Annotated in this window: 53 protein-coding genes, 2 tRNA genes, 1 pseudogene and 1 riboswitch (1 of these 57 only partly in view); of the genes and pseudogenes, 23 read left to right on the forward strand and 33 right to left on the reverse strand. The window is 71.9% G+C overall.

The annotated features are described in order from the left end of the window. Positions 1-126 (reverse strand): annotated as a pseudogene (locus CXH06_RS03840) (superoxide dismutase); the annotation flags it as partial. 115 nt (positions 127-241) lie between these two features. Then, a complete protein-coding gene (gene soxR / locus CXH06_RS03845; protein ID WP_114853843.1) occupies positions 242-715 on the reverse strand; it encodes a redox-sensitive transcriptional activator SoxR in 474 nt (157 codons plus the stop codon). 87 nt (positions 716-802) lie between these two features. Between soxR and fdxA the strand changes: the two genes are divergently transcribed. Both fdxA and CXH06_RS03855 read left to right on the forward strand, forming a co-directional pair. Continuing rightward, positions 803-1,132: a ferredoxin gene (gene fdxA / locus CXH06_RS03850; protein WP_114853844.1), complete on the forward strand. Its 330-nt coding sequence runs from the start codon at positions 803-805 to the stop codon at positions 1,130-1,132. Between the two features lie 57 nt (positions 1,133-1,189). Further along, entirely contained in the window at positions 1,190-1,519 is a 330-nt protein-coding gene (locus CXH06_RS03855) for a nuclear transport factor 2 family protein (protein ID WP_114854074.1), read from the forward strand. A 13-nt stretch (positions 1,520-1,532) separates the two neighbouring features. On the opposite strand, the gene CXH06_RS03860 is transcribed toward CXH06_RS03855, so the two are convergent. Both CXH06_RS03860 and CXH06_RS03865 read right to left on the reverse strand, forming a co-directional pair. Further along, a complete protein-coding gene (locus CXH06_RS03860) occupies positions 1,533-2,639 on the reverse strand; it encodes a sensor histidine kinase (RefSeq protein WP_114853845.1) in 1,107 nt (368 codons plus the stop codon). Further along, positions 2,636-3,325 carry a response regulator transcription factor gene (locus CXH06_RS03865; protein ID WP_114853846.1) on the reverse strand — a complete coding sequence of 230 codons (690 nt, stop codon included), beginning with the start codon at positions 3,323-3,325 and terminating at the stop codon, positions 2,636-2,638. Before CXH06_RS03865 ends, CXH06_RS03860 begins: the two co-directional genes overlap by 4 nt. 137 nt (positions 3,326-3,462) lie before the next feature. Here CXH06_RS03865 and CXH06_RS03870 point away from each other — a divergent pair, with 137 nt between their 5' ends. The 5 genes from CXH06_RS03870 to CXH06_RS03890 are packed head-to-tail and all read left to right on the forward strand — an operon-like array spanning position 3,463 to position 6,784. Continuing rightward, the gene (locus tag CXH06_RS03870; RefSeq protein WP_198684002.1) at positions 3,463-4,059 is read left to right on the forward strand and encodes a SipW-dependent-type signal peptide-containing protein; all 597 of its coding nucleotides are present in this window, start codon (positions 3,463-3,465) and stop codon (positions 4,057-4,059) included. Further along, positions 4,056-4,697 carry a SipW-dependent-type signal peptide-containing protein gene (locus CXH06_RS03875; RefSeq protein WP_114853848.1) on the forward strand — a complete coding sequence of 214 codons (642 nt, stop codon included), beginning with the start codon at positions 4,056-4,058 and terminating at the stop codon, positions 4,695-4,697. Before CXH06_RS03870 ends, CXH06_RS03875 begins: the two co-directional genes overlap by 4 nt. A gap of 10 nt (positions 4,698-4,707) precedes the next feature. Next, a complete protein-coding gene (locus CXH06_RS03880; protein ID WP_114853849.1) occupies positions 4,708-5,271 on the forward strand; it encodes a signal peptidase I in 564 nt (187 codons plus the stop codon). Then, complete coding sequence (locus tag CXH06_RS03885) at positions 5,268-6,242, forward strand: hypothetical protein (protein ID WP_114853850.1); 975 nt, start codon at positions 5,268-5,270, stop codon at positions 6,240-6,242. Before CXH06_RS03880 ends, CXH06_RS03885 begins: the two co-directional genes overlap by 4 nt. After that, positions 6,239-6,784 (forward strand): hypothetical protein, encoded by a 546-nt coding sequence (locus CXH06_RS03890; protein ID WP_114853851.1) that lies wholly within the window; start codon positions 6,239-6,241, stop codon positions 6,782-6,784. Before CXH06_RS03885 ends, CXH06_RS03890 begins: the two co-directional genes overlap by 4 nt. 22 nt (positions 6,785-6,806) lie before the next feature. Here the strand turns inward: CXH06_RS03890 and CXH06_RS03895 are convergent, their stop codons facing one another. Together CXH06_RS03895 and CXH06_RS03900 are read right to left on the reverse strand one after the other, a co-directional pair. Continuing rightward, a complete protein-coding gene (locus tag CXH06_RS03895) occupies positions 6,807-7,283 on the reverse strand; it encodes a VOC family protein (RefSeq protein ID WP_114853852.1) in 477 nt (158 codons plus the stop codon). Positions 7,284-7,314: 31 nt separating this feature from the next. Continuing rightward, on the reverse strand, positions 7,315-8,184 hold the full coding sequence (locus CXH06_RS03900) for an SRPBCC domain-containing protein (protein ID WP_114853853.1): 870 nt from the start codon (positions 8,182-8,184) through the stop codon (positions 7,315-7,317). Positions 8,185-8,302: 118 nt separating this feature from the next. On the opposite strand from CXH06_RS03900, the gene CXH06_RS03905 reads away from it, so the two are divergent. Genes CXH06_RS03905 through CXH06_RS03915 form a run of 3 tightly spaced genes read left to right on the forward strand, consistent with a single transcriptional unit; the run spans position 8,303 to position 9,675 of the window. Continuing rightward, the gene (locus tag CXH06_RS03905) at positions 8,303-8,566 is read left to right on the forward strand and encodes a hypothetical protein (RefSeq protein WP_114853854.1); all 264 of its coding nucleotides are present in this window, start codon (positions 8,303-8,305) and stop codon (positions 8,564-8,566) included. A gap of 60 nt (positions 8,567-8,626) precedes the next feature. After that, positions 8,627-8,989 (forward strand): helix-turn-helix transcriptional regulator, encoded by a 363-nt coding sequence (locus CXH06_RS03910; protein WP_114853855.1) that lies wholly within the window; start codon positions 8,627-8,629, stop codon positions 8,987-8,989. After that, positions 8,986-9,675, forward strand: coding sequence for a cation transporter (locus CXH06_RS03915; protein WP_114853856.1), 690 nt, complete (start codon positions 8,986-8,988; stop codon positions 9,673-9,675). Before CXH06_RS03910 ends, CXH06_RS03915 begins: the two co-directional genes overlap by 4 nt. Here CXH06_RS03915 and CXH06_RS03920 read toward each other — a convergent pair. The 8 genes from CXH06_RS03920 to CXH06_RS03950 form a co-directional block, all read right to left on the reverse strand. Further along, the gene (locus CXH06_RS03920) at positions 9,649-11,124 is read right to left on the reverse strand and encodes an FAD-dependent oxidoreductase (protein WP_114853857.1); all 1,476 of its coding nucleotides are present in this window, start codon (positions 11,122-11,124) and stop codon (positions 9,649-9,651) included. The genes CXH06_RS03915 and CXH06_RS03920 overlap by 27 nt on opposite strands. Continuing rightward, a complete protein-coding gene (locus CXH06_RS03925; RefSeq protein ID WP_114853858.1) occupies positions 11,121-13,265 on the reverse strand; it encodes a molybdopterin oxidoreductase family protein in 2,145 nt (714 codons plus the stop codon). The genes CXH06_RS03920 and CXH06_RS03925 overlap by 4 nt, the downstream gene beginning before the upstream one ends. A gap of 109 nt (positions 13,266-13,374) precedes the next feature. Beyond that, positions 13,375-14,928, reverse strand: coding sequence for an MFS transporter (locus CXH06_RS03930; RefSeq protein WP_114853859.1), 1,554 nt, complete (start codon positions 14,926-14,928; stop codon positions 13,375-13,377). A gap of 7 nt (positions 14,929-14,935) precedes the next feature. Next, on the reverse strand, positions 14,936-16,549 hold the full coding sequence (locus tag CXH06_RS03935; protein WP_114853860.1) for an amidohydrolase: 1,614 nt from the start codon (positions 16,547-16,549) through the stop codon (positions 14,936-14,938). A gap of 31 nt (positions 16,550-16,580) precedes the next feature. After that, a complete protein-coding gene (locus CXH06_RS03940; RefSeq protein WP_157975595.1) occupies positions 16,581-18,185 on the reverse strand; it encodes an MFS transporter in 1,605 nt (534 codons plus the stop codon). Between the two features lie 261 nt (positions 18,186-18,446). Continuing rightward, positions 18,447-18,519 (reverse strand) — tRNA-Ala (locus CXH06_RS03945). A gap of 31 nt (positions 18,520-18,550) precedes the next feature. Further along, positions 18,551-18,709: a DLW-39 family protein gene (locus tag CXH06_RS18285; RefSeq protein ID WP_157975596.1), complete on the reverse strand. Its 159-nt coding sequence runs from the start codon at positions 18,707-18,709 to the stop codon at positions 18,551-18,553. Between the two features lie 22 nt (positions 18,710-18,731). Continuing rightward, positions 18,732-18,805: transfer RNA gene (locus tag CXH06_RS03950), tRNA-Ile, on the reverse strand. A gap of 243 nt (positions 18,806-19,048) precedes the next feature. Between CXH06_RS03950 and CXH06_RS03955 the strand changes: the two genes are divergently transcribed. From CXH06_RS03955 to CXH06_RS03970, 4 genes are all read left to right on the forward strand, one after another. After that, the gene (locus CXH06_RS03955; RefSeq protein WP_114853862.1) at positions 19,049-19,327 is read left to right on the forward strand and encodes a hypothetical protein; all 279 of its coding nucleotides are present in this window, start codon (positions 19,049-19,051) and stop codon (positions 19,325-19,327) included. 219 nt (positions 19,328-19,546) lie between these two features. Next, positions 19,547-20,185: a sigma-70 family RNA polymerase sigma factor gene (locus tag CXH06_RS03960; RefSeq protein WP_114853863.1), complete on the forward strand. Its 639-nt coding sequence runs from the start codon at positions 19,547-19,549 to the stop codon at positions 20,183-20,185. Next, a complete protein-coding gene (locus tag CXH06_RS03965; protein ID WP_157975597.1) occupies positions 20,182-21,060 on the forward strand; it encodes an anti-sigma factor domain-containing protein in 879 nt (292 codons plus the stop codon). The genes CXH06_RS03960 and CXH06_RS03965 overlap by 4 nt, the downstream gene beginning before the upstream one ends. Beyond that, positions 21,057-22,634 carry a molybdopterin-dependent oxidoreductase gene (locus tag CXH06_RS03970; RefSeq protein ID WP_114853865.1) on the forward strand — a complete coding sequence of 526 codons (1,578 nt, stop codon included), beginning with the start codon at positions 21,057-21,059 and terminating at the stop codon, positions 22,632-22,634. Before CXH06_RS03965 ends, CXH06_RS03970 begins: the two co-directional genes overlap by 4 nt. 111 nt (positions 22,635-22,745) lie before the next feature. On the opposite strand, the gene CXH06_RS03975 is transcribed toward CXH06_RS03970, so the two are convergent. Further along, entirely contained in the window at positions 22,746-23,543 is a 798-nt protein-coding gene (locus CXH06_RS03975) for a hypothetical protein (RefSeq protein WP_114853866.1), read from the reverse strand. 42 nt (positions 23,544-23,585) lie between these two features. Here CXH06_RS03975 and CXH06_RS03980 point away from each other — a divergent pair, with 42 nt between their 5' ends. After that, positions 23,586-24,065, forward strand: a complete 480-nt coding sequence (locus tag CXH06_RS03980; RefSeq protein ID WP_114853867.1) for an aminoacyl-tRNA deacylase — start codon at positions 23,586-23,588, stop codon at positions 24,063-24,065. 114 nt (positions 24,066-24,179) lie between these two features. Here CXH06_RS03980 and CXH06_RS03985 read toward each other — a convergent pair whose 3' ends face one another. From CXH06_RS03985 to dnaA, 12 genes are all read right to left on the reverse strand, one after another. Beyond that, on the reverse strand, positions 24,180-25,280 hold the full coding sequence (locus tag CXH06_RS03985) for an IS30 family transposase (RefSeq protein WP_232820188.1): 1,101 nt from the start codon (positions 25,278-25,280) through the stop codon (positions 24,180-24,182). A gap of 218 nt (positions 25,281-25,498) precedes the next feature. After that, positions 25,499-26,101: a DUF3566 domain-containing protein gene (locus tag CXH06_RS03990; RefSeq protein ID WP_114853868.1), complete on the reverse strand. Its 603-nt coding sequence runs from the start codon at positions 26,099-26,101 to the stop codon at positions 25,499-25,501. Positions 26,102-26,104: 3 nt separating this feature from the next. Further along, on the reverse strand, positions 26,105-28,906 hold the full coding sequence (gene gyrA, locus CXH06_RS03995; protein ID WP_114853869.1) for a DNA gyrase subunit A: 2,802 nt from the start codon (positions 28,904-28,906) through the stop codon (positions 26,105-26,107). Between the two features lie 85 nt (positions 28,907-28,991). Beyond that, complete coding sequence (gene gyrB, locus CXH06_RS04000) at positions 28,992-31,145, reverse strand: DNA topoisomerase (ATP-hydrolyzing) subunit B (RefSeq protein WP_114853870.1); 2,154 nt, start codon at positions 31,143-31,145, stop codon at positions 28,992-28,994. Positions 31,146-31,562: 417 nt separating this feature from the next. After that, on the reverse strand, positions 31,563-32,042 hold the full coding sequence (gene ribH / locus CXH06_RS04005) for a 6,7-dimethyl-8-ribityllumazine synthase (RefSeq protein ID WP_114853871.1): 480 nt from the start codon (positions 32,040-32,042) through the stop codon (positions 31,563-31,565). Further along, positions 32,039-33,271 carry a GTP cyclohydrolase II gene (gene ribA / locus CXH06_RS04010; protein ID WP_114853872.1) on the reverse strand — a complete coding sequence of 411 codons (1,233 nt, stop codon included), beginning with the start codon at positions 33,269-33,271 and terminating at the stop codon, positions 32,039-32,041. The genes ribH and ribA overlap by 4 nt, the downstream gene beginning before the upstream one ends. Continuing rightward, positions 33,268-34,965: a bifunctional diaminohydroxyphosphoribosylaminopyrimidine deaminase/5-amino-6-(5-phosphoribosylamino)uracil reductase RibD gene (gene ribD / locus CXH06_RS18515; protein WP_232820189.1), complete on the reverse strand. Its 1,698-nt coding sequence runs from the start codon at positions 34,963-34,965 to the stop codon at positions 33,268-33,270. Before ribD ends, ribA begins: the two co-directional genes overlap by 4 nt. A gap of 124 nt (positions 34,966-35,089) precedes the next feature. Then, positions 35,090-35,219: riboswitch (FMN riboswitch) on the reverse strand. A 99-nt stretch (positions 35,220-35,318) separates the two neighbouring features. Next, complete coding sequence (locus CXH06_RS04025) at positions 35,319-36,260, reverse strand: phosphotransferase (RefSeq protein ID WP_114853873.1); 942 nt, start codon at positions 36,258-36,260, stop codon at positions 35,319-35,321. 28 nt (positions 36,261-36,288) lie between these two features. Next, a complete protein-coding gene (locus CXH06_RS04030; RefSeq protein WP_114853874.1) occupies positions 36,289-37,044 on the reverse strand; it encodes a DciA family protein in 756 nt (251 codons plus the stop codon). Continuing rightward, positions 37,041-38,300: a DNA replication/repair protein RecF gene (gene recF / locus CXH06_RS04035; RefSeq protein ID WP_114853875.1), complete on the reverse strand. Its 1,260-nt coding sequence runs from the start codon at positions 38,298-38,300 to the stop codon at positions 37,041-37,043. The genes CXH06_RS04030 and recF overlap by 4 nt, the downstream gene beginning before the upstream one ends. Positions 38,301-38,319: 19 nt before the next feature. Next, positions 38,320-39,444 (reverse strand): DNA polymerase III subunit beta, encoded by a 1,125-nt coding sequence (dnaN, locus tag CXH06_RS04040; protein ID WP_114853876.1) that lies wholly within the window; start codon positions 39,442-39,444, stop codon positions 38,320-38,322. Between the two features lie 567 nt (positions 39,445-40,011). Beyond that, complete coding sequence (gene dnaA / locus CXH06_RS04045; protein WP_114853877.1) at positions 40,012-41,742, reverse strand: chromosomal replication initiator protein DnaA; 1,731 nt, start codon at positions 41,740-41,742, stop codon at positions 40,012-40,014. A gap of 383 nt (positions 41,743-42,125) precedes the next feature. Here dnaA and rpmH point away from each other — a divergent pair, with 383 nt between their 5' ends. From rpmH to CXH06_RS04080, 7 genes are all read left to right on the forward strand, one after another. Beyond that, on the forward strand, positions 42,126-42,263 hold the full coding sequence (rpmH, locus tag CXH06_RS04050) for a 50S ribosomal protein L34 (protein WP_010552021.1): 138 nt from the start codon (positions 42,126-42,128) through the stop codon (positions 42,261-42,263). Between the two features lie 42 nt (positions 42,264-42,305). Further along, the gene (rnpA, locus tag CXH06_RS04055) at positions 42,306-42,674 is read left to right on the forward strand and encodes a ribonuclease P protein component (RefSeq protein WP_114853878.1); all 369 of its coding nucleotides are present in this window, start codon (positions 42,306-42,308) and stop codon (positions 42,672-42,674) included. Continuing rightward, positions 42,671-42,967: a membrane protein insertion efficiency factor YidD gene (yidD, locus tag CXH06_RS04060; RefSeq protein WP_114853879.1), complete on the forward strand. Its 297-nt coding sequence runs from the start codon at positions 42,671-42,673 to the stop codon at positions 42,965-42,967. Before rnpA ends, yidD begins: the two co-directional genes overlap by 4 nt. An 85-nt stretch (positions 42,968-43,052) precedes the next feature. Next, positions 43,053-44,162, forward strand: a complete 1,110-nt coding sequence (gene yidC, locus CXH06_RS04065; RefSeq protein WP_114853880.1) for a membrane protein insertase YidC — start codon at positions 43,053-43,055, stop codon at positions 44,160-44,162. Between the two features lie 72 nt (positions 44,163-44,234). Continuing rightward, a complete protein-coding gene (locus CXH06_RS04070) occupies positions 44,235-44,897 on the forward strand; it encodes a R3H domain-containing nucleic acid-binding protein (protein WP_114853881.1) in 663 nt (220 codons plus the stop codon). An 8-nt stretch (positions 44,898-44,905) separates the two neighbouring features. Further along, complete coding sequence (rsmG, locus tag CXH06_RS04075; RefSeq protein ID WP_114853882.1) at positions 44,906-45,571, forward strand: 16S rRNA (guanine(527)-N(7))-methyltransferase RsmG; 666 nt, start codon at positions 44,906-44,908, stop codon at positions 45,569-45,571. Positions 45,572-45,605: 34 nt separating this feature from the next. Further along, positions 45,606-46,487, forward strand: a complete 882-nt coding sequence (locus tag CXH06_RS04080) for a ParA family protein (protein ID WP_114854077.1) — start codon at positions 45,606-45,608, stop codon at positions 46,485-46,487. Here CXH06_RS04080 and CXH06_RS18520 read toward each other — a convergent pair. Beyond that, positions 46,457-47,074, reverse strand: a complete 618-nt coding sequence (locus CXH06_RS18520; protein WP_232820190.1) for a hypothetical protein — start codon at positions 47,072-47,074, stop codon at positions 46,457-46,459. The genes CXH06_RS04080 and CXH06_RS18520 overlap by 31 nt on opposite strands. A 262-nt stretch (positions 47,075-47,336) precedes the next feature. Here CXH06_RS18520 and CXH06_RS18525 point away from each other — a divergent pair, with 262 nt between their 5' ends. Further along, complete coding sequence (locus tag CXH06_RS18525) at positions 47,337-48,524, forward strand: ParB/RepB/Spo0J family partition protein (protein WP_232820191.1); 1,188 nt, start codon at positions 47,337-47,339, stop codon at positions 48,522-48,524. 2,495 nt (positions 48,525-51,019) lie between these two features. Here CXH06_RS18525 and CXH06_RS04090 read toward each other — a convergent pair. The 5 genes from CXH06_RS04090 to murJ form a co-directional block, all read right to left on the reverse strand. Beyond that, on the reverse strand, positions 51,020-51,424 hold the full coding sequence (locus tag CXH06_RS04090) for a hypothetical protein (RefSeq protein ID WP_157975598.1): 405 nt from the start codon (positions 51,422-51,424) through the stop codon (positions 51,020-51,022). A gap of 23 nt (positions 51,425-51,447) precedes the next feature. Then, positions 51,448-52,521: a thioredoxin-disulfide reductase gene (trxB, locus tag CXH06_RS04095; protein WP_114853885.1), complete on the reverse strand. Its 1,074-nt coding sequence runs from the start codon at positions 52,519-52,521 to the stop codon at positions 51,448-51,450. A 100-nt stretch (positions 52,522-52,621) separates the two neighbouring features. Further along, complete coding sequence (locus tag CXH06_RS04100) at positions 52,622-53,191, reverse strand: hypothetical protein (RefSeq protein WP_114853886.1); 570 nt, start codon at positions 53,189-53,191, stop codon at positions 52,622-52,624. Continuing rightward, positions 53,188-55,500: a hypothetical protein gene (locus CXH06_RS04105; RefSeq protein ID WP_114853887.1), complete on the reverse strand. Its 2,313-nt coding sequence runs from the start codon at positions 55,498-55,500 to the stop codon at positions 53,188-53,190. The genes CXH06_RS04100 and CXH06_RS04105 overlap by 4 nt, the downstream gene beginning before the upstream one ends. A gap of 55 nt (positions 55,501-55,555) precedes the next feature. Further along, a protein-coding gene (murJ, locus tag CXH06_RS04110) for a murein biosynthesis integral membrane protein MurJ (RefSeq protein WP_114853888.1) crosses the window boundary here: on the reverse strand, positions 55,556-55,920 show its end. Its footprint extends 1,375 nt past the window's final position; 365 of the gene's 1,740 nt are visible here — the last part of the coding sequence; its start codon lies off the right edge, out of view; its stop codon occupies positions 55,556-55,558.

Here is a 55,920-nt window from a genome sequence, read left to right on the forward strand (position 1 = left end):
CGCATTCGCACCCTTCACATACGTCGCATGATGCTTCGAGTGATGCAGCTCCATGATCCGGCCCGAGATCGAGGGATCCAGCGCCCCGTAGTCGTAATCGAGATCCGGAAGCGTGTAGTCCGCCATGATCAGTCCTTTCGTGAGATCGATGGCTCAACCCTAAGACTTCGAGCGCGCTTGAGGTCAACCGGGTCCGTCATCGGTGGACACCTCGGTCCGGAGCGTCCGTCGGCTCCGCACCTCAGAGCTCGTCCGCCCCCGGGAGATCCTGCAGGCGCCGCGGCCCGGCGCCGGTCTCGGCGAGGGCGTCGTCCGGGTTCAGCAAGGCACAGGCCTTCAGGGAGAGGCAGCCGCAGCCGATGCAGCCGGTCAGCTCGTTCTCGAGCCGCTCGATCGCGCGCCGCCGCTCCTCCAGCCGCCGCTTCCACCGGCGGGAGGCGCGCTGCCAGTCGTCGTGGGAGGGTGTGCTCTCCATCGGGACGTCCCCGAAGGCCTCCTTGACGTCCCGCAGCGGCATGCCGAGGCGCTTGGCGACGGAGATCAGGGAGACCCGGCGCAGCATGTGGCGGGGGTAGCGGCGCTGATTGCCGACCGTGCGCACCGAGCCCACCAGGCCCAGCTGCTCGTAATAGCGCAGGGCGGAGGGGGCCACGCCGGTGCGCCGGCTCATCTCCCCGATCGTCAGCAGCTCCTCGGGCTCGTGCACGGCGTTCACAGTTCGACTCCCGGCGTCGTCATCGCTTGACCTCAAGTGCACTTGAGATCCTACGCTCCTGGCAGAACCCGATCGGAAGGACGCCCCGTGACCTATGTGATCGCACTGCCGTGCGTGGACGTGAAGGACCGCGCCTGCGTCGACGAATGCCCCGTGGACTGCATCTACGAGGGCGACCGGATGCTGTACATCCAGCCGGACGAGTGCGTGGACTGCGGCGCCTGCGAGCCGGTGTGCCCGGTCGAGGCGATCTTCTACGAGGACGACACCCCGGACCAGTGGGCGGACTACTACAAGGCCAACGTCGAGTTCTTCGACGACCTCGGGGCGCCGGGCGGCGCCGCGAAGATGGGCGTGATCGAGAAGGACCACCCGCTCGTCGCCGCCCTGCCCCCGCAGCCCAACCCGCTGGAGTGAGCCGCCGCCGCGGTGCACCCTTGACCGATGCCGGGTCGGGGGCGTTCGCTGGTCGCCATGAGCACACCCTCCGTCCCTGAGCCCGTCGCCTCCTTCATTGAGGCCGTCAACCGTCATGACCAGGCAGGATTCCTCGGCGCCTTCACGGCCGACGGGGTCGTCGACGACTGGGGCCGGGAGTTCACGGACCCTGCCGCGATCACCACCTGGAGCGACCGGGAGTTCCTCGGCGCCCAGGGCGTCCTCACGCCGGAGGAGGTCACGGTGGACGGCGACCGCATCACCGTCGTCGGCGACTGGCGCAGCACCCACGCCAACGGCCGCAGCTCCTTCGCCTTCGACGTGGTCGGCGACCGGATCGCCCGGATGACCATCCGCGAGGGCTGAGCCGCCTTCGCCCTCAGGGCTCCGGCGTGAACGGCAGCCTGAGGTGGAGCCGCCCGCCGCCGTCGGGCCCGGCCTCCAGGACCAGCGTCCCGCCGCGCGCCTCCGCCCGGGCGCGGTGGCGGGCCAGCCCGGAGAGCACGGGCGCCCCGGGGCCCGGTCCGCTCCCGTCGTCGTCGACGACGAGGTCGAGGATCCAGGGCGGGTCCGGGGCCGGCTCGACCTCGGCGCGCACGACGACGCGCGCGGCCCCGCCGTGCTTGAGCGCGTTGGTGACGGCCTCCTCGACCGTGTAGACCACCACCAGCCGGTCCAGCAGCGGCAGCAGTGCGCGATGGGCGTCCACGTGCGCCTGCATTCGGGGGCCGAGCTCCACGGTGGCGGCCACGCTCGTGGGCAGGCGGTCCAGCAGCGCACGGATCGCCTGGTAGGTGCCCAGATCGGCCCCCGAGGGGAAGAGGCTGTGGCTGAGCGATCGCACGTGCTCCTCCCGCAGCTCGTCGAGGTCCTCCGCCCACCCGCGCAGCTCCCCCGCCCGCGCGCTCCCTTCCTCGGCCTCCGACGCGGCCTGCTCGAGACCGCTGGCGATGACGACCAGGCGGTGCTGCACGGTGCCGTGGAGCCGGTCCGCGACCATCCGGCGCACCCGCAGCTCCTCGTCCTCGAGCTCGGCGACCGCCCGGCGCGCCGTGCGCTCCTCGGCCTCGCGCCGCTCCCGCTCGCGGTCCTCCCGCTCCAGCAGCGCGGCGACCAGGAACCCGGCTCCGAGCGCGACGGAGTACCCGAGCATCCCCGTGGCCCAGACGGCCACCCCGCCCGGAGCGCCCGGCTCGACGGTGGTGGCCGGCAGCAGCAGCGCCGCGCGCACGAGCGCCTGGATCGCCGCCAGCGCCGGGGCGAGCACGAGGCGCCACCTCCAGGAGCGCACCCGCATCGCCAGCAGCATCACGGCCGCGACCAGCACGAGCCCGACCACGAGCGTCACCCCGCCCACCCACCACATCAGGGCGGCGGCAGACCAGGCGGTGCTCCACTCGGTGGCCTGCTCTGCCACGAGGAGAGCGAAGGCGGCCACGTTGAGCGTCGCGACCAGGGCCGCGATCGGTGCCCGATGCCCCCTCATCGCTGCCAGGTGCGGCCGGTCTGCTCGAGGAAGGTCAGCACCGCGCGCACCCGGCGGTTCGCCCCCTCGCCGTCCACATCCAGCCGGCGGTAGATCGACAGCAGGTGGCTCTCGACGGAACGCACCGAGAGGTGCAGCCGGTCGGCGACCGCCTCGTTCGAGAGCCCCTCGGCGACCAGGCGCAGCACCTGGAACTGCGCGCTGGTCAGCCCCGCGACGGGAGTGCCGGCGCGCGGCCGGGACCGCTGGACGAGCGAGGGGTCGATGACCACATCGCCGTCGGCGGTCGCCGCGATCGCGCCCAGCAGCACGTCCCGGGTGAAGGTGGAGCGCTTGGAGAGATAGCTCCACGGCTCGCTGACCTGGTCCTGGACGGAGAGGAACAGTCCCATCACGTCGAGGCTGGACAGCAGCAGGACGGCCAGGCGCGGATCCGCCCGCTGCAGCTCGAGCCCCAGGGCGATGCCGTTGCCGTCCCCGAGGTTCACGTCGAGCAGGGCCACGTCCGTGCTGCGCGGGGCGATCGCCAGGCGCGCGGCGGCGGCGCCGTCGAGCTCGTGGACCACGCGCATGGTCGGGGCCTCGTCGATCGTGCGCACCAGCATCGAGCGCATCAGCGCCTCGTCCTCGACGACGCTCACACGCAGGGGGCGCGGCCTCGCCCGGCCGTCGACCCTGCTGTGCATCGCGCGTCCTCTCCGAGCCACCACGGCTGTTCATGCGTGCTTCCACGCAGGGTCCCGTCCCGAGGCGGTCTCCCGGTCGTTCCATTGTGGTGCCAGCTCCACCGGCTGGCAAAGACACCGCAGCGATGGAGGATCCCATGACCACCGACACCACCAAGAAGAGCCCGAGGCGACGCCGGCTCCTCGCCCTCACCGCCGGAGGCCTCGTCCTCGGCATCAGCGGGATGGTCACCCTCGCCTCGTGGACGGACACCGAGGTCGCCGAGGGAAGCTTCGCGGCCGGCACGTTCGCCCTCGAGTCGAGCACCGACGGAGAGACCTTCTCCGACACCACGCCCCCGGCCGAGGCCCTGAGCCTGTCCTTCGACCCCCTGGCCCAGAACCTCTCGCCCACGGACTCCGCCTCCGCGGTCTACGCGATCCGCCTCGACCAGTCCTCGAGCAACGCGGCGACCGTGGACGGCGCCGTGACCGCGAGCGGCAGCGCGGCCGACAACCTCGACTACACGATCGAGCAGGTCAGCGACATCGACGCCACCGAGACCATCGGCACCCTGGTCAGCGGGGAGTCGGTCGCCGCCGGCACCTCCCACGCGGATCTCTTCACGCTCGACGAGCTCAGCGACGTCGTCTACCTCAAGGTGACCGTCTCCGCCGACGCCGATCTGGGCCAGGGCGAGACGGCGGACGTGACCTGGACGCTGACCGGCACCTCGGGCGCCGGCCTGTCGTGACCGGGCGCCGCGGCGCCCGGGCGCTGGGCCTCCTCGCGGGAGGCCTGGCACTCGGCGTGGCCGGCTCGCTGACCGTCGCCTCGTGGCAGGATTCCGAGGCGGCGGCCACCACCTTCGTGGCCGGCACCTTCGAGACCCAGTCCCAGGGTGCCGGCGGCGACTGGGCGCATCACGCCCCGGGCTCCGCGGCGAGCCTGTCCGCGGACCTCAGCGACCTCGCCCCGGGCGGCACCTGGGACGCCCCGACCGCCGGCGCATCCCACTACGGGGCGCTGAACGTGCGCACCGCACGGGGCAGCACGCGCGGCGGCGAGGTGCTCCTGGAAGGGGTCACCGCCGAAGGCGCCCTCGCGGACGCCGTCGAGTACCGGGTGGTGGCCCGCAGTGCCTCCTCGGCACCGTGCACCGCCGCGGACTTCGGTCCCGACGCCCGCTACCTCGCCGGCGGGCCGGACTCCTACGTCGACCTCGGCGCACCGCTCGACGCGACCAGCGCGGAGGTGGGCGCCGACGGCGCGGACCCCCTCGGGCTGTGCCTGGACCTGCGCGCGGCCGCCCCGACCACCGGGGCGACCGGCGCGGAGGTGCAGGGCACCAGCGCCCGGATCGACCTGACCCTCACCGTCACCCAGCTCTGAGGAGACCCCGATGACCGTCACCGCCCCCGCCCTCCCCGCCGCGCCGGCAGCCCGTCGGCGCCCCCGGCACCGCACCGCCCTGCGTCTGCTGGGCGATCTGCTGCTCGCCGCCGCGGCCGCCCTGGGCCTGCTGTGCATGGTCCTCGCCCTGCTCACGGGGGTCTTCGGGTTCCGCGTGATGCTCTTCAGCTCCGGGTCGATGGAGCCCTCGATCCCCGTGGGCTCCGCCGCACTGGTCGCCCCGACCGCGGCGGCCGACGTGGAGGTCGGGGACGTCGTCACCGTGGACCGCGCAGCGGGAGAGCTGCCCGTCACCCACCGCGTGGTGGCCGTGGAGGGCGCCGACGACCCGGCGCAGCGGCTCCTGACCCTGCGCGGGGACGCCAATGCGCAGAACGATCCCACCCGCTATCTCGTGGACGAGGTGGGACGGGTGGTCGTCTCCGCCCCCGGCGTCGCGCCGCTGGTCGCCTCGGCCGGGACTTCCCGGGTCCTCGCCCCGCTGGGGGTCGTGGCGGCCGGCTGCGTGGTCTGGGCCCTGTGGCCCCGCGGCGGCACCGGGAGCCGGGAATGAGCACCGTGCGGCGGATGATCGCACTGCTGGGCCTCGCCCTCGCGCTGCTCCTCGGGGTGCCCGCACTCTCCCACGCGGAGGGGCCGCAGCAGGTGGTCCGCGGCCAGCACCTCGAGCTGTTCGCGGAGGGGCTCGAGGGCGCCCATGCCCTCACCCCCGGCGCCACCGCGCGCTGGGCGGTGCGGGTGGCGGCGCCGGAGGTCGAGGAGGGCACCATCCACCGGGAGCTGATCGTGGACGGGGACCTGGCCGCCTGGGTGCAGGTCTCGGTCGCGTCCTGCACCCAGCGCCCCGCGGCGAGCTGCGCCGGGAACCGGCCGCTGGTCGCGGAGCACACCCCGGAGGCCGGCGCGGCCATCGACCTCGGGCAGCAGGACGCGCGCGCCGAGGACTGGCTGCTGGTGCGGATCACCCTCGATGAGGACGCGCCTCCGGCCGCCCAGGGTCTCTCGGGATCGCTGCGCCTGGTGGCGCACGGCGCCGGGGAGCAGATCTCCGTCGCCCCCGAGGAGGAGGGGCCGGGCACCGAGGACGGCGGGCCGGGCACCGGCGGTCCCACGTCTCCCGCGGACCCGGACGGCGACTCCTCGGATCCCGCGGGCTCGGACGGCGACTCGGCGAGACCCGCGGACCCGGGCACCGGCTCGGACACGGGCACGGCGGGCACGGGCTCGTCGGCCGACGGCGACACGGGCTCCGGGACCTCCGGGGCAGGGGGCTCGAGCGGATCGTCGTCGGCCCCCGCGGGCGACGCCACCTCCGTCGCGACCGTGCGACCCGTCACGAGCTCCGCCACCGGCGGGAGCTCCGCCGAGGGCGGTCTCCTGGGCCGCCTCGCCGCGACCGGCACCGACCCGCGTCTCCTCCTGCTCGCCGCCCTCGCGGCGCTGCTGCTGGGAGCCGCGCTCCGCGCCCGCCGCGAGCCGGCACGGGCCGGCACCACCGCACACCGAGGAAGGAGCCGATCATGAGGACCACCGAGACCGCACCGCGGGGGCTGCGCGGCCGAGCGGCCCTAGCCGCTTCGCTGCTGCTGGCCCTCGTGCTGGGCGCCTCGGCCGTGCCGACGCAGCCGACCGACGCCGCCTGGATCTCCGAGGAGGCCGGCACGCTGACGGCGACGGCGGGGTCCGTGGCCGCCCCGGACACCACCTGCACCGGGCGGAGCGCCGCTCCCAACCTGCTGACCCTCACCCCGCCGGACGAGGGCCTCGAGGTCACCGCCTACCGGGTGACCGTCCTGGTCCAGGACGGGGACGGCACGGTCCCCGGCGGCTGGCAGAGCGGCACCACCAGCGAGGGATACCCGCTGCTGCCGGCGAACACGCCCACCGTCGTGCCCGCCTCGACCACCGCCGTCGCCTGGGGGATCTCCGGGGATTGGAACAACGAATGGAAGGGCATCGTGACGGTCGAGGCGCTGGGCCCGGGCGGGTGGAGCTCGCAGAGCGTGCAGCACGACTGGACCATCGGCTTCGATTGGCTCGGCATCGGCTACGGCACCTGCACCTGACGCAGTGCCGGGAGGTGCACGCTCAGCCCCGGGCGGCGGCCTCCAGCCGCTCCACGTCGAGCTTCTGCTGGGTGAGCATCTCCGCCGTGACGGCGGCGGCCTGCGGGCCGGCCAGCAGGTCGTAGAGCTGCTGCGGGATCACCTGCCAGGAGACGCCGAAGCGGTCCCGGCACCAGCCGCATTGGGATTCCTGCCCGCCGTCCGCGATCAGCGCATCCCAGAGGCGGTCCAGCTCCTCCTGGCTGCCGACGGTCACCTCGATCGAGGCCGCCTCGGTCTGCGGGAACATCGGGCCGCCGTTGAGGAGGACGTAGGGCACCCCGGCCAGCTCGATCTCGACCGTGAGCGATTCCCCCGCGGGCGGCGAGCCCGGGGAGTTGTCCGTGGGTGTGTAGGGCATCGACCCCACGATCCGGGAGTCCGGGAGCAGAGAAGTGTAGAACGCGGCGGCCTCGTCCACCCGGCCGTCGAACCAGAGGCATGTGCGGATCCGTGTCATGGAGTCAGCGTGCGCCTGCGGGGGCGCCGGGTCAATGGTCCGCCGGCAGCTCCGTGAGCAGCGGCGTCCAGTCGTCGCCCAGCGCGTGCAGGCGCGCGAGCTCGGCGAGGGCGGCGAGCCACCCGGCCTCGTGCTGGGCGGCGCTGTCGCGCTCGTCCTCGAGATAGCCGGTCTGGAGGAAGGTCAGGACCGTCCCGCCGCCGGACTCCTCGAGCTCCCAGCGGATCCTCGCACCCTCCGCATCGGACCAGGCCAGGGCCCTGCCGGGCTCGACCTCGTCCACCGTGCCCTCGAGGCCGAAGGTGGTGGACCCTCCCACTCGCGCATCGAGCTCGACCTCCCAGCCGAACCACCGCGCGATCTGCTCCGGGTCGACCAGGGAGGCGAAGACCGCCTCGCGCGGGGCCGCGATCTCCACCCTCGCCCGGATCTCGAGCGGCCGATCGGGACGGAAATCCGCGCCCGGCGTCAGCGGGCGGCCCTCCACGTGCTCGGTGAGCCGGGCGAGGGCCAGGCCCCAGAAGGTGTGCATGCTGTGCAGGCCGTCGCGTCGGCCCGTCGGGGCCATCAGCTGCTCGAGGGTCGGCAGGCCGTCCTGGCGCAGATGCAGCACGGCGCCCTCCTCGCCCCCGGGCTCCAGTGCGATCTCGACGACGGTGGACGTCCCGTCGAGGATCCACTCGAACCGGAGGCGGTCCTCCTCGACGGCGAGCAGGCGCTGGTGAGCGCGGTCCCCCTGCGGTGTGGTGCCGCCCCAGAACGCAAAGCGCCCCGCGGCCGGCGACACCTCGGCATTCTCCGCCAGCCAGGTGCGCAGAGCCTGCGCGTCGGTCAGGGCACGGTGTACAGCGCGGGGCGGGGCCGCCGGGCGGATCTCCAGGTGCAGCGTGCCGTCGGACATCGAGCGGCCTCCTTCGTCCTCGGGGGTGGGCACCATTCTTCCCCGCGGGACCTCGGGCGTCGCCCGCCCCGCGGGATCAGGCGGCGGAGCACAGCGCCGGACCGGGCATGATGTGCCCATGCGCTCGCGGCACAGCACACTCGGGGAGTACTCCCTGGCCCTCGGACTGGGGGCGATCGTCTGCTCGCTGATCCCCGTCATCGGTGATGCGATCGCCGCGCCGCTCGCGATCGCGGCCGTGGTCCTGGGCGTGGTGGGCATCCACCGCTACGACGCGGGACGCAGCTCGCGAGTGCTGCTGGCCGCGCTCGGCACGGCGCTCGGCGCGATCGCGCTGTTCCTCATCGCCCTGATGCTGATCGTCACGCATTCGGGCTCCTGACCTCGCCGTCGCCGTGCCGTCGCGCCGCGGATAGGTCAGCGACTGCTGTATGGTCAGTGCATGCTGACTCTAGCCGCGCGCACGGACGTCATGAACCGGCTGGGCCGGGCGATGGCGGACTCGAGCCGTTCCCGCATCCTGCTGACCCTCCTGGACGGGCCCGGATACCCCGCGCAGCTCGCCCACGAGCTGGATCTGACCAGGACCAACGTCTCCAACCACCTCGCCTGCCTGCGCGGCTGCGGGATCGTGGTCGCGGAGCCCGAGGGCCGTCGCACCCGCTACGAGATCGCCGATGCCCACCTCGCCGCGGCGCTCGGCGCCCTGGTGGACGTGACCCTCGCGGTGGACGAGAGCGTGCCGTGCACGGAACCGGCCTGCTCGGTGCCCGGGTGCCGCAGCGACTGCGAGGCCGCCGAATGACCGCGGCCCTCGCCCCGGAGCGCCGGGAGCTCCTGCGCCGCCGGATCCGGTTGGTCGTCGCCCTTACGATCACCTGGAACGTCATCGAGGCGATCGTCGCGCTGCTCGCGGGCCGCGCCGCCTCCTCCGCGGCGCTGATCGGCTTCGGTCTGGACTCGATCGTCGAGGTGCTCTCCGCCGCGGCCGTGGCCTGGCAGTTCTCCGCCCCGGACCCGGAGCGCCGCGAGAAGGTTGCCCTGCGGATCATCGCCGTCTCGTTCTTCGCCCTCGCTCTCTACGTCGCGCTCGAGGCGGTCCTGGGGCTCGCGGGATTCCGGGATCCGGAGCACTCCTCGATCGGCATCGCGATCGCTGCGCTGAGCCTCCTGGTCATGCCGGTGCTGAGCATGATCGAGCGGCGCACCGGTCGCGAGCTCGGCTCTGCCACGGCCGTCGCCGATTCGAAGCAGACCCTGCTGTGCGCGTATCTCTCGGCGGCGCTGCTGGCCGGCCTGCTGCTCAACAGCCTCCTGGGCTGGGCGTGGGCGGACTCCGTGGCCGCGCTGGTCATCGCCGTCTTCGCCCTGCGGGAGGGGCTCGAGGCGTGGCGGGGCGAGGCCTGCACGGCCCCTGCCGCGGTCCTCACCGGCGAGCGCGAGGGCTGCGCGGACTCCTGCGGGTCAGAGCACCGCGCCGACGGCGGCTGAGACCGTCTCGCCGTTCGCCGCTGCGGCGCGGGACTCCAGCAGCGCCGTCAGGTCCCCCGTGCAGGTCCCGCAGCCGGTGCCGGCCCGGGTCGCGTCGGAGAGCTCGGCCGGCGTCGAGCAGCCCGAACGGATCGCCGCGCACAGCACCCCCTTGGTCACCCCGTTGCACTGGCAGATCGTCTCCGCATCGCCCCTCTCCGCCACGGGGCGCACCGCGGCGGCGCCCTGACCGCTGAGCGGGCGGGCCAGCAGGTGGACGGGGTCCCGCGGCACGGGCGTGCGGCGGGTGAAGGCGGCGCCCAGGGTCGCGGCGATCTCCTCGTCCCCGATGACCGTCGCGGCGATGAGGTGCCCGTCGTGCACCACCACCTCGGTGTACCGCCCGCCGTAGGGATCGCTCATCCGCACCGAGCGCAGGGCATGGGCCGTGGGGGCCGGACGGTCGATCCGGCCCATCGTGACCAGCGCGAAGCCGACCGCCTTGACCCGCATCAGCTCACGGCCCGGCGGGGTCGCGCTCAGCGCGCCCGGACGCCGGGCGAGGGCGTGCACCAGCTGGCGGGACTGCTCCCAGCCCTGGGCGACCAGGCCGCTGGCGCCGCCGGGCGGCTGGGCGCAGTCGCCGATCGCGAAGACCGCGGGGTCCTCCGCCGTGGCCAGGTCATAGCCCACGACGACCCCGTTCTCACAGGTCAGGCCAGATTCTTCAGCGAGGTCCGCGTGCGGGACGGTCCCGGCGCAGAGCACCAGGAGCTGGGCTGGGATCTCGGCGCCGTCGGTGAGCTGGACGCGCTGCAGCCGCCCGCCGGGGGCGTCGACGCCGGCCGCGCCCGTGCCCATGACCACGCGGATGCCGAGCCGCTCCACGGAGGAGCGGGCGATCTCCGAGGCATCGGGGTCCAGCTGACGCTCCATGAGCCGGTCACGGTGATGGACCAGGGTGACCTCCAGGCCCCGGGCGGCGAGGCCCGTGGCGACCTCGAGGCCCAGCACGCCCGCGCCGAGCACCACGGCCTGGTCGGCCCGCAGGGTGGAGGCGATGATCCGTCGCGCGTCGTCCAGGTCCTTCAGCGCGCTGACCCCGCCCACGAGCTGCCCGTCGGCCCACACCCCCGGGATCTCGGGGATCCGTGGGGCGGATCCGGTCGCGAGCACGGCCCGGTCATAGGGGTGCTCCCGGCCGCGGGAGTCGAGAACCACCCGTCGGCCGCGGTCCAGGCGCACCGCGCTCACCCCGCGCAGGACCTGCACCCGTTCATGGCGCGGGGCGGCGAGGGTGAGGGCTCCGGGGTCGACGGTGCCGGCGACCAGGGAGGAGAGCATCACGCGGTTGTACGGGTCGTGGTCCTCCTGGCCCAGCACGGTCACGCGGGCCTCGGGGTCCGCCTCGACGAGGTCCGCGGCGAAGCGGGAGCCGACCATGCCATGTCCGATCACGACGATCCTCATGCGAGGTCCTCCTCCTGCTCCGGGGCGCGGTGGACCTCCACCGCGGTCATCTTGAACTCCGGCATGCCGGAGAGGGGGTCGGTGGCGTCGTTGGTGAGCAGGTTGGCGCTGCCCGGGCCCGCGTAGTGGAAGGGCATGAAGACGGTGTCGGGACGGATCGCCTCGGTGAGCACCGCCGGGGCCCGCGCCTCCCCGCGGCGGGTGCGCAGGTGCACCTCCGTCCCCTCCTCGATGCCCAGCCGGTCCGCGAGCAGCGGATGCATCTGAACGAAAGAGTCCGGCCGAGCCGCGAGCAGCGAGGGCACCCGCCGGGTCTGGGCGCCGGACTGGTACTGCTCGAGCAGCCGGCCCGTGGTCAGGTGCAGGGGCGCGTCCTCGCGGACATCGTCCTGCGGGGGATGGTGCTGGACGCCGATCAGCCGCGCACGGCCGTCCGGGGTGGGGAAGCCGTCGAGGAAGACCCGCTCGGTCCCCGAATGATCAGCCGACGGGCAGGGCCACTGCACGCCGCCCTCGCGGTCCAGCCGCTCGTGGCTGAGCCCGGCGTAGTCGGCGAGGCCGCCGGCGCTGGCGCGGGCCAGCTCGTCGAAGACCTCCGCGGCGTCCGTGGGGAAGCCGGTGTCATGGCCCAGCCGCGCGGCGAGCTGATGGAGGATCCACAGCTCGCTGCGCGCCTCGCCGGGAGCGGCGCGGGCGCGACGCCGACGGATGACGCGGCCCTCGAGGTTGGTCATGGTGCCCTCCTCCTCCGCCCACTGGGCGATGGGGAGGACGATGTCGGCCATCTGCGCGGTCTCGGAGGGGACGGTGTCCAGCACGACGAGCAGGTCCAGGGCGGCGAGGCGCTCGCGGACGGCCCCGCTGTTCGGGGCGGAGACCACGGGGTTCGCGCCGGCCAGCAGGAGGATCCCGGGTCCGCCCGGGCGTCCCAGGGAGTCCAGCAGCTGCACCGCCGGGACGCCGGGGCCGGGCAGGTCCGCGGGATCGACGCCCCAGACGCGGGCGACGTGCTCCCGCGCGGCGGGGTCGTCGATCCTGCGGTACCCGGGCAGCTGGTCGGACTTCAGCCCGTGCTCGCGGCCGCCCTGCCCGTTGCCCTGCCCGGTGATCGGGCCGACGCCGGAGCCGGGACGGCCGACGAGCCCGAGCAGCAGGGCGAGGTCGATCGCCGCGGTGACCGTCGCGGTGCCCTGGGTGGACTGCTCGACGCCGCGGCCGGTGAGGATGTAGGCGCCGCGGCCACCGCGCGAGGGGGAGGCCGCGGCGAGCCGCCGGGCGATGCCGCGCAGGGCCTCCGCCCCGATGCCGCACACGGCCTCGGCCCGTTCGGGCCACCACGCGGAGGCGGCGGTGCGCAGCTCGGGGAGCCCGGTGGTGCGCTGCTCGACGTACTCCCGGTCCAGCAGGCCCTCGGCGAGGACGACATGGAGCAGAGCCAGCAGCACCACCAGGTCGGTGCCGGGGACGGGGGCAAGGTGGGTGCCCGCGCCGTCCTCGGTGAGCGCCGCCGTCGCCGAGGTCCGGGGGTCCACGACCACCAGCCCGCCCCGCTCCCGCACCCCGGCCAGGTGCTGGACGAACGGCGGCATGGTCGCGCCCACGTTCGACCCCAGCAGCAGCACCGCGTCCGCGCCGCCGAGGTCCGCGAGCGGGAAGCCGAGACCGCGGTCCATGCCCAGCGAGCGGTTCGAGGCCGTCGCCGCGGCGGCCATGCAGAAGCGCCCGTTGTAGTCGATGTACCGCGAGCCCAGGACCACGCGGGTGAACTTCCCCAGCGCGTAGGCCTTCTCGTTGGTCAGCCCTCCCCCGCCGAAGACCGCGACCGCGTCGGGGCCCGTGGTCGCGCGAGCATGGCGCAGGTGGGCGGCGACGAGATCCAGGACGTCGTCCCAGCTCACGTCCTGGAAGCGGCCGTCGGCACCGCGGCGCTGCGGGCGGGTGATGCGGTCCGGCGCGGTGAGCACCTCGGCCGACGTCCACCCCTTGCGGCACAGCCCGCCGCGATTGGTGGGGAAGTCGCGGCCCTGCACCTCGAGGACGGCGTCGCCGGGGGTGGGGGCGGCGGGAGCGGTGAGCGTCTGGGCGCACTGCAGGGCGCAGTAGGGGCAGTGCGTCGGCGTCCCGCGCTCCGTGGGGGTCATGGGCCCAGGCTGGGCGGCGAGCCTCCGGGGGACCGCATCGTGGTCACCGCCTGGTACCCGAGGTCACGATGCGGTCACGGGCCGCGGCCGTGGGTGACCGCGACCGGTCCTACCGCTCGCGGCTCTGCGGGCGACGGCGCAGGAAGTGCCAGGCCAGGCCGAAGAGGAGGGTGAAGACGACGGCGAAGAAGAGCATGGTCGTGCGGTAGGCGTCGACGTAGGCGTCCTGGGACGCGGCGATCACCTGATCCCAGAGGTCGGTGCCCTGCGCCCAGGCGGGGATCTCGTCGTCGGAGAACCAGCCCACCACCTGGCTCTGCTGCGTCGGCGTCAGACCGAGGGCCGCGAACCGTTCGGGCAGGTCGCGCCCCAGGCCCCCGTAGAGCAGCGTCGAGCTCAGCGCCGAGCCGAGCGCGAACGCGGCCTGACCGATCGCCGGCTTGCTCGCCACGGTGGCGCCGACGAGGTCCGCCGGCGGGATCTCGACGAAGAACTCCCCCGCGGCGGTCTCGGTGAGCATCCGGGAGAAGCCGCCCAGCACCAGCGCGATCGCGAACACCCAGTAGGGGGTCGAGGTCCCGGCGAGCACGAAGAGGTACATCGAGACGGCCACACCGCCCAGGCCGATCAGCACCAGTGCCTGCGGCCGGATGCCGCGCGCCGCGAAGCGCCCCGCGGCGAAGGCGCCGAGCACCATCGCCACCGTCGCCGGGAGCTGCCCGAGGGTCACGTCCAGCGGGGTGTAGGAGTACAGGTACTGCCACATCAGCGCGAGCTGCAGGACCATCACGGCCTGCCACATGTTGAAGGAGACGTCCGCGGTCAGCGCCCCGGCGAGGCTCCGGTCGCGGAAGACCGCCACCGGGAGCGCGGGCTCCTCATGGTGGTGCTCCCACCACAGGAACACCACCAGGGCGACGACGCCGAGGGAGACCGGGAGCAGCACCCGCACCGAGAGCCAGCCGTGGGAGGCGTCGGAGACGCCCCAGATGACCGCCACCAGCGCGATCGCGACGAGCACCAGCCCGAGGGGGTCGGACCGGCGCCGATGCACCGCCTTCGACCGCGGGACGAAGAGCTTGTTCAGCACGAGAGCGAGAGCGCCGACGACCACCACGACCAGATAGCCCAGACGCCAGTCCACCCCGACCAGCCACCCGCCGAGGACCGCCAGCGGCAGTGTGAAGCCCACCTGCCCGGTGAAGTACAGCGACATCGCCCGCGGGACCTGCTCGGGGGCCACGGTGCGGATCAGCGCCATCGACAGCGCCAGCGTCCCCGCCAGACCGATGCCGGTGACCACCCGCCCGATCAGGTAGACGGCGAAGACCGGGGCGGTCGCCGTGATGACACCGCCCACGACCAGGGCGGCCGCGCACCACAGGAGGGTGAGCCGGCGCCCGTACCGGTCGCCGATCGTGCCGATAGTGAGGATGGAGGCGGCCAGGGCGAGGGTCGCCGCCGAGGCCGCGAACGATCGCTGGGTGGCCGACATCCCGAACTCGGCGGCGGCCGAGACCAGCGCCGTGTTGTGCAGCGACACATCGGCGGCCTGGGCGACGCCGGCGACGGTGAGGGCGAGGATCGCCGGTCCCGGGCGGCGGGCCACCCCGTCGGGCGTCGCGGTGCCCGGCGGCGCAGGCCCGGAGGGCTCGGTGCTCACATCGCGCTCACGAGGCGTCGTGGATGGTCACGCCGCGCTTGAGGGTGCGCAGCACGCGGATGTCACGGATCTCGTCCGTCGACACCCGCAGCGGATCGGCGCTGAGGACCGCGAGGTCCGCGAGCTTGCCCACCTCGATCGATCCGCGGTCGTCCTCGGTGAAGTGCTCGTACGCGGCGTTGATTGTCAGCGCCCGCAGCCCCTCCAGCGGGGTGATCCGCTCCCCCTCGCCGAGCACCACGCCGCCGGTCGAGGTCCGCGCGACCGAGCTCCACAGCAGCAGCAGCGGGTTGATCGGCGTGACCGGGTAGTCGGAATGGTTGCTGGGCCGCAGCCCCTTGTCGATCGCGGAACGCATGGGCGAGATCCCGAACGCCCGCTCCTCGCCGAAGTTCGCGATGTGCGTGTCCCCGAAGAGGTAGGTGTGGACGGTGAACATCGACGGCTCGAAGCCCTCGGCCGCGTACTCGTCCAGCTGCTCCCCGCGCATGACCTGGGAGTGGATGGGGATGGTGCGCCCGGTCGGGGTCGCCCCGGCCGCGACGGCGGCACGGTGCGCCGCCAGCAGCCGGTCCACGGCGCCGTCACCGTTGCAGTGGGCGAAGACCTGCACGCCCTGCTGGTAGGCCGCGGTGACGACGGTGTCGGTGAGGTCCTGGTCCATGTTCACCAGGCCGTGCCAGTGCTGCTCGCCGCCGGGCCCCCCGTGGCGGTACTCCTCGGTCACGTAGGCGGTGCGGCCCTGGGGCGAGCCGTCGATGATCAGCTTCACGCCCTGCACGGTGTGGCCGCTGACGGAGGTGTTGAACAGGCCAGCCTGGGCCACGTCGTCGAACTCCGGATAGGCGACCAGCGACCGGACGTCGACCAGCAGCTCGCGCTCGGCGGCGAAGCCGCGCAGCTTCTCCACCTGGGCCCGGGTGGCCGCGCCGTCCTGCACCGTGGTCATGCCCCAGCGCGCGTACTCCGCGAGCATCGCGTCGGCCTCGTCGCGCCCGTAGTCCAGCAGCCCGAAGACGAAGGGCATCCACGCCTGCTCCCAGAGCACGCCGTCGGGCGCGTCCGTGCCGGGATAGCGGCCGATGGTGCCGCCCTCGGGATCGCTCACCCCCGCCGTGTACCCCAGGTCCTCCAGCACCCGGCTGCTGACGACGCCGCCGTGGGCGGAGACGTGCACGATGACGACCGGATGATCCGGGAACTCCCGGTCCAGGATCTCGGCGGTGATCGCGCCGTCGTCGTCCATCGCGTCGGGGTAGTACCCCCATCCGATGACGTACTCGCCGGGGGCAGGGCGGTTGCGGTCCTTGGCCTCGTGCAGCGCGCGGAGGAGGTCGTCGACGGTGCGCACGCCCCCGACCGGGGGCGCCTGCAGATCGGCGTGCTTGATGAACGGAGCGCCCATCGACACATGGCTGTGCGCGTCGACGAAGCCGGGGATCACGGTGGCGCCCTCGAGGTCGAGGGTCCGGGTGTCGGGCCCGGCGAGGGCGCCGACCTCGGCGGCGGTGCCGACGGCGCTGATCGTGCCATCGGTGACGGCGACGGCCTCGGCGATCGTGTCGGCCTCGTCCACCGTGATCACCGTCGCGCCGGTGAGGATCAGATCAGGGGTGCTCATGGGTATCTCCTGTCTCGGAGCGGCGGGGAGCTCAGCTCGGGTCGGTGGTCGGGTCCTCGAGAGCGGCGGGCCGCCCGTCGATGGTCAGGGGGCCGTCCACCAGGCGACCGGCCCTGCGGTCCCGGTTCGCCTTCGCGAACAGCAGCGTGCTGATGACGGCGAAGACGGTGAGGAAGCCGGCGATGATGAACATCGTCCCGTCGAAGGCGGTGACGAAGACGTCGGAGGCCTCGTCGACCACCTGCTGCACGAGCTGCGGGTCGTAGCCGGACAGGTCGCCGCCGGAGATGTACTGCTGGATCATGCCGGTGAACTGGCCCTGCTGGGCCGGCTCCACGTTGGCCTCGGCGAACGCCTCGGCGATGCCCCGCCCGTACTGGCCGAACAGGAAGGTCGAGGACAGCGCGGTGCCCAGCGCGAAGCTGGTCTGGCCGATCGCGGTCTTCGATGACGCCATCGCGCCGGTCAGCGCGGGCGGCGGCTTGGCGACGAAGTACTGACCCATCGTGGTCTCGTTCAGCATCCGGGCGAAGCCGCCGACGATCATCGGGATCGCGAAGAAGAGGTAGGGCGAGGTGGTGGTGGACAGCCCGAACACCACCATCGTCCCGATCAGCAGGACGTGGCCGATGAGGAGGTTGACCCACGCCGGAACGCCCTTGGACAGCAGGCGGCCCGCGATCACCGCTCCGATCACCATCGCGATGTTCATGGGCAGCTGCCCGAGGCTGACCTGCAGCGGCTGGTACTGGTAGACGTACTGCCACAGCATCGACAGCTGGATCATCACGACGGCCTGCCACATGTTGAACGAGAAGCCGACGGCGACCGAGCCCGCGAGCTCCGGGTCCTTGAACAGCTTGACCGGGAAGGCGGGGTCGGCGACCCTGCCCTCCCACACGATGAACAGCACCAGGAACACCAGGCCCACGATCACCGGGATCAGGACCTGCGCCGACCCCCATCCGAAGCTCGCGGCATTGGAGAGGCCGTAGATCAGCCCGATCAGCGCGATCGCCACCGAGCCCAGCCCGACGTAGTCGAACCGCCCCACGTGGTCCGCCTTGGCCTCGGGCAGCCCGCGCATGCACAGGAGGAAGGCCACGGCCGCCACGATCGGCATGGCGAGGTAGCCGAAGCGCCACCCGAATCCGGCCATCCACCCGGCGACGACCCCGAGCACCAGGGCGGCCGCCGTCTGTCCGGCCAGCCAGAACGCGACGGCCTTCGGGATCTTGTCCGGCATCACCTCGCGCAGCAGCGCGAAGCTGAGCCCGAAGGAGGCGGCGATGCCCACGCCCGTGATCCCGCGGCCCAGCATGAAGATCGCCGTGGTCGGTGCGATCGCGGTGATCACGCCGCCGAGGATCGCGACCAGGAGCCCGGCGAGCATCACGCGGCGCCGGCCCAGCCGGTCCCCCAGCGCCCCCGTGGTGAGGATGAACGCCGCCAGCGCCAGCGTCCCCACACTCGCCGCGAAGGCACGACCGGAGCTCGACATCTCCAGGTCGACGCTCGCGCCGACCACCGAGATGTTGTTGGCGGTGGGGTCGACCACCTGAAGGCACGACGCGGCCGTGAGCGCCACGAGCGCGGCCGTGGCCCCCTTCTGACGTGTAGCGGACGTGGTGGACATACCGACCTCTCGCGTCAGATCTTCAGTTGGCTCTTCGCAAGCTACTCGCGCGCGCTGTCGCAGGTCAAGAGCCTGGCGGCATCGGCACCGGGAACCAGATCCCGGTCCTGGCCGGCGGCCCCGAGCCGTACCATCCGATCGAGCAGTCCCGGCAGGTGCGCCACGGGAATCCGACCTCCCCGGCTCAGCGTCACGGCCCCGTGCAGGCTCGCCCATCACGGCAGAAGGCCCCGCATCAGCGGGGCCTTCTGTGTTCTCGAGTGGAGACTAGGGGGGTCGAACCCCTGACCTGAAGCTTGCAAAGCTACCGCTCTACCAACTGAGCTAAGTCCCCGTATGTGGTTGTGCCGATCCGCAGTGGCCGATCAGACGCGGGGAGCGGCGGCGTCCTGCTCGGCGGAGACGCGCTCCGCCTCGGTCCACAGATCGTTGCGGATCCGATCGGACTCGATCTTCCGCCAGGCGAGGATCCCGGCGGCGGCCGTCCCGATCAGGACGGCGGTGACCTTGATGAGCTGTGCCACGAGTTTCCTCCGCTCCTCGAAGTGGGCCTAACTGGACTTGAACCAGTGACCTCTGTCTTATCAGGACAGCGCTCTAACCGACTGAGCTATAGGCCCGTGGGGGCTGGGCCCCGGATCGCTCCGGACTCATCCACCGACCGACAACGCTACCTCGCGCAGGGCCCCGCGTCCAACCGGCGGGCCCGGTTGTACGGGAGGTCACAGGAGGGTCCCCGCCTCCTCGGGATTCGCTCCCATCCGATCCGCCGACGGCTCCGAACCCCTTGTGCAGCACCACCTCGGTGGTGATCCGCGCCCGGCACCCCGGGCGCGAACCGCACTGAACACCAGGAGAACCTCATGAAGGCTCGAAAGATCATCCCCGCCCTCGGAACGCTCGCCGCCTCGCTCGCGCTGCTGAGCGCCTGCTCCGGAGGGCCCGACGACGACTCGATGACCGAGGACTCGGGGGACGGCATGTCCACCTCGGACGGCGGCGGCATGGAGATGGACGACGACTCCATGACCTCCGACGGCGGCGGCATGGAGATGGACGATGAGTCGATGACCTCCGACGACGGGGGCATGGAGGACGAGTCGATGGACGAGGAGTCCATGGACGAGGACGACGACATGTGAGGGAACGCCGGGGCGCAGGCCCACTGCCCCGCCGACCCTGCCCCTCGTCGGCCGCCATCGGCGGCGACGCACCCCGTCGACGTCATCGATGCCGATCCGATGCTCCCCGCCATGGCGGATCGGCGCTGATCGGAGCACACTGCTCGCAGGCGGGCAGCGCGCGGGCACGTCTCCGGACGTCGACCCCGCACCTGTCCGCCGTGACCGAAGGAGCCGCGCATGTCTCCCCCACCCACCGGTGTCGCGCCCGGGCGTGGCAGCGCCGGGGACCCCGAGGGCTTCGACCCCGCCGTCGCCGCGGAGGCCGAGGCCCCGGCATCCCTCGCTGCGCTGCTGCACCGTGCGTCGCTCGGCGACGAGGGCGCCTTCTCCCGCCTCTACGACGAGGCCGCGCCGCTGCTGTTCGCGCTGATCCGACGCGTGGTGCGGGACGTGGCGCTGAGCGAGGAGGTGCTGCAGGAGGTGTTCGTGGAGATCTGGACGCACGCGACCCGCTTCGATGCGCGCCGCGGATCGGCGCACGGCTGGATGTGCACGATCGCGCATCGCCGCGCCGTGGACACGGTCCGGGCCTCCGAGGCGACCCGGCGCCGCGACAGCGCCGAGGGCGAGCGGATCCTCGCCGAGCAGGTGGTCGATGCGGCGGAGGAGGGCGTGCGCCGCGTCGAGTCGCAGCGGGTGCAGACCGCGCTGCGCTCCCTGACCGCCCACCAGGCCGAGGCGATCCGCCTCGCCTACTTCGGCGGGTACAGCCACCGGGAGGTGGCGGCCCTGCTCGACATTCCCGTCGGCACGGCGAAGACCCGGATCCGGGACGGGATGATCGTCCTGCGGGACAGGCTGGGGGTGGCCTCGTGAACGAGCGACAGCACGACATGACCGGCGCCTGGGCGCTCGACGCCCTCGGCGAGGAGGAGCGCGCGCGGCTCGAGGAGCTGATCGCGCAGGACCCGACGACCGCCGCTGAAGCCCGCGCCTTCCAGGAGACCGCCGGGCAGCTGGCCCGCGGGCTCGATCCCGTCCCGCCGCGCCCCGCGATCAAGGACGAGCTCATGGCCCGGATCGCGCAGACCCGCCAGCTCTCCCCGGCGCTCAGCGAAGAGGACGCAGCCGGCGCCGATGCCCCCGGAGCGGAGCCGACCGCCGCGACGGACTCCGCTGCGGACCCCGTCGGCACCGGTGTCGACACCTCCCCCGAGGCCGCGCCGGACGCCGAGGTGGTCCCCCTGGACCGCTACCGCACCGCCCGGCGACGCACCCGATGGCTCGCAGCGGCCGCCGCGCTGCTCATGGTCACGACGATCGCCGGCATCGGTCTGTGGAGCGGCGAGCGGGCGGCGGAGGAGGAGGCGCGGGCGACCATCGCGGCCATGGAGGCCGAGCGCGCCTCGCAGGAGGAGGCGATGGCCTCCACCATCATGGCGGCCAAGGACGCCACCCAGATGACGATCCCCGCGCACGGCGGCGGGAGCCTGGACCTCATGTACTCCCGGGACGAGAAGGCCATGCTCGTCAAGGCCTCCGGGCTGCCCGAGCCGCCGGAGGGCAGCGCCTACCAGCTGTGGGTGATGGGCGAGTCGATGGAGAGCGTCGGCATGATCTCGGAGGACGAGGAGATGGTGATGGCCCACGGCGAGCTGCCCGAGTCCTCGATGCTGGAGCTCACCATCGAGCCCGCCGAGGGATCCGACCAGCCCACCAGCGAGGCCATCGCGAAGGGAATGCTGACATGACCGCCTCCTCCGCCCCGGCTCGCCGTATTCCCTGGTGGTCCGCTGTCGCGGGCGTCGTCGCGGGGATCGTGCTGGTCGCCGTCGCCGAGCTGCTCTCCCTCGCCTTCTCCGCCTCCTCGGCCCCCTTCGCGGCCGTGGGCGGCGCGTTCATCGACATCGTCCCGCCCGCCCTGAAGGACGCGGTGATCGCCCTGTTCGGCACCGCGGACAAGCTGGTGCTCAACGCCTCGATGGTCGCGGTCTACGCGCTCCTGACAGCGCTGATCGGGGGTCTCGGGGCGCGGCGGCCCCGTCTCGCCGCCGCGCTGCTGGCCGGGCTGGGCCTGCTCGCGGCGGCCCTCGCCCTCACCCGCGCGCAGAACACGGCCGCGGACACGGTGCCCACCCTCGTGGGCACCGCCGTCGCGGTCCCGCTCCTGCTGCTCCTGCTGCGCGCGGTGCGCGGACCGGCGCAGGCCGCGCCAGAGGCGGAGGGAGGCGACGAGGAACAGAGTGCCTGGTCGCGGCGGCGCACCCTGGTGGGAGTGGGCGCCCTGGGCGTGCTCGGCGTGCTGATCGCGGCCGGGGCTCGCGGGGTCACGGCGACGCGGGAGGCAGCACGCCGGGCCGCGGAGTACGTGCTCCCGGCACCGGCCGACCCCGCTCCGCCGGTCCCGGACGATGCGCAGGTCGACGTCGAGGGGATGGGTCCCTTCCTCACCCCGAACGAGGACTTCTACCGCATCGACACCGCCCTCGCAGTGCCGCGCGTGGACCCCTCCACCTGGGAGGTGCGGATCCACGGCCTCGTCGAGCGCGAGCTGACGCTGAGCCTCGAGGAGCTGCTCGCCGAGCCGATGACCGAGGCGCACGTGACCCTGGCCTGCGTGTCCAACGCCGTCGGCGGGTCCCTGGTGGGCAACGCGACCTGGATGGGCGTCCCCGTGCGCAGCCTCCTGGAGCGGGCCGGCGTCCAGGAGGGAGCGGACATGGTGCTCTCCCGCTCGGTCGACGGCTTCACCGCCTCGACCCCGCTCGAGGCCCTCACCGACGACCGCGACTCCCTGCTGGCGGTGAGCATGAACGGCGAGCCCCTGCCGCAGGAGCACGGCTATCCCGTGCGGATGGTGGTCCCGGGGCTGTACGGCTACGTCTCGGCGACCAAATGGCTCGCCGAGCTGAAGGTGACCCGCTTCGACGAGGACACGGCGTACTGGTCCACGCGGGGCTGGTCCGAGCGCGGCCCGATCAAGATCGCCTCCCGCGTGGACGTGCCCCGCCCCTCCGCCACCGTCGCCGCGGACGAGGACGGGGCGGTGATGCTGGGCGGCACCGCCTGGGCTCAGCGGCGCGGAATCGCCGGCGTCCAGGTGCGGATCGACGACGGCGCGTGGCAGGAGGCCGAGCTCGGCGCCGACGTCGGGGTCGACGCCTGGGTGCAGTGGTCGCTGCGCTGGGCGGACGCGACTCCCGGCCCCCACACGGCGACCGTGCGGGCGACCGGCGGCGACGGCGAGGAGCAGACCGCGACCGAGGCGAACCCCGCCCCGAACGGGGCGAGCGGCTGGCACACGGTCGACTTCACCGTGGAGTAGAGCCGAGGCGCGGCGGCCCCGCGATGGGGGCCGGACGGGCCGGACTCGCCCGTCAGGCGGTGCCGTCGCCCGGAGCGCCGGGCCGTCCACGGGACGGCGCCGGCTCCGGGATCAGCGGGGCAGGCCGTCCTCCGCCACCAGGCCGTGGGCGAGGACCAGCTCACGCAGGGCCTCGGGGCGTGCGGCGAGCTCGCGACAGATCGTCGCGGCCTCGCCCTCCACGAGCTCGTCCCCGGTCAGGGCCGCGAGCGCGCGGAACAGCTCCTGCTGGTGCCGCCGCAGGGGCAGCGGGCGCACGCGGGCGAGGACGCCGCGGTGCGAGGCGTAGAGGTCGAGATGCGCGGGGCGCTGCCCGGTGGCCAGCTCCAGCGGGAAGTCCGCGGCATCCAGCCGCACCCGGTCGTAGTTGGGCTCGGTCTCGTCGATGGCGGCGAGCTGGTCGTCGTCGAACCAGGTCGCGATCAGCTCCCGCCGCTCGCCGACGGCCCGGAAGGGCGCGGCGGGGACGAAGCCTGCCGCGGCGGAGTTCGCGACGTACCCGACGCCCAGGCCGTGCACGGTGCAGCGCACGAAGGGGGTCGCGAGGTTCAGCGACCGGGCCGCGCGACGGTACTTGCGGGCGATCGTCGCGGGTGCCTGGTTGGAGCCGACGGCGAGCACGAGGGTGCGCTCGGCCAGCGGCGCCGCCCCGGCCGCGGCGAGGGCGCGGTCGATCTCCTGGGCGTCGACGAGCGGCGGCGTCCCCTCCGCGGCGTCGGGCGGGCCCGAGCGTCCTGTCTCCAGGTCCAGGACGCCGGCGTCGTGCAGGAGCACGGAGCGCAGGCCGCCGTCGATCCACGGATAGTCCTCCGGGGCGGGCAGGGCCGGCGGCGCGGCGATGGTCGTCGTCTCGAGCGCGGGTGAGGGCATCCCCCGAGCCTAGCGAGGCGCCGGGCGACCTATCGTGGCCCCATGAGCGAACAGCGCGCGATCGATGCCCTGGAGGCCTCCGGCCTCGACTACGAGATCACCCGCCACGGCCGGGTCGGCTCCCTGGCCGAGGCCGCCGCCGCACGGGGCGTCGAGCCCCGGGACCTCGTGAAGACCCTGGTGGTGCGCCGCGCCGCGGGCGATTTCCTGTTCGTGCTGGTCCCCGGCGACCGGGAGATCTCCTGGCCGCGGCTGCGCGCCCTGCTGGGCGTGAACCGCCTGTCCATGCCGGACAAGGAGGTCGCGCAGGAGGTCACCGGCTACGAGCGCGGGACCATCACGCCGTTCGGTGCGACGACCGCGTGGCCGGTCGTCGCCGATGCCGAGCTCGCGGGCGATCCGCGGCGCCGGATCTCGATCGGCGCCGGCGCGCACGGCGTGGCCGCCACGATTCCCGCCGAGGCCGCCCTCGCCCATCTCGGCGCCCGGATCGCGGACGTCACCGAGCCCCAGGAGAGCTGACCCGGCACTGCCGCGGACGCAGGCACGCAGGCACGCAGGCACGCAGGCACGCAGGCACGCAGGCACGCAGAATGGTGCGATTCCGTGCCAGATCCGGGCGGCGGTTTCAATGGGTCATTGCAACAGGTGCTCGGAGAGTACCTCGTAGGGAGTTGCGAACCCGAGTCGCTTGCGGGGTCGTCGGTTCATCTGGTCGGCGACGTAGTCCAGGTCTGCCTGGGAGTAGCTGCTGAGGTCGGCGCCCTTGGGGAAGTACTGCCTTAGCAGCCCGTTGGTGTTCTCGTTCGTGGCCCGCTGCCAGGGCGAGTGCGGATCCGCGAAGAACACCTCGATCCCCGTGGCCTCGGAGACTTTCTGATGCTGAGCCATCTCCCGGCCCTGGTCCCAGGTCAGCGTGCCCTTCAACGTCTCCGGCAGGCCTTCGAGCTTCGCGACCAGCCCCTCACGCGTCGCCTCAGTGCGATTCTTCGAGGGATCCAACCAGACCAGAATCAGGTAGTTCGAGTGCCGCTCGACGACCGTGCCGATCGCTGAACCACCGTTCTCCCCCACGATCAGGTCACCCTCCCAATGCCCCGGAATCGAACGGTCCAGTGCTTCGACGGGACGGTCCCAGATCGAGACCATGTCCTTGATCCGACCCTGCCGAGCGTCCGGACGGCGCTTGGCCCACCGGATCGTGCGGCCCGTCCGGGTCAGGGCCTGGAGCTCACGCTTCAACCCGCCCCTGGCCTGCAGATAGATCGTCTTGTAGATCGTCTCGTGACTCACATGAAACCTCGGCTCATCAGGATGCTCGCGGCGCAGGCGCCCCGCGATCTGCTCCGGCGACAGTTTGAGGTCGAGACCAGCCTGCACATCCCCAAGTAGCTCAGGATCCGACGGGATCTTCAACGGCTTAGGACGACGCCGATTCTCCACTGCCTGACGATGCCCGGCCACGGGCCGGTACCGAGTCCGCGGCTGATCTCCCACGCTGCGCTTGATCTCCCTCGAGATCGTCGACGGGGCTCTGCCCAGGGCTTTCCCGATCGCACGCAGCGAGGCACCTTCCTGCACCATCTCCTCGATCTGGAAACGCTCCTCGAGCGTCAACAACCGGTCCGGGTCCTTCCACCGCTGAGGCCGTATCCCTCCAGCCGCAGCCACGAAGCGATTGACCGTCGCATGACTGGTCTCGAACGAAACACTGAGCTCACGAGAAGACAGGCCCATCCCACGAGCATCCCAGAACGACTCGATCTCCCGCCTGGACCGCTCACCGAACCCCGGCGCACCACAACGAATCACAACACCCTCCTCAGCTCAGGTGTTGCAACCACCCCTAGAACCCGCGGGCGTGAAATGGCTCCGAATCGCACCATTCTCGACGCCGCGGGCTGGCGCCACCGCAGGGCCGGCGCCGCCGCGGTGCCCCGGCACCGCGGGCGCGGCTACTCGTCCGTGAAGGTCATCTTCAATCCGCCCAGCAGGGCCGCCACGAGGTTGTACAGGAAGGCCAGCAGCGTCCCGAGCGCGGTGATGATCACGACGTTCACGACGGCCACGATGGTGCCGTAGCTGGTCATCTTCGAGAAGCTGAAGAACTCCATGAACGGCAGGGGGTCGCCGCCGTTGAGGTCACGGCCCAGCTGGTCGATGCGCTCCCACAGGCCGATCGCGTCCACCAGGTTCCACAGCAGCACCACGGCGACCACGGTCGCGATGCCGATCGCGATGGCGACCAGGAAGGACAGCTTCATGACGGAGAAGGGGTCCAGCCGGGCCAGGGTCAGGCGCACCCGGCGCGGGCCGCGGCGCTCGGTGTCCGCGGAGCCGGCGGGACCGGGCGACTTCTTCGGGCTGCGGCTGGCGCCGCGCGCGGCCGATCCCGTGCCGGTGGCGAAGGACGCCTCGGCGGGGGCGGGGGCGTCGTCGACCTGCGGCACGACGGAGGTCCTCTCCTCGTGCGCGGCGTCGGTGCGGGCCGCCGCGGGCGAGTCCGTCCCCGGCGAGGCCGACGACCCGGACGTGGTCCGGGAGTCATTCGTGCTCATCGATCACTCCTCGTTCGGGTCGACATCGTCGGCCGGCGACTGGTCGGGCTGGTCCGAGCCTAGATCATCGGCCGGAGCCGATGCGGTGCCCGCACCGTCTGCGACGGAGATCTCCTCGGTCGCAGCGGCCTCGGAATCGTCGAGCGCCGGGGCCTCGGCCTCCTCCTCATCGACCTCGCTCTCCTGACCGGTGGCCACCAGCAGGATGCGGTCACCCTTGCCGGGCTTGGCGAAGGTGACGCCCATGGTGGTGCGGCCCTTCGACGGGATCTCGTCGACCCGGGAGCGGACCACGCGGCCGCGCTCCATCACCACCAGCAGCTCCTCGTCCTCCTCGACCACCGCGGCACCGGCCAGGTGGCCGCGGTCGTCGGGAAGCTTCGCGACCCGGATGCCCAGGCCGCCGCGGCCCTGCAGGCGGTACTCGTCCACGTCGGTGCGCTTGGCGAAGCCGCCGTCGGTCACCGTGACCACGAAGGTGCCGGGGCGGACCACGTCCATCGCCAGCAGCTCGTCGTCGTGGCGGAACTTCATGCCGGTCACGCCGCTGGTGGCGCGGCCCGTCGGCCGCAGGACGTCGTCGGCCGCCGGGAAGCGCACCGACTGGCCGTTGCGGGAGACCAGCAGCAGCTGGTCGTCGCTGTTGACGGCCCGGGCGGCGATCACACGGTCCGGCTCGGTCCCGTCGATCCCGTCGATGTCGCGGAGGTTGATCGCGATGATGCCGCCGGTGCGGTTGGAGTCGAAGGCCGTCATCGGCGTCTTCTTCACCAGGCCCGAGCGGGTGGCCAGGACCAGGTACTCCGCGTCCTCATAGCCGTCGATCGTGAGCACCGAGGCGATGTGCTCCTCCGGCTGGAAGGCCATGAGGTTCGCGACGTGCTGCCCCTTGGAGTCGCGCGCCGCCTCCGGCAGCTCGTACGCCTTGGCACGGTAGACCCGTCCCTGGTTGGTGAAGAACAGCATCCAGCGGTGCGTGGTCGTGGTGAAGAAGTGCTCGACCACGTCGTCCTCGCGCAGGGACGCGCCGCGCACGCCCTTGCCGCCGCGCTTCTGGGCGCGGTACTGGTCCTCCCGGGTGCGCTTGACGTAGCCGCCGCGGGTGATGGTGACGACGACATCCTCCTCGGGGATGAGGTCCTCCATCGACATGTCGCCGTCGAAGGGCAGGATCGTGGTGCGGCGGTCGTCGCCGTACTTGTCGACGATCTCCTGGAGCTCCTCGGAGACGATCTCCCGCTGGCGCACGGGGGACTCGAGGATCGCCTTGTACTCCTCGATGAGGGCCTGCAGGCGGTCGTGCTCCTCGATGATCTTCTGGCGCTCCAGGGCGGCCAGTCGGCGCAGCTGCATCGCGAGGATCGCATTGGCCTGGATCTCGTCGATCGCGAGCATCTCCATCAGGCCGGTGCGGGCCTGATCGGCGTCGGGCGAGCGCCGGATCAGCGCGATGACCTCATCCAGCGCGTCCAGCGCCTTGAGGTAGCCGCGGTAGATGTGGATCTGCTCCTCGGCCTTGCGCAGGCGGTACTCGGTGCGCCGGATGATGACGTCGATCTGGTGCTTGGTCCACTCGCGCACGAAGGAGTCGATCGACAGGGTGCGCGGCACGCCGCCCGCGAGCGCGAGCATGTTCGCGGAGAAGTTCTCCTGCAGCTGCGTGTGCTTGTAGAGGTTGTTGAGCACCACCTTGGCCACCGCGTCGCGCTTGAGGGTGATGACCAGGCGCTGGCCGGTGCGGCCGGAGGTCTCGTCGGTGATGTCCGCGATGCCCTGGATCTTGCCCAGCTTGACCATCTCGGCGATCTTCCGCGCGAGGTTGTCGGGGTTGACCTGGTAGGGCAGCTCGGTGACCACGAGGCTGAGGCGCCCGTTGATCTCCTCGGTGGAGACCACGGCCCGCTGGGTGATGGAGCCGCGGCCGGTGCGGTAGGCGTCCTCGATCCCGGAGGTGCCCACGATGGTCGCGCCGCTGGGGAAGTCCGGGCCCTTGATGAGGCGCAGGCACGCCTCGAGCAGCTCGGGCTTGGTGGCCTCGTGGTTCGTCAGCAGCCACTGGACGGCGTCGGCGACCTCCCGCAGGTTGTGCGGGGGGATGTTGGTGGCCATGCCCACGGCGATCCCGGAGGAGCCGTTGACCAGCAGGTTCGGGAAGCGGGCGGGCAGCACCACGGGCTCGTCCGCGGTGTTGTCGTAGTTGCCCTGGGTATCGACCGTCTCCTGGTCGATGTCCCGCACCAGCTCGAGAGCCAGCGGCGCCATCTTGCACTCGGTGTACCGGGGGGCGGCCGCGCCGTCGTCGCCGGCGGAGCCGAAGTTGCCCTGCCCCAGGATCAGCGGGTAGCGCATCGACCACGGCTGCACGAGACGCACCATGGCGTCGTAGATCGCGGAGTCGCCGTGGGGGTGGTAGTTGCCCATCACCTCGCCGACGACCTTCGCACACTTGGAGAAGGAGCGGTCGGGACGGTAGCCGCCGTCGTACATCGCGTAGACGATCCGACGGTGCACGGGCTTGAGGCCGTCGCGCACGTCGGGCAGCGCCCGGGCGACGATGACGCTCATCGCGTAGTCGAGGTAGGAGCGCTGCATCTCCTGGTTGAGGTCGATCTGGGTGATGCGGTCGACCTCGTTCTCGTCGAGCGGGTCGACGAGGGTGACGGTGCGGCGCGCCGCCTCCTCGGCGGAGACCTCCTGAGAGCCGGCGGGCATCTCCTGACCACCGACGCCGACGCTCTGCGCGGGGGTCGGCTCGGTCTCCGGGGTCTGGTCGGGGTTCGTGGGGTCCTGCGGGGTGTCGCTCATGGCGAGGAGGGCCTTTCGGGTGGGGCCGATGGATCAGGGGACCCCGGGGGCGCGCGGGCGGGCCGGCGCCGCTCCGGAGTCGACGTCAGATGTCGAGGAAGCGGACGTCCTTGGCGTTCTCCTGGATGAAGCGGCGGCGGGACTCGACGTCGTCGCCCATCAGGACGGAGAAGATCGTGTCCGCGTCGGCGGCCTCGTCGACCGTGACCTGCTGGAGGGTGCGGCTGGCCGTGTCCATGGTGGTGGACTGCAGCTCCTTCCAGTCCATCTCGCCAAGACCCTTGTACCGCTGAATGCCGTTGTCCCGGGGGATGCGGCGACCGGCGGCGCGGCCGGCCTCGAGGCGCTCGTCGCGCTCCGCATCGCTGAAGACGTACTCGTGCGGGGCGTTGGTCCACTTCAGGCGGTACAGCGGCGGCATCGCGATGAACACGTGGCCCAGCTCGATGAGCGGCCGCATGTAGCGGAACAGCAGCGTCAGCAGCAGGGTGCAGATGTGCTGGCCGTCCACGTCGGCATCGGCCATCAGCACGATCTTGTGGTACCGCAGCTTGGTGGCGTCGAAGTCGTCCCCGATGCCGGTGCCGAAGGCCGTGATCAGCGAGCGGACCTCCTGGTTGTCCAGGGCCCGGTCCAGACGCGCCTTCTCGACGTTGAGGATCTTGCCGCGGATCGGGAGGATCGCCTGGGTGCGGGGATCGCGGCCCGACACGGCGGAGCCGCCCGCGGAGTCGCCCTCGACGATGAAGATCTCGCACTCGGCGGGATTGCGGGAGGAGCAGTCGCGCAGCTTGCCGGGCATGCCGCCGGTCTCCAGCGGGGACTTGCGGCGGGTGGCGTCGCGGGCCTTGCGGGCCGCCTCGCGGGCGGCCGCGGCGGCCTGCCCCTTGAGCACGATCGCCTTCGCCTCCTGGGGATGGGACACGAACCAGTCCTGCAGCTGGTCGGTCATCACCTTGACCATGAAGGTGCGGGCGATGGTGTTGCCGAGCTTGGTCTTGGTCTGGCCCTCGAACTGGGGCTCGCCGAGCTTCACCGAGACGACGGCCGTGAGGCCCTCGCGGATGTCCTCGCCGGTCAGATTCGCGTCCTTCTCCTTGAGCAGGCCCTGGGCGCGTCCGTAGCGGTTCACGATCGAGGTCAGCGAGGACCGGAAGCCCTCCTCGTGGGTGCCGCCCTCGTGGGTGTTGATCGTGTTGGCGTAGGTGTGCACCGACTCCGAGTAGGAGCCGGTCCACTGCATCGCGACCTCGACGGAGATCTTCGCGGTGGGGTCCTCGGACTCGAAGGAGATGATGTCCGGGTGGATCACCTCGGCCCGCTTGGTGGTGTTGATGAACTCGACGAAGTCCTGCAGGCCGCGCTCGTAGTAGTAGGAGACGCTGTGCGGCCCCTCCTCCTTCTCGCCCTCGAGCTCGACGTCCACGAGATCCGCGTCCTCGGCGTCCTCGGACTCGGCGACCCGCTCGTCGGTCAGCGTGATCCGCAGGCCCTTGTTGAGGAAGGCCATCTGCTGGAAGCGCTTGCGGAGCGTCTCGAAGTCGTACTCGACGGTGTCGAAGATCTCGCGGTCGGCCCAGAAGGTGATGGTGGTGCCGGTCTCCGCGGTATCCTCGCCCTTCTCCAGGGGGGCCTCGGGGACGCCGCGGGAGTACGCCTGGCGCCACACGTGGCCCTGCCGACGGATCTCGACCTCCATCCGGATGGACAGGGCGTTGACCACGGAGGAGCCCACGCCGTGCAGGCCGCCGGAGACGGCGTAGCCGCCGCCGCCGAACTTGCCGCCCGCGTGCAGGACCGTCAGCACCAGCTCCACGGCGGGCTTGCCCTCGGTGGGGTGCATGTCCACGGGGATGCCGCGGGCGTGGTCGACCACGCGCACGCCGCCGTCGGCCAGCAGGGTGACCTCGATCGTGTCGCCGTGCCCGGCCATCGCCTCGTCCACGGAGTTGTCGACGATCTCCTGCACCATGTGGTGCAGTCCGCGCTCCCCGGTGGAGCCGATGTACATGCCGGGACGCTTGCGGACGGCCTCGAGTCCCTCGAGGACGGTGATGTCCGAGGCCTCGTAGTGCTCGGGGGCGTGGGCGGCCCTCTCTCCGGCCGTCGTGGCCGCGGGGCCCGCACCGCCGGCGGGCGCGGGATCCGCAGGGGCTGCTCCGTCGGCCGCTCCGGGGAAGGTCTCCGGCGTGCCCGCGGGCACGTCCTGATCGGGCATGGGGCGGTCGCTGTCGCTCACCGGATGTGGCTCCTCGCAGTCCAGGGTCCCCCGTCAGGCGGTGGCGGGGGTGGTTCGGCGTGCCTCGGGAACGCTTCCTCCGGCAGGCTCTTTCACGCGGGCGGCCCACGCAGGCCTCCTGCGCGCACACGCGCGCGCGAGGCGATCCGTGGGCCACGGTGCTCGAGCCGGCGCCGCCCGCATCCGCCGTGGCGTCCGGGGCGTCGGCCGAACCGTCCCCGAGTCTATCGGACAACGGCCCGTGAACCTATTAAGCGGGCCGATCCTGTGGATGACGCGATGCTGCGGCCGCGCCAGACGGCTCGGGACGCCCTCTGGAACAGGCTCCCGGGGCGCGGCACGGGGTCCCCTGTGGACGACGGGGTCCTGACGCGCCACAGGGGCCTCAGCGGAGTGCCGCGACCGCCGCCGCTGCGCTCAGCCCTCCGCGCGCAGACCGGCGAGCACCGCGGCGGTGGCGAGAGCCGCCGTGGCCGCCTCGTGCCCCTTGTCCTCCTGCGAGCCCTCCAGCCCCGCCCGGTCGCGGGCCTGCTGATCGTCATCGCAGGTGAGAAGCCCGAATCCCAGGGGGACGCCATGGTCGAGGGCGACCCGGGACAGGCCGTCGGTCGCGGCGGCGCAGACGTAGTCGAAGTGCGGGGTGCCGCCACGGATCACCACGCCGAGCGCGACGACCGCATCGTGCTCGCGCGCCAGGGCGTCCGCGACCACCGGCAGCTCGAAGCTGCCGGGGACCCGCACCACGGTGGGCTCGGTGACCCCCGCCTCGGCGCAGGCGCGCAGCGCCCCGTCGAGCAGACCGTCCATCACCTCCTGGTGCCAGCGGGCGGCGACGATCGCGACGCGTGTGCCGCGGTGGTCCTGGATCTCGAGGTCGGGGCTTCCGTGTCCGCTCATGCGGTCTCTCCGTTCGCTGCGAGGGACACGGGCAGGTCCACGAGGTGGTGGCCCAGCCGGTCCCGCTTGGTGGTGAGGTAGGCGAGGTTCTCTCGCGTGGGGTGGGTGGCGAGGTCGACGGTGCCGACGACCTGGACGCCCCCGGCCCGCAGCGCGCGGGCCTTGTCCGGGTTGTGGGTGAGCAGCTCGATCGCGTCCACGCCGAGGTGCTCGAGGATCCGCGGGACAATCGCGAAGGAGCGGGAGTCCACGGGCAGGCCCAGCTCGAGGTTCGCCTCGACGGTGTCCCGGCCGGCGTCCTGCAGGGCGTAGGCGCGCAGCTTGTGGGCCAGGCCGATGCCGCGGCCCTCGTGGCCGCGCAGCAGGATCAGCACACCGCGCCCCGCCCGGTCGATGCGCTCGAGGGACTCCTCCAGCTGGTCCCCGCAGTCGCAGCGGCGGCTGCCCAGGACATCGCCGGTGAGGCATTCGGAGTGGACGCGGGTGAGGACGGGCTTGTCCGTGGTGATGTCCCCCCGGACCAGCACCAGGTGCTCCGCGCCGTCCTCACGCACCGCGAGGGCCCGGAAGGTGCCGTGCCGGGTGGGCAGGTCGACCGGATCGGTGACCTCGAGCGTCGCCGTGCGGAAGCGGACCAGGTCCTCGATGGAGATCATCACCAGGCCGTGCTCGTCGGCGAAGTCGCGCAGGGCCGGGCCGCGCCGCAGGGAGCCGTCGTCGTGGACCAGCTCGACGATCAGCCCGACCTCGGAGCGGCCCGCCAGGCGGGTGAGGTCCACGGCCGCCTCGGTGTGACCGCGCCGGGTCAGCACCCCTCCCTCGCGGGCGCGCAGCGGCAGCACGTGCCCCGGCCGGATGAGGTCCTCGGGCCCGCTCGCCCCGGCGGCGAGGACCTGCAGCGTGCGGGCACGGTCGGCGGCGCTGATCCCAGTGGTCACGCCCTCGGCCGCGTCGACGCTCACGGTGTAGGCGGTGCGCAGCGGGTCGGCGTTCTCGGGGACCATGAGCGGCAGGCGGAGCGCATCGGCCCGCTCGGCGGGCATCGGTGCGCACAGCAGGCCGCTGGAGTGGCGGACCGCGAAGCCGATCAGCTCGGGGGTGGCCGCGCTCGCGGCCAGGATCAGATCCCCCTCGTTCTCGCGGTCGGCGTCGTCGACCACCACCACCGGCCTGCCGGCGGCGATCGCGGCGATCGCCGCGGGCACCGGGTCCAGGCGCACGCCGCTCATCGCTGCCCCCCGCGTCCGCCCAGGAGCTTCTCGACGTGCTTGGCCAGGATGTCGACCTCGAGGTTCACGCCCTCCCCCACGGCGCGGCGGCCCAGGGTGGTGCGGGCGAGGGTCTCGGGGATCAGGCCGATGCTCACCACTCCGTCCTCGACGGCGACCGCGGTCAGGCTGACCCCGTCCACCGCGAGCGATCCCTTGTCGACGACGTAGCGTTCGAAGCTGCCGCCCGCGGCATCCTCGGGCAGGGCGATCCGCAGCAGCGTCGTCCCCTCGTCCTCCTCGCGTGCGAGGACCTCCCCGACCCCGTCGACGTGGCCCTGGACGATATGGCCGTCCAGGCGTGCGTCCGCCCGTACCGCCCGCTCGAGGTTCACGCGGTCCCCGGGGCGCCGCCGCCCCAGGGTGGTCGCGGCGAGGGTGGTGGCGATGACGTCGGCGCTCCAGGTCTTGCCGTCGTGGGCGGTGACGGTCAGGCAGCAGCCGTCCACGGCGATCGAGTCGCCGAGGGAGATGCCCTCCAGGACGTGCGGGGAGCGGATCTGCAGCGTGGCGGCGGAGTCGTGGTGGGTGAGGGACTCGATGGTGCCGAGCTCCTCGATGATGCCGGTGAACATGGTGGTCCTTCCAGAGGGGACGGCGCGGGGCCGCAGGGTGAGGGAGAGGTCGGTGCGCCCGTCAGGGGAGGTCAGGGGCACGGTCCGGACCAGCTCGAGGTCGAGGCGCTCGGCGATCGTGGTGATGCCGAGCTCGCCGATGCCGGCCGGGCCGGAGCCCAGCAGGGTCGGGGCGAGGTGGACGATCAGCTCGTCCACCAGGGCGGCGCGGAGGAAGGCGGCCAGCAGGGTGGGGCCTCCCTCGAGCAGCACGTGGCGCTGCCCTCGGTCGTACAGCGCCTCGAGGGCGCTCGTCGGGGAGCGCGTGGCGAGCGCGAGCATCTCGCCGGCGCCCTCCGCGGCGGGCAGCAGCGGCACGGACCCCGTGCCCATCACCGCCCGCAGCGGCTGGCGGGCGTGCAGGGTGCCATCGGGCCGGCGAGCCGTGAGCGCCGGGCGGTCGGCACGGGCGGTGCCGGTGCCCACCAGCACGGTGTCGCAGGTGGCGCGCAGGAGATGGACCTCCTCGCGGGCGGCGGGGCCGGTGATCCAGCGGCTGCTGCCGTCCGCGGCGGCCGCCCGGCCGTCCAGGGAGAGGGCGACCTTGGCGGTCACCAGGGGACGGCCGTGCCTCAGGCCGTGCTCCCAGCCGCGGTTCAGGGCGGCGGCCGCGGCGGTGAGGTCCTCGGGCGCGTCGGGGTCCTCGTCGAGCAGGGCGATCTCGACCCCCGCCTCGGCCAGGTGCTCGAGGCCGCCGGCGGCCACGGGGTTCGGGTCGCGCCGGGCGATCACCACCCGGCGGACCCCGGCGCGGAGCAGGGCCTCGGCGCAGGGCGGGGTGCGGCCGCGATGGGTGCAGGGCTCGAGCGTGACCACGGCGGTGGCGCCGGCCGGGGAGTGCCCGGCGCGATCGGCTCGCGCGAGGGCGTCGGCCTCGGCGTGCGCGGTGCCGGCGCCACGATGACGGCCCTCGGCGAGGATCTTCCCGTCCGCGTCCAGCAGCACGCAGCCCACACGGGGGTTGGGTCCGAGGGGCACGGCGGGGTCCGCCGCGAGCTCGAGGGCGCGGCGCAGCGCGCTGCGCTCGGTGTCGCTGATCATGCTCTCTCCTCCGCTCCGCGATGCTCGCGGTCCGGAGAGAGGGAGGGGTCACGGGGATGCCGTCGCCGCGGGCTGCACGAGGGCGGCACGCAGGGTGCGCCGACGACAGGGCCCGAGGACGTCATCGCGTGCGCTTCCCATCCGGACTCTCACCGTCGGTCCAGGAGTTCCACCTGGTCAACCGAGGGCCAGAGGCCATCGGGTCGCGGACTGTCACCGCCGGCTCGGAATTTCACCGACCCCAGTGCACGCGAGCTCTTCAGCTCGTCGCCGTCCAGGCTAGCAGTGCCCTGCTCCGCCCGGTCCCCGATAACCCCCGATGACGTCGCGCCTCACACGGGCCCGGCCGCGCCTCAGACGCGGCCCTCGCGCTCCCACCTCGCTGTGACCAGGGGGAACAGAGAGTCGCGGGAGGCACGCCGGTGAGCACCCAGGGCCGGCAGGGACGGGTCCTCCGGCCACCGTGCGGCATCGACGAAGAAGCCGAGGATCCCGACGAGCACGTCGGTGGCGACCTCCCGCGGCTCTCCGACCCCGTCCATGAGGCGATCGATCCGGCCGTCGACGTCGAGCACGCCCGAGGGATCGGGGATCGAGCTGAGCAGCTGGAGAGCATCGGCGAAGGCGCTCCCGCGACTGGCCCAGGCCCAGTCGACGAGCAGGGCGGAGCCGTCCTCGGTGAGCAGGATGTTGTCCGCGCGCAGATCGCTGTGGCACAGGGTGCTGCCCGCGAGCGCCGCGATGCCCCTCCCCGCCGCCGCGCGCAGCGCGGCCAGGCGCGGGATGATCCAGGGGTCGAGATCCGTCGGCAGGTCCGCCGCGACCCGGTCAAAGCCTCGCAGGTCGCCCCCCAGGGACTCCTCGAGCGTCGGCAGATCGGACACCGGGGTGGGGGTGGCCGTCCGCCGCAGCCGGTGCAGGGCATCGAGTGCGGCGTCGAGCTCCTCCGGCACCCAGGGCTGCCGGGGCATTCTCCCCTCCACCGCCTCGATGACCAGGACGAACCAGTCCCCACAGGAGAAGGCATCGAGCAGCGCCGGGGCCGGGATCGACGCGGGCATCCTGCGCAGGGCGTCCGCCTCGCGGCGATTCAGGGTGTCGGACCCGGTGTTGATCCGAGGTGTCACCGCCTTGACGAAGAGCTCTCGCTCCTCGGGCCCGGTCACGATCTCCGCGCTGCTCCGCGAGAATCCCCCGGTCGCGGAGCGGGTGCGGACGACAGGGCCGCCGACCAGCTCCTCGACGCGGCGCCGCACCTCCTCCGGCAGATCGCTCCACCGCAGCCTGCTGCTCATCGGGTCCTCCGCTCCCTCCAGGCGCCGCTCACCCGTACGTGTCCCGGGGGCCACGCCAGGTCACGGTGCGCCGTCCCTTCTTCCAGCTGCGCTCGGCCGCGGCAGGACCGGTGACCTTGAGCTCCGAGACCGCGTGGGAGCCCACGTGCTCCTCGATGGTGGTGATCAGCTGCGGGGTGAGCATCCGCAGCTGCGAGGCCCAGGCCGAGGAGGAGGCGCTGACCACCAGCACCCCGTCCTCGAAGGAGACCGGGCGGCAGTGTGCGGAGATCCGCTCGCCGACGATCTGGTCCCATTCCTCCAGGACCCTCCCCGAGGTCATGCCCGCGCTCCAACCGAGGTTGCCCAGCACGGTGCGCAGCACGATCTCGATGCCCTGGGGGTCTCGCGGATCGGGGCGGGACCCGGAGTACCCGGGCGAGCGCCCGGACCGATCGCGTACGTCCCTGGCCTGCGTCTTCGCGGAGATCGGGAAGAGCCCGCGGTCGCGGGCCGCGGCGCGCGAACGGTTGACGGTGCGACGGGCCAGCTCGAAGGGGTCCGACGGGGCGGGCAGCTCCGGGGGGTCGAAGAAGATCCGCTCCTCGGCGTCCGCGGAGTCCGCGTCCCGCGCGCGAGGGTCCGGGGAGGAGGCGGTCCTGGTCTCCTCGTCCGCGGCGCGCACGGGAACGCGCGGCGCCGCCTCCCGATCGGCGGCGGGAGCCGGGCCGGACCAGGTGGACAGGTCGTAGGGGTTGGCCACGCGCGGTCGCTGCGCCTCCCCGCCCGGACGCCGCGGTGTCACGGCCGGCCTCCGCTCTCCCGGGGCACCGCCTCGCCGAGGCGCACGTCGACCACGTGGATCTCGCCGTCCAGGGAGTCGGGGATGTCGGTGTCGTTCGCCGTGGTGATGAGCACCTGGGAGGCGGTCGTGATGATCTTCCCCAGGCGGTCCCGGCGATGGACGTCGAGCTCGCTGAAGACGTCGTCGAGGATGAGGATCGGCTCGCCGTCGCCGAGGTCCCCCTCCTCCAGGCGCAGCAGATCGTAGGAGGCCAGCCGCAGGGCGAGGGCGAGGGACCAGGACTCGCCGTGGCTGGCGTACCCCTTGGCGGGGAAGTCGTGGAGGCGGATCTCGAGGTCGTCGCGGTGCGGCCCCACCAGGGTGGTGCCGCGGTCGATCTCCTCGTCGTGCCGCGTGCCCAGCAGCGCCAGCAGCGCATCGTGGATCTCGGGGGCCGGCGGGAGGGTCCCCGGCGGGGCGGCCAGCTCGTCGAGCACAGCGGAGCGGTAGGCGATGTCCGCCGGGGAGGTCACCTCGCCGCGCTGGTCGGGCGGGAGATCGAGCGCCTGCTCGGCACCCTCGTCCGTCGCGACCCGCAGGTAGGAATATCCCAGGTGGGGACGCAGACGGTTGACCAGGTGCAGACGCGCCCGCAGGAGGTCCGCGCCCAGTCGGGCCAGCTGCTGGTCCCAGACCTCGAGGGTCGAGGAGGCCGATTCCGCCGGGTCCAGGCCGCCGACGCTGCGCCCCGACCCCCCGCGGCGCATCGAGCGCATCTGCTTGAGCAGGTTGCTGCGCTGCTTGAGCACGCGGTCGTAGTCCGCCTTCACCGCGGCGTAGCGGGGGGCGATGAGGAACAGCAGCTCGTCGAGGAAGCGCCGGCGTCCTTCGGGATCGGCCTTGACCAGCCCCAGATCCTCGGGGGCGAAGAGCACCGCTCGCACCTCGCCCAGCAGATCGCGCAGCCGTGCGACGTTCTGCCCCTGGAGCCGTGCCCGGTTGGAGCGACCGGGGGTGATCTCGAGGTCCACCTGCAGCTCCCGCCCGGCGCGCAGGAAGGATGCCCGGACGATCGCCGTGCTCTCCCCGCGCCGGACCAGTGCGGCGTCATGGGGGACCCGATGACTGGACAGGGTCGCGAGGTACCACACGGCCTCGACGATGTTGGTCTTGCCCTGCCCGTTCGGTCCCACCATGACCGTGATGCCGGAGCGGACGGGCAGCGTGAGGCGGGGGTAGGAGCGGTAGTCGGTGAGCTCGAGAGCGGTCAGCTGCACGGAGGGAGCACTCCCTCCCTCAGATCCGCATCGGCATGATCAGGTACTTGTACGAGGTGTCCGGCGCGCCCTCCAGGGAATCCTGGCCGGTCATCACCGAGGGCTTGATCGAGTCGGTGAAGGTGAGCCGGGCGAACTCGGTGCCCAGCGCGCCGAGCCCGTCGAGCAGGAACCCGGAGTTGAATCCGACGACGAGGTCCTCACCCTCGAGGTGGGCCTCGAGCACCTCGCTGGCCTGGGCATCGTCCCCGGCGCCGGCCTCGAGAGCGACCTGTCCCTCGGTGAAGGAGAGCCGTACCGGCGTGTTGCGCTCGGCGACCAGGGACACGCGCTTGACCGCGTCGACCAGTGCGCCGGTGTTGACCACGGCGGTGATCGCGGAGGAGTCCGGGAAGAGGCGCCGCACCGGCGGGTACTCGCCGTCGACCAGGGTCGAGGTGGTGCGCCGGCCGCCGGCCTCGAAGCCGATGAGGTTCGCAGAGGCGTCCTCGTCCAGGGCGATCTCGACGCTGCCGCCGGTGGAGAGCGAGCGTGCCACCTCGTGGAGGGTGCGCCCCCGCACCAGGGCGGTCAGCTCGGTGCCCGGGGTGGAGGGGTTCCAGGTCAGCTCCCGCAGCGCCAGGCGGTAGCGGTCGGTCGCCATCAGCGTCATGGTCTCCCCGCTGATCTCGGCCTTCACGCCGGTCAGCAGCGGGAGGGTGTCGTCCTTCGAGGCGGCGACCGTGACCTGCGAGATCGCCTGGGCGAAGACGTCGGCCGCGACGGAACCGGCGACCGACGGCATGGACGGCAGCTGCGGGTACTCCTCCACGGGCAGGGTGGCCAGGGCGAAGCGGGCGGAGCCGCAGCGGACCTGGAGCTTGGTCCCCTCCAGCGCGATGGAGACGTCCTTGTTGGGCAGCGCCCGGACGATGTCCGAGAGCATGCGGCCCTGAACCAGCACCTCACCGCCGGTCTCGACCTCGGCCTCGAGCCGGATCTGGGCGCTGACCTCGTAGTCGAAGGTCGACAGCTGGAGCTCCCCGCCGGAATCGGCGCGGATCCGCACACCCTGCAGGATCGGCATCGCCGGCCGGACGGGGAGGGTGCGGGTGGCCCAGGAGACGGCGTCGCCGAGGACGCCGCGATCGAGGTGGAACTTCACCGTTGCCACTCCTTCGCAGTGGTCGAGTGCCTGAACTTGAACGAACGGAGCACAGCGTATCGGTTCCGCGGCGATGCCGCCGACACACCGGCGCCCTTGCTTGACTTTCCCGCTTTCCGCGGAGGCGACCGTGCGCTGGTGCTCGGCCCCCTGGGGTCCGGGCTCTTCCCGTGCCCCGGCCGCCGGCTCGCGGCGGCTCCGTCGCGGTCCCCCGCAGCCCGCCCCGTCCACACCCCCGTCGAGCCAAGAACTACAGTCCTCTTCTTCACGGCTGTGGATTCCGTGGACAACCCTCGTCGTCGCTGGTCGCCACGGCTGACGCCTCCGTGGACGGAACGTTGACCGCCGAGCGCGGCTCGTGAGCGTGCTGTGCACGATCCGCCCCCACCGTCGGATTCTTGTCATTCATCGGTGCACATCGGCTCCTGCGTGGATGGCGTTCGATCCACACTGTCCACAGAGTTATCCACAATTGGGGAGAACTACACGATGACCAGGCGTGTTGTTCAGTGCTTGTTCAGTGCGGTGTCCGGGCCGCCTCTCGGAGGAGGCGGCGCCGGGGCGAGGTCACTTCCGAGCGCCGGAGCTGGAGCTCTTGATGCGCGCCGTCAGCTCTGTGACCTGGTTGAAGATCGCCCGGCGCTCCTTCATGAGCTCGCTGATCTTCTTGTTCGCGTGCATGACGGTGGTGTGATCGCGGCCGCCGAACTCCTCGCCGATGCGGATCAGCGGCATGTCCGTGAGCTCGCGGCAGAGGTACATGCCGATCTGGCGGGCGGAGACCAGCCGGCGCGAGCGCCCGCTGCCCACGATCTCCTCGACCGAGAGCCCGAAGTACGTCGCGGTCTGGGCGATGATCGTCGAGGCGGTGATCTGGGCGCCGTCGTCGTGGGAGAGCAGATCCTTCAGGACGGACTCCGCGAGCGTGACGTCCATCGGCTGACGTGAGAGCGAGTGCAGCGCCTGCACCCGGATCAGCGCGCCCTCGAGCTCGCGGATGTTGGTCGCGATGTGCGAGGCGATGTACTCGAGCACCTCGTGGGGCACCTCGCCGGTGTTCTCCTGGGCGACCTTCTTGCGCAGGATCGCGATGCGGGTCTCGAGGTCCGGCGGCTGCACGTCCGTCATCAGACCCATCTCGAAGCGCGATCGCATCCGGTCCTCGAAGCCCCCCAGCTCCTTGGGCGGCAGGTCCGAGGTGATGACGATCTGCTTGTCCGAGTTGTAGAGCGTGTTGAAGGTGTGGAAGAACGCCTCCATCGTCTCCGGCGCCCGCTGCAGGAACTGGATGTCGTCGATGAGCAGGATGTCGATGTCGCGGTAGCGCCGCTGGAACTCCTGGGCCTTGCCGAACTGGCCGGACTGCACGGAGTTGATGAAGTCGTTGGTGAACTCCTCGGAGTTCACGTAGCGCACCACCACGTCCGGGTAGAGGCTCTGGGCGTAGTGGCCCACGGCGTGCAGCAGGTGCGTCTTGCCCAGGCCGGAGCCGCCGTAGATGAACAGCGGGTTGTAGGCCTTGGCCGGCGTCTCGGACACGGCCGAGGCCGCGGCCTGCGCGAAGCGGTTCGAGGATCCGATGACGAAGGTCTCGAAGGTGTACTTGCCGTTCAGTCGCGAGTCCTCGCCGAGGGTGGAGCCGCTCGGCCCGGCCGGGCGTCGCGGAGGCGGTCCGGGTGAGGGGGCGGAGGATCCGGTGAGGGCCGACAGACCGGCATAGGCGCTGGGATCGTCGGCCGCCGCCCCGCGGTAGTCGCTGTGGGTCGCGAAGCGATCCGCCCCGGAGCCGGAGGTCGCGGACGTGGCGGAGCTGCTGCTGGGCAGCACGGGCCGGCCGGGCTGATCGACCGCAGGCAGCACGGACCCCTCGTCGCGGCGGAAGGGCGCGGACCTGTGGACATCCTTCACGGCGCTGTCCACAGCGTTATCCACAGAATGTGCATCAGTGCCGGTGGATCGAGGCGCCGGCGGCGCCGGCGGCGCGGAGTATCCACCGGACGCGGTGGAGGAGTCGTCGTCGCCGTCGTCCTCGAGCAGGAGCGTCTCGTCGACCGTCACCGCGAAGCGGATCTCCCGGCCCGCTGCCTCGGTGAGGGCGGCCTTCAGCGAGCCCGCGATCCGGTGCTCGAACAGCTCCTTCGCCGAGGTCGACGGCGCTGCGACCAGCGCAGTGTCTGCGACGACGGCCATCAGGCGCGAGAGCGTGAGCAGCGCGATGACGCGCTGGGAGACGGTGTCGTCGCGACGCAGCGTCCGGAGCGTGTGCTCCCAGATCGCATCGGCGCTCGCGTCTGGCATCAGGTCTCTCCCTCGGGGACGGGCGGGGCGTTCGGAACAGTTTTCCACAATAGCTTCTGTATTGTGGATCGCGAGTGTGGACAACCGTGAGGATGCCGACCCCGCCCGCTCCGACCACCCGTTCGACGGGTGAGAACCTGGCCACACCCCGGCTCCCCGGGCGCTGCGCCGTTGACCTCGTGCACCCTCGCGCCTAGCATCGTGCAGTCAGCGCTGCGCGCCGTCCCGATGCGGTTCCCGGGTCCACTGCGGATCCCTTCCGGTGTCGGATCGGAACTTCGGCAGCTGCCCCGCCCCGGCGGGTGCGCCCGGACACCCCGTTCGTGCAGCAGACCTACAGACCACCGCGAGCGGCACGCCCGTGCCCACGATCGAGGAGAACCATGAGCAAGCGCACGTTCCAGCCGAACAACCGTCGCCGCGCCAAGAAGCACGGCTTCCGCGCCCGGATGCGCACCCGCGCCGGCCGCTCCATCCTGAACGCCCGTCGCGCCAAGGGCCGCGCCGAGCTCTCCGCCTGAGGCGGACGCGGGGAATGAGCGGCGACGAGACGTCGTGACCCCGTGAGCTGGTCCCGTCACCGGCTCCGCACCGGCGACGAGTTCCGCGCCGTCACGCGCGGCGGCGTCCGCAGCGCCCGATCCCACGTGGTCGTGCACCTCGCCCTGCTCCCGCAGGGGGACGGGGTGCCCCGCGTGGGATTCGTCGTGTCCAAGAAGGTGGGCAACGCCGTGGTCCGCAACCGGGTGACGCGTCGGCTCCGGGAGATCGTGCGCCGCCGTCTGGAGACCTTGCCGGCAGGCTCCGGGATCGTGCTGCGCGCGCTGCCGGGCATCGACGACCAGCCCTTCGCGGAGCTCCAGGAGGAGCTGGACGCCGCGCTGACCTCCGCCGAGCGCAAGCTCGCCCGGCGCCTCGAGGCACGGCGATGACCGGCCGCGGGCTCGTCCTGGCGATCCTGCGTCTCCCGCGGCGCGCGCTGATGGTCCTGGTGCGCGCCTACCAGGTGGGCATCTCGCCCTACACCCCGCCCGCCTGCCGCTACGACCCGGTGTGCTCGCAGTACGGCCTCGAGGCCCTGCGGGTCCACGGCGCGGCGAAGGGCACGCTGCTGACCGCCGGGCGGATCCTCCGCTGCAATCCCCTCTCCCGCGGGGGACCGGATCCGGTCCCGGCGCCCGGCATGTGGAGCAATCCACGGCGACTGCGGCACCCGGCCCCCTAGGGCCTACTCTTGTCCGAGACTCCCGATCACAGCCGGCACCTCGCATGAACGACATGCGCATCCGTGCGGCAGGAAGACCAGGCCGATGAATCCGCTGTTCCCCATCGAATGGGCCGTCGCATGGCTCATGGTGCAGTTCCATGCGCTGCTGTCGACGTTCATGGACCCCGACGGTGGCTTCACCTGGGTGCTGTCGATCGTCGGCCTGACGGTCGTGGTGCGAACGCTCATCATCCCGCTGTTCGTGCGCCAGATCCGAGCCTCCCGGGCCATGCAGACGGTCTCCCCGGAGCTGCAGGCCGTGCAGAAGAAGTACAAGGGCAAGACCGACCAGGCCTCGCGCCAGAAGATGGCCGAGGAGACCATGGCCATCTACAAGGAGGCCGGCGCCAGCCCGTTCTCCTCGTGCCTGCCGGTGCTGCTGCAGATGCCGATCTTCTTCGGCCTCTTCCGCGTGCTGTACAACAAGCTCCCCGAGGCGGCCTCCGGCACCGGCTTCGGCCCGCTGACCCCGGAGCTGGCCCAGAGCGCGAGCACCGCCACCTTCTTCGGCAACGTCACGATCGCCGACAGCTTCCTGAACTCCGGCGACGGTGGGATCACCACCAAGATCGTCGCGGGCCTCATCATCGCCTGCATGAGCGCGGTCACCTTCTTCACCCAGAAGGAGCTGACCATGAAGAACATGCCCAAGGCGGCCCTCGAGGGTCCCATGGCCAGCACCCAGAAGATGATGCTGTACATGCTCCCGTTCATCTACGTGATCACGGGACCGGGCATGCCGATCGGTGTGCTCGTCTACTGGCTGACCACCAACGTGTGGACCTTCGTCCAGCAGTACATCGTCATCCGCGCCACCCCCACGCCCGGCTCCGACGCGGAGAAGGAGCGCCAGGCGCGCATCAACCACCGGCGCGAGAAGAAGGGCCTGGAGCCCCTGGACTTCACGCCGCCCAAGAAGGTCTCCACCGAGCCGGAGCCGGAGCCCACCCTCCGGGTGCAGCCCCCTGCCAAGAACAAGGGCGGCAAGAAGCTCACCGATGAGGAGAAGCTCGAGCGCGCCCGCGCGGCCCGCGCCCAGGCCGCGGAGGAGCGCCGGAAGGCTCAGGAGGAGGCGGGCGAGGCGCCGCCGGAGCCGCCCTCCCCGGGCAGCAACGCCCTGAACAAGGGCTCGAAGAAGAAGCGCAAGAAGTGACCCCGCCTCCCGGGAGCACAGCCGCTCCCGGGAGTCACCCCACATTCCCAGCAGTCCCGGAGGACGTCCCCCATGAACGACACCACGCCTGATGCCGCTGCGGCCGACGCCAGCCCGGTGGAGGAGACGACCGCGCCCGCCCCGTCGACGGTGAGCCCGGCGACGGGCGACGCCGACCGTGGCACCGCGGAGAGCGCCGCGGAGCCCTCCGCTCCCTCCGCCGTGGAGGAGACCGAGGACGAGGACCACCCGGGTGAGTCCTCCGAGGAGCGGCTGCGCCGGCTCGAGCAGGAGGGCGACATCGCGGCCGATTACCTCGAGGAGCTGCTGGACATCGCGGACCTCGACGGGGACATCGACATCGACGTGGACGGCGACCGCGCCTCCGTGGAGATCCGCGGCGCGGACCGGCTCGCCGACCTCAACCGCCCCAAGGGCGAGCTGCTGGACGCCCTGCAGGAGCTCGCGCGCCTGGCCGTGCAGACCGGCACCGGCAACCGGTCGCGGCTGATGCTCGACATCGGCGGCTTCCGCGCCGAGCACCGCAGCAGTCTCGAGGAGCTCGCAGCCGGGGCGATCGCCGAGGCGAAGTCCTCCGGCGCTCCGGTCCCGCTGCGCGCGATGAACCCCTTCGAGCGCAAGGTCGTCCATGACGTCGCCAAGCGCGAGGGTCTGCGGTCCGAGTCCGACGGTGACGGCAAGGACCGTCACGTCGTGATCTACCCGGCGTCCTGAGGCCTCCCGTGCTGTCCCTCCCGGACCACCTGCGCCCGTCGGCCGAACGGCTCTTCGGTGACCGGCTCGAGCTCGCCGAGCGCTTCGTCGACCTGCTCGCCGAGCAGGGGCCCGAGCGCGGGCTGATCGGTCCCCGTGAGGTCGAGCGGCTGTGGGAGCGGCACCTGATCAACTGCGCCCTCCTGGCCGACGCGATCCCCGCGGGGGCGCGCTTCGTCGCGGACGTCGGCTCCGGGGCGGGGCTGCCCGGGGTGGTCCTCGCGATCGCCCGGCCGGACCTGCGCATCGTGCTGATCGAGACCATGCAGCGCCGCACCACCTGGCTCGAGGAGGTCGACGACCACCTGGGGCTCGACCTCGAGGTGGTCCGTGCCCGCGCCGAGGAGCTCCACGGTCGGCGCAGCTTCGAGGTGGTCACCGCCCGGGCGGTCGCGGCTCTGGACAAGCTCGCCCGCTGGACGCTGCCGCTGGTGGCCGACGACGGTGTTCTGCTGGCCATGAAGGGATCCTCGGCCGCCGAGGAGGTCGAGAAGGCCCGGCCCGTGCTGCGCCGGCTCGGCGGCGAGGACCCGACCGTCACCCGGTACGGGGTGGGCGAGGTCGAGGTTCCTACTACAGTGGTCCAAGTGCGTCGTCGAGCGATGGCGACCAGGAAGGGAGATCCACGTGGCTGAGCAGCGCGATGAGTCCTCCCCGGGACAGGGCGCGATGGAAGACACCCCGCTCATGCGCGAGCTCACCCGGGACCACGCCCGTCGCAGGAAGCTCGAGGGTCTGGAGTTCGGGCATCCGGACACCACACGCATCATCACCATCGCCAACCAGAAGGGCGGGGTCGGCAAGACCTCGACGACGGTCAACCTCGCGGCCGCCCTGTCGATGGGCGGGCTCGAGGTGCTGGTCATCGATGCGGACCCCCAGGGGAACACCTCGACCGCGCTGAGCATCGAGCATCATGCCGAGGTGCCGAGCATGTACGAGGTCCTCGTGGAGTCCGCTCCGCTGTCCGATGTCGTGCAGGACGTCCCGGACATGCCGCACCTGCACTGCGCCCCGGCGACCATCAACCTCTCGGGCGCGGAGATCGAGCTGGTCTCCCTGGTGGCCCGCGAGAACCGTCTGCGCAACGCGATCCGGGAGTACCTCGAGCAGCGCGAGGAGCGGGGGGAGGTCCGCCTGGACTACGTGCTCGTGGACTGCCCGCCGTCCCTGGGCCTGCTGACCGTCAACGCGCTGGTCGCGGCCCGTGAGGTGCTGATCCCGATCCAGGCCGAGTACTACGCGCTCGAGGGACTCTCGCTGCTGCTGAACAACATCGACCTGATCCGCCAGCACCTCAATCCCGAGCTCGTGGTCTCCACGATCATGCTGACCATGTTCGACGCCCGTACCCGGCTGGCCTCACAGGTCGCCCAGGACGTGCGTGACCACTTCCCGGAGCAGACGCTCGAGACCTCGATCCCGCGGTCCGTGAGGATCTCCGAGGCGCCGAGCTACGGCCAGACCGTGCTGACCTACGATCCGGGATCCAGCGGTGCGCTGGCATACCGGGCGGCGGCCTACGAGCTGAACACACGACCCGCTCCCTGACCTCCGATCGGTCGTGGGCCGCGATGACGCGCCCCGCCTCCGATCTCCCTGCTGGTGACGACATTTCTCGGAAGGACAACGGCCATGACGCAGAAGCGAGGACTCGGTCGAGGACTCGGTGCCCTGATCCCGGGCGCCGGCTCGACGCCTGCGCCGGATCCCGAGCTGCGCACCCGCACCCGTCCGTCCCCCGAGCCCGAGACGCGTGCGTCCACCCGTCCGGTGGACATGTTCTTCTCCGGCGAGGAGGTGCGGGCCGACGGCGCCGCGCAGCGTGGGCGCCCCGGTCCCCGTGACCTGGCGACCGACATGGCCCGCGCCGCGGCACAGCGCCGCGAGCGGGCTGGTGCGCGCAGCACGGCCGCGGCGGAGGCGGAGAGCTCCCAGGTCGCCGCGGAGCCGGCCTCGACCACCCCGACGCGCAGCACGAGCCGCTCGACGAAGGCCACGGCGAAGAGCGCCCCGAAGACCGGCTCGAAAAGTGCACCGAAGACCAGCGCGAAGAGCGCCCCGAAGACCAGTTCGACGAGCGCACCGAGTGCCGGCTCGAAGAGCGCGGGGAAGGCCTCGGCGAAGAGTGCGCCCACGGCTGCCTCCTCCACGAGTTCCTCGAAGCGTGCTGGGGCCGCGAAGAGCGAGTCCGGCACCCGCCCGACTGCCAAGAAGTCCTCCAGCGCCTCGTCGTCGCGGAAGGCTTCGACCACGAGCGGCGGCAGCCGGTCCGCGAAGGCTGCGGTGTCCTCCGGGGCGGCGGCTCCGGCCCCGCAGAGCGTCGAGGAGCAGACGTCTGCGCAGCAGCCGGCCCCGACGCCCCCCGAGGTCTCGGCACCGACTTCGCCGCCCGCTCCCGTGGCGGACGACGCTGCCGCGACCCTGCCGACGGATCCGGCCACGGACGACACCCCCGTGGTGGACGTCGAGCCGGTCGCCTCCACCCCGGTGCGCGCCACCGCGGACGAGCCCGCTCCCGCCGCGGAGAAGGAGCCGTCCTCGGCAGCGCCCGTGGCATCGACCGAGATCCCTGCAGAGGCCGGCACCGCCGTGGAGGCCGACTCGTCGGCGGAGACGGAGTCCGCGCCGACGAGCCCGGAGCCCGTGAGCCCGGAGCCCGCCATCGCGGAGCGCACCAGCCCGGAGCCCGCCACTGCGGAGCCCGGGCGTTCGGAGCAGGCAGAGGACTCCTCCTCGTCGCGACTGCTCAGCGTCCCCGGGGCGGAGTTCGCGGAGATCCCGATCCATGAGGTGCGCGAGAACCCGCGCAATCCCCGCACCCTGTTCGACGAGGACGAACTCGACGAGCTCGCGTACTCGCTGCGCGAGGTCGGCGTGCTGCAGCCCGTGGTGGTCCGCCCGATCCCGGTCACGGAGGACGGCGAGTCCTTCGAGCTGGTCATGGGCGAGCGCCGGTGGCGTGCCGCCCGCCGCGCCGGCCTCACCTCGATCCCCGCGATCATCCGCGAGACGAGCGATGACGACCTGCTGCGGGATGCGCTGCTGGAGAACCTGCACCGCACCCAGCTCAACCCCCTGGAGGAGGCGAACGCGTACCAACAGCTGCTGGACGACTTCGGCTGCACCCAGGACGAGCTCGGCGAGCGGATCGGCCGTTCCCGCCCGCAGATCACCAACACGCTCCGTCTCCTGCGCCTCCCCGCTCTCGTGCAGCGTCGCCTGGCCAGTGGTGCGATCAGCGCGGGACACGCGCGCGCCCTGCTCTCCCTGGACGATCCGGCGCTGATGGAAGAGCTCGCCCAGCGGATCGTGTCCGAGGGTCTGTCGGTGCGTGCGGTCGAGCGTCTCGTGGCTCGCGGCGAGCTGCAGCAGCCGACGCGGACGCCACGGCGCAGCACCTATGATCCCCATGTGGTGGAGCTGACCAGTCGGCTCTCGAACCGCCTCGAGGCGCCCGTCCGCATCGACGTCGGCAAGCGCAAGGGTCGGATCACGCTGGAGTTCTCGAACCTCGAGGATCTGGAGCGGCTCGTGGAGAACATGGGCCTGGACGCCACGCTGCTGGCCTCCGACGAGCACGCCTGAAGTCTGCAACTGTCACGACGGGGTCCGCGCGATGGCGCGGGCCCCGTCGTCGTCTGGGCACCCTGACGGGCAGGCAGGGCTGACCACTCGCCGCTGTGAGCTGTGTCACAGAGGGTCCCTGGTGTAGGTCGGAGGCTCCAGCGAGCTGCTGTGCCCCGTCCCCGAACACCCGGTGGAGGGACGGTGGGTGATCTTGCGTTGGCCCTGGTCACCACCTCTTTTTCCGCTGTCCACCATTGTGCAAAAGTCTGTGGACGACGGCTGACCGCAGGCCTTGTCGTCTCCACAACAGGAATCGCGCTCGCGTATGCATTGCGGCCCGACCGCGCCCACCTAGCTCAACAAGCGCGGACTCCGGCCCATGTTCCACGGGAAACGATGCCACGGGGGTCGGTAGCGAAGGACAGTGTGTCTGCACTGGCATGTCCGATGGGGAGGGCGGACTCGTTCGGTGTCATGCGTTCTACGTGAAACTCCTCGCGTGTGCGCTGTCGCGTGTCAGCGGACCGGTGAGCATCCGGCCGCTGCTCGTCCAGAGCACCTTCTACCCATCCGATTGCGCGCGATGCCGTTTCCCGTGAAACGCTAGCGAGTGGTCGCCGTCCCGTGCTGACGGAAGGCCCCAGCCCTCGACCGGGCACGAGCGGGCCTCGCTACCGCACCTCGGCGTCGCAGCCGTCGGGTGCATCTGCGTTCCGCCCCCGGGCGTTCTATGTGAAACATGGGCGCTGCGAGTGGCATGCGCTGCAGTAGTACGGCAGAAGGTAGCGCGGGAATCAGTTGACCTCGATGACGTGTCGCCCAGTACCGTCGAAGCGAGTTCCACGTGAAGCATGGTGGAGGAGCTTGCGCACTGGCGGCATGCAAGGGGTCACGGTTTCACGTGAATCGTGCACTCGAGCCGTCGTACTTCGCTCGTGCCATGGCCACGCTCACCGTGCGCGGTGCCACGTGAAACCCTCGCGGGCCGACGAGCCAGCTGAGCAGTACCGCCCGTCCCCGTCCCCGCTCCTGCGTTGCCAGGGCTTGAGTGCGGAAGCTGGAGCGATTGTCCTCGGACCCGCCACTGGTGCGCGCTGCTCAGAGTTTCCCGTGAAACACGGTGAGGGCAGGCGAGCTTCCGATTCCCGGCTTCCCGTGAAACGCGTTGACCCCCGGATGGCCGGCCAGTGCCGTCAACGGTGGTACCCGGCACTCGCGACCGGTGCGGATTCTGGTAGTGGACGTACACGTGCCGATCTGAGGAGCTCGTCGCGAGGCGCGCGAGTGCGCGATCGCGGACCTCTGGCCTCGAAAGATTCCTGCCATGCTCGCCATGCTGACGCTGCTACGTCGTCTCCGACGGCGTTCTACACTGCCCGATCGTGTTTCCCGTGAAACTCCGTGCAGGCCTACCCCAGAGGCCGAGAGCGTCATGCTGCGATTCTGTCGCGACTCCGCGTCCGGGGATGGAGGGAGGTTCACGTGAAACTCTCGGCGTCATCGCCACGAGACGGCCTCCGATGCTGAGGCGTTGAGGCCAGCTCCTTGCAGAGATGCATCCGGCCCGACGGGACACTGGGGAGTGTCGCTGGTCGTAGTGATCAGTGGTCACTTTACGGCCCGTGTCTCCTCGGTTCCCCGTGAAACATCAAGAGATCTCCGTACTGCGGCGTGTCCGGGGCTTGTCCACCTTTGACAACAGCAGGTGCGTGCCTTGGCGTCCGGTACACGCATGTTTGTCGTGAAACGTTGAGGCTGCGGTGCGTGTTGAGCACGAGCTGGCGCAAAGCGTGGCTCATCAAGGAGTGGCGGACATCACATGCTTTGCGTGCAGCCAGAGCGGATCGGCATGAGCGGCCCGCTGGGGAGGACGTTTCCCATGGAACCCCCCAGTTCGCGGCGCGACAACACTTCCGCACGCAGTGTTTCACGCGAAACGGCGCAGTGATCACAGCACGGTTCTGCAGGAAGTGCGGTCCATCTCGCGTTCACCGCGTGCGAGTTTCACAGTGAACGCGTGGCGAGGAGAGGTCGACGCCGCGACCCGAGCGGTGCATGAACAGAGGGTGGCGAGCAGATGGCGGCCACGCTCCGCTGCGCTCTGTCACGTGGAACAGGCGCCGGTCGTGATGCGGTGCGGAGCGGTTGTGGATACTCGCGGCGCAGCTGTGCACAGTGTGCGTAACTCTGTGGACAACGCTCTTCCTTCCGGTGGATGACAAGAGCGTCGAGAGGATGTTCCACAGGAAACCGGAGATGCTGCAACCCGGCGTAGGAGCATCACTGCAGGTCAGGAGCCTTCAGTGAGTGCCTTCGCGGTACCATCCATCCACACACCACTGTGGATAACACTGTGGACGGAGGCGTGGCAGGATGTGGACGGCGGTGTGGACAGGCATGTGGACAAGTGCGACGGTGCACGTCAGGCTGGGTCGTCGGTGTGCGGTGGCGGGGGGTGCGGGCCGCCTGCGGTCGGGGTCAGATCCGGCGACCAGCTCCCCGGGGGAGGAGTTCTACGGTCGCCAGACGGCTCGGGGACCGAACTCCTCATCGATCTCGTGCTTGGGCAGTGCGCCGCTGCGTCGATGCACCAGTTTCCAGGGCCCGGGGAGAGACGTCTCCTCGCCCGCCGGGGTGCGGCCGTCCAGGCGCTCGACCGTCGGCGTGGCAGGGTCGGTGGTCCCCGCCGTCGCAGGCAGCGCGCCGATCCATGTCGGCAGCACCTCGACCTGCAGTTGGTCGAGGATCTCCTCGGAGGGATCCTCGACGAGGAGTGTGGTCACCTCGGTGCCCCAGCGCCGACCGAGCTCCAGGAGCACGGTCGGCGCCGGACGGGAGGGCCCCGCCCAGTCGGCGCTCACGAGGACCACCACGGGGGCGCCCTCGTCCGGCAGGGGCGGCGTGGACGGGGTCCTCATCTGTGGTCGCCGGAGCGGAGCGATCAGCGGGCGGCGGGCTCGGGGAGCGCGTCGGCGGCGCTGTCGACCTCGGCGGCCGCGCGGTCGGCGAGCCAGCGCTCGGCGTCCAGGGCGGCCTGGCAGCCGGTGCCGGCGGCCGTGATGGCCTGGCGGTAGGTGTGGTCCACGACGTCGCCGGCGGCGAAGACACCGGGGAGCGAGGTGTAGGTGCTCCTCCCCTGGCAGACGATGTAGCCCTCGTCGTCGAGCTCGAGCTTCCCGCGCACGAGGTCGGTGCGGGGCAGATGCCCGATCGCCTCGAAGACGGCGGAGGTCGCCACCACCCGCTCCTGGCCGGTGACCGTGTCGCGCAGGGTCACGGACTCGACCTTCTCGGTGCCGTTGATGCTCACCAGCTCGGAGTTCCACGCGAAGGAGAGCTTGGGGTCGGACTCGGCGCGGCGCGCCATGATCTTCGAGGCCCGCAGCTCGTCGCGACGATGGACGAGGGTGACGGACTTCCCGAAGCGGGTGAGGAAGGTGGCCTCCTCGACGGCGCTGTCCCCACCGCCGACCACGATGATGTCCTGGTCCTTGAAGAAGAATCCGTCGCAGGTCGCGCACCAGCTGACGCCCTTGCCGGACAGCTCGCTCTCACCGTCGACGCCGAGCTTGCGGTAGGCGGAGCCGGTGGTGATGATGATGGATCGCGCGCGATAGACGGTGCCGTCGTCGAGGGTGACGGTCTTGATGTCGCCCTCGAGCTGGAGATCCACGGCGTCCTCGTAGATGACCTCGGCACCGAAGCGCTCGGCCTGCTCCTGCATGGCGGTCATGAGCTCCGGGCCCTGGATACCGGTGGGGAAGCCCGGGAAGTTCTCGACGTCGGTGGTGGTCATGAGGGCACCGCCGGCATCCAGCGCGCCGGCGACGACGATCGGCGCCATCTCCGCACGCGCGGTGTAGACGGCGGCCGTGTAGCCCGCCGGGCCGGATCCGACGATGACGACCTCGTGGACGGTCTCGTCGGCCGGGGTCTCCGGTGCCGTGACCGGAGTGACCTTCGCGGCCGGCGCGGGGCCGCCGAGGATGTTGAGGGCCTGGATGGGCTGCGACATGGGTGGTGTCCTTCCGTGAGGATGGTCGAGGGCGGTCAGCGGGAGGACCGTCGTCCAGTATGGAGCAGGTGGATCGTGAGGGCCGGGCCGGGGTGCGTGCTCAGAGCGAGCCGATCATCACGTGCCCGGACCAGAGCCGATCGGAGGCGGGGTCGGCGGTCGCATCGTCGTCTGCCCCGCACCCGGGAAGGACCACGGTCGCCGAGACCGTCCCCCCGTTCGCGCGCAGCGTGTCGCGGTCCATCGGGCCGTGGACCAGCAGCCAGCCCTGAGTCTCCTCGGCGCCCCACGCGACCTCCTCCATGATCAGGATCGATTCATCGAGCCCCTGCTCCCGCAGGCACTGACCGGCGTTGAAGCTCGTCTTGGGCTGGATCGACCCGGTGTCGACGAGCCGCTGCACCTCCGTACCGACGGTCATCTCCGTGACAACGGGCAGACCGGAGGAATTCTTCCCGGCCCCGGAGCTCGAGTCCACCGCCGAGGCGGCCGAGAAGGACTGACTGGTGGTGGAGACCTGCAGCGATGCCGTGAGCTGAAGACCCAGCAGCCCGGCCCCGATCAGTGCGACGAGCACCACCCATACCGGGATCCCGAGGACCATGCCGAAGCGTGATCTCGTCCCGCGCCCACGGCGCATCGTCCCCCTGCGCAGGGCGCGCGGCGTCATTCGACCCTGATCTCCGCGATCCGTGCGCGGAACCGGCCGGATTCCTTGCTGTCCGGCGGCAGGTCGGGGATGTACAGCGCGACCCGCTCCGCCTCGATCGGCTCGTCGGGCTCCAGCCGCACCTCGCCGTCGCCGGCGAAGGACCCGGTGGCCAGCACGTCGCCCAGACTGCCGTCCTCGCCCACCGCGCGCAGCTCGAGCGTGCCGCCGTTGTTGCGCGCGGTGGTGACCGTGACCGCGGTGAGGGTCGAGGGCTCGGCGAAGTTCACCCGGATCCCCACGCCCTCCTTCGTCCCGCCGAAGTCCGGGCTCGCATAGTGCATGGTGGACCAGAAGGTGGCCGGGTCGCCGTCGTCGAGGCGCTCCTGCTGGTCGGTATGGTCCGGCTCCTGGTCGGTGCCTTCGGCGAAGAGCTCGGTCCCGGCCATCTGCGGCGGCGGTGGGGCGGGATCCTCCGTCGGCTCCTCGGTGGGCTCGACCGGAGCCTCACCGGTCTCCTCCTCCGCGGGCGCGGAGGTCTCCGGCGGCGCGGAGGTGGCCAGCGGATCGTTCATGACACCGCGCAGACCGCTGGTCACGGCCGTGACGGCGAAGATCAGCGCGGCCATGACGATGACCACGCCGCCGATGATGATCCACTGGGACTGCAGGGAGCGGCGCTCGCGGTCCTGAGGGCCGAGCGTGAAGGTGTCGGGGTCGTCGGCGTCCACCGCGACCCCCACCACGTCCCGGAACAGGGTGCTCCGGGCGGCCAGGGCGGACGTCTCATGACTCGGCTCCTCCAGCAGCGAGCGCTGACGGCCGTGCACGACGATCGGCCCGTCGGGACGGGCTGGCGGCTCGGACGGGACCGGCGCGAGCGGTACGGTCCGCTCCTCGACCGGTGGCGCCTGCGAGGGCGTGGGGACCGAATGATCGGGCGTCGCGGCGAGGGCCTCGGGCGCGGGGTCGCCTGCCGGAGGCTGCTGTGGACGGCCGTCGGAGGCATCCGGAGCGGCGGTGGGCGCGAGCGGCCACTGCGTCCCGGGGGTGCGGGACGGGAGCGGTGCGCCGTCCGCGGTCGGTGCGGCGGACTCCGCGCCGTCGGATCCCACGCCGTCGGATCCTGTGGCGGCGGCACCGGCGGCACCGGCGGCGACCGCCCCGCCGGTGGCTGCCGGTGCACGGGGAATCGTGACCTCGAGATGGCCGGGGAAGGCGCTCGAGGCCCGCTTCTGATCGAGATGGAGCTCCTTGACCAGCGCCGATGCCTCGGCGGAGGTCTGAGCCGCCGCGGCCGGCGGCCGGGCGACCGTGTCCTCCTCGGGCAGACCGTCCGCGGAGTCCGACGGTGCGGGCCCCTCCTCGATCGAGGGGACCGGGGGGACCGGTGCGGTCGCACCGGCGGCCGCCGCGGCGATGGCGGGCTGCGTGATCGTCGGCTCGGGCTCGGGCTCGGGCTCGGGCTCGGGCTCGGGCTCGGGCTCGGAGTCGGCTGGGTCGTTCCCCGCCGCGGCACGGGGATAGGCCTGGAGCGTCACCGGGATCGACTGCCAGGGCTCGAGCACCTCGATCAGGGCACGGGTGGTCTCGGGGACGTCGTCGGCCGATTCGTTGAGGACCAGGTCGCACAGCAGATCCAGGTCCTGCGGGATCTCGGTGTCCACGAGCGCGGAGGGGGCGGCGACGTTCCCGCTCGCATCGTGCTGCGGGCTCTGCCCCGTCAGCGACCGGTACAGCAGCGCCACCAGGGCTGCGGTGTCCTGGAAGGAGGCGACCTCCCGGGAGCGGTCCAGCCCGGGATGCGCGGCGGCCTCCACCCCGATGCCGAGGATCGTCACCGCTCCGGAGGCGGTGTCGACGAAGAGGCGGTTGGAGTCCATGAACTGGTGACGCACGCCCCGACGGCGAGCCACCTCGAGGCCGCTCGCGGCCTCGCCGATGATCGCGCGAGCGGTCTCGGGGTGCAGCGGCCCCGCGGACAGCAGAGCGGCGAGCGGCGGAGCCGGCGGCAGGGGGTACTCGACCACCGTCGTCGGCAGGGGGACCTCGGCCCCGGTCCGCGGGGTCGAGCTGTCGCGGGGATCGTCGAACACCACGATGTCGCGGACGGGCAGGAGGCGGGGGTCCTCCACCAGGTAGGCGCGGCGCACGGCATCGGCGGCCTCGAGCGCCGCCTCGCCCTGCACGATGAACAGGATGACGCTCTCCGAGGTGGCGACGGAGCGGGCGCGGCGCCACACTGCGCCGTCGGCGACGCCGGAGAGCGGGATCTGCGCCTCCAGGGTCCACCGAGAACGCAGTGCGTCCTGCTGTGAGTTCGAGTTCACGGACCGTCCTTCTCCTTGGTCGGCGACGGTGCGCCGTTCACTGGCTTGGCCCATGCTACGAGGTCGCACGGCGACCGCGGCGGGTCAGCCGGGTCACGACACGCTGGGCGTAGCCGACCAGCACCCGGACCTCCTTCACGTGCAGCAGCCAGCCGAGGGCGGTGAACACCGCCGTCATGACCAGAGCGATGAGGCCGCCCAGCACCACCGCCGCGAGACGGCCGGACCAGATCAGCTCCCCGGCCAGCCCCACCAGAGCGGTGCCCACGGCCCAGCTCGCGACCGCCGCGCCCAGCAGCTTGGCCGCGACGACGGCGCCGGCGGCGAGGCTCGGCGGCACCGTGCCCAGGCGTGACGCCCGCCGCCGCAGCTGCCACATGCCCACCAGCCAGGCCACGAGATTGCCGAGGCTGGTGGAGC

The sequence above is a fragment of the Brachybacterium sp. YJGR34 genome (assembly GCF_003347015.1).
Taxonomy (GTDB): domain Bacteria; phylum Actinomycetota; class Actinomycetes; order Actinomycetales; family Dermabacteraceae; genus Brachybacterium.

What these genes read in the sequence shown, in the direction of transcription:
- CXH06_RS03935 (WP_114853860.1), bottom strand. Translation starts at nt 16,549, where the DNA reads ATGAGCACCCCTGATCTGATCCTCACCGGCGCGACGGTGATCACGGTG.
- dnaA (WP_114853877.1), bottom strand. Translation starts at nt 41,742, where the DNA reads ATGCCAGACGCGAGCGCCGATGCGATCTGGGAGCACACGCTCCGGACG.
- CXH06_RS04080 (WP_114854077.1), top strand. Translation starts at nt 45,606, where the DNA reads ATGGAAGACACCCCGCTCATGCGCGAGCTCACCCGGGACCACGCCCGT.
- CXH06_RS03985 (WP_232820188.1), bottom strand. Translation starts at nt 25,280, where the DNA reads ATGGGCCTGTCTTCTCGTGAGCTCAGTGTTTCGTTCGAGACCAGTCAT.
- CXH06_RS03980 (WP_114853867.1), top strand. Translation starts at nt 23,586, where the DNA reads ATGAGCGAACAGCGCGCGATCGATGCCCTGGAGGCCTCCGGCCTCGAC.
- CXH06_RS03920 (WP_114853857.1), bottom strand. Translation starts at nt 11,124, where the DNA reads ATGAGGATCGTCGTGATCGGACATGGCATGGTCGGCTCCCGCTTCGCC.
- CXH06_RS03970 (WP_114853865.1), top strand. Translation starts at nt 21,057, where the DNA reads ATGACCGCCTCCTCCGCCCCGGCTCGCCGTATTCCCTGGTGGTCCGCT.
- CXH06_RS03870 (WP_198684002.1), top strand. Translation starts at nt 3,463, where the DNA reads ATGACCACCGACACCACCAAGAAGAGCCCGAGGCGACGCCGGCTCCTC.
- CXH06_RS03860 (WP_114853845.1), bottom strand. Translation starts at nt 2,639, where the DNA reads ATGAGGGGGCATCGGGCACCGATCGCGGCCCTGGTCGCGACGCTCAAC.
- CXH06_RS04100 (WP_114853886.1), bottom strand. Translation starts at nt 53,191, where the DNA reads ATGACGCCGCGCGCCCTGCGCAGGGGGACGATGCGCCGTGGGCGCGGG.
- yidD (WP_114853879.1), top strand. Translation starts at nt 42,671, where the DNA reads ATGACCGGCCGCGGGCTCGTCCTGGCGATCCTGCGTCTCCCGCGGCGC.
- CXH06_RS03880 (WP_114853849.1), top strand. Translation starts at nt 4,708, where the DNA reads ATGACCGTCACCGCCCCCGCCCTCCCCGCCGCGCCGGCAGCCCGTCGG.
- CXH06_RS04025 (WP_114853873.1), bottom strand. Translation starts at nt 36,260, where the DNA reads ATGAGCAGCAGGCTGCGGTGGAGCGATCTGCCGGAGGAGGTGCGGCGC.
- CXH06_RS03915 (WP_114853856.1), top strand. Translation starts at nt 8,986, where the DNA reads ATGACCGCGGCCCTCGCCCCGGAGCGCCGGGAGCTCCTGCGCCGCCGG.
- CXH06_RS03885 (WP_114853850.1), top strand. Translation starts at nt 5,268, where the DNA reads ATGAGCACCGTGCGGCGGATGATCGCACTGCTGGGCCTCGCCCTCGCG.
- CXH06_RS03910 (WP_114853855.1), top strand. Translation starts at nt 8,627, where the DNA reads ATGCTGACTCTAGCCGCGCGCACGGACGTCATGAACCGGCTGGGCCGG.
- CXH06_RS03895 (WP_114853852.1), bottom strand. Translation starts at nt 7,283, where the DNA reads ATGACACGGATCCGCACATGCCTCTGGTTCGACGGCCGGGTGGACGAG.
- rpmH (WP_010552021.1), top strand. Translation starts at nt 42,126, where the DNA reads ATGAGCAAGCGCACGTTCCAGCCGAACAACCGTCGCCGCGCCAAGAAG.
- CXH06_RS04070 (WP_114853881.1), top strand. Translation starts at nt 44,235, where the DNA reads ATGAACGACACCACGCCTGATGCCGCTGCGGCCGACGCCAGCCCGGTG.
- CXH06_RS03890 (WP_114853851.1), top strand. Translation starts at nt 6,239, where the DNA reads ATGAGGACCACCGAGACCGCACCGCGGGGGCTGCGCGGCCGAGCGGCC.
- CXH06_RS03990 (WP_114853868.1), bottom strand. Translation starts at nt 26,101, where the DNA reads ATGAGCACGAATGACTCCCGGACCACGTCCGGGTCGTCGGCCTCGCCG.
- ribD (WP_232820189.1), bottom strand. Translation starts at nt 34,965, where the DNA reads ATGATCAGCGACACCGAGCGCAGCGCGCTGCGCCGCGCCCTCGAGCTC.
- CXH06_RS03960 (WP_114853863.1), top strand. Translation starts at nt 19,547, where the DNA reads ATGTCTCCCCCACCCACCGGTGTCGCGCCCGGGCGTGGCAGCGCCGGG.
- ribH (WP_114853871.1), bottom strand. Translation starts at nt 32,042, where the DNA reads ATGAGCGGACACGGAAGCCCCGACCTCGAGATCCAGGACCACCGCGGC.
- CXH06_RS03855 (WP_114854074.1), top strand. Translation starts at nt 1,190, where the DNA reads ATGAGCACACCCTCCGTCCCTGAGCCCGTCGCCTCCTTCATTGAGGCC.
- yidC (WP_114853880.1), top strand. Translation starts at nt 43,053, where the DNA reads ATGAATCCGCTGTTCCCCATCGAATGGGCCGTCGCATGGCTCATGGTG.
- CXH06_RS04090 (WP_157975598.1), bottom strand. Translation starts at nt 51,424, where the DNA reads ATGAGGACCCCGTCCACGCCGCCCCTGCCGGACGAGGGCGCCCCCGTG.
- CXH06_RS03905 (WP_114853854.1), top strand. Translation starts at nt 8,303, where the DNA reads ATGCGCTCGCGGCACAGCACACTCGGGGAGTACTCCCTGGCCCTCGGA.
- CXH06_RS03865 (WP_114853846.1), bottom strand. Translation starts at nt 3,325, where the DNA reads ATGCACAGCAGGGTCGACGGCCGGGCGAGGCCGCGCCCCCTGCGTGTG.
- CXH06_RS03900 (WP_114853853.1), bottom strand. Translation starts at nt 8,184, where the DNA reads ATGTCCGACGGCACGCTGCACCTGGAGATCCGCCCGGCGGCCCCGCCC.
- CXH06_RS03925 (WP_114853858.1), bottom strand. Translation starts at nt 13,265, where the DNA reads ATGACCCCCACGGAGCGCGGGACGCCGACGCACTGCCCCTACTGCGCC.
- trxB (WP_114853885.1), bottom strand. Translation starts at nt 52,521, where the DNA reads ATGTCGCAGCCCATCCAGGCCCTCAACATCCTCGGCGGCCCCGCGCCG.
- gyrA (WP_114853869.1), bottom strand. Translation starts at nt 28,906, where the DNA reads ATGAGCGACACCCCGCAGGACCCCACGAACCCCGACCAGACCCCGGAG.
- CXH06_RS03940 (WP_157975595.1), bottom strand. Translation starts at nt 18,185, where the DNA reads ATGTCCACCACGTCCGCTACACGTCAGAAGGGGGCCACGGCCGCGCTC.
- ribA (WP_114853872.1), bottom strand. Translation starts at nt 33,271, where the DNA reads ATGAGCGGCGTGCGCCTGGACCCGGTGCCCGCGGCGATCGCCGCGATC.
- CXH06_RS03955 (WP_114853862.1), top strand. Translation starts at nt 19,049, where the DNA reads ATGAAGGCTCGAAAGATCATCCCCGCCCTCGGAACGCTCGCCGCCTCG.
- CXH06_RS03975 (WP_114853866.1), bottom strand. Translation starts at nt 23,543, where the DNA reads ATGCCCTCACCCGCGCTCGAGACGACGACCATCGCCGCGCCGCCGGCC.